Annotated in this window: 55 protein-coding genes and 1 pseudogene (2 of these 56 only partly in view); 30 read left to right on the top strand and 26 right to left on the bottom strand. The window is 61.1% G+C overall.

All coding sequences use genetic code 11. The features are described from left to right. On the bottom strand, positions 1-205 hold the 5' end (the start) of the coding sequence (gene deoC / locus ACJ8HB_RS03120; RefSeq protein WP_033637798.1) for a deoxyribose-phosphate aldolase. Its footprint begins 476 nt before the window's first position; only the first 205 of its 681 coding nucleotides appear in the window; the start codon lies at positions 203-205; its stop codon lies off the left edge, out of view. 212 nt (positions 206-417) lie between these two features. On the opposite strand from deoC, the gene ACJ8HB_RS03115 reads away from it, so the two are divergent. Next, on the top strand, positions 418-1254 hold the full coding sequence (locus tag ACJ8HB_RS03115; RefSeq protein WP_047568416.1) for a hypothetical protein: 837 nt from the start codon (positions 418-420) through the stop codon (positions 1252-1254). Positions 1255-1291: 37 nt separating this feature from the next. On the opposite strand, the gene ybjG is transcribed toward ACJ8HB_RS03115, so the two are convergent. Together ybjG and ACJ8HB_RS03105 are read right to left on the bottom strand one after the other, a co-directional pair. Beyond that, positions 1292-1897 carry an undecaprenyl-diphosphate phosphatase gene (gene ybjG / locus ACJ8HB_RS03110; RefSeq protein WP_033654636.1) on the bottom strand — a complete coding sequence of 202 codons (606 nt, stop codon included), beginning with the start codon at positions 1895-1897 and terminating at the stop codon, positions 1292-1294. A gap of 5 nt (positions 1898-1902) precedes the next feature. Further along, the gene (locus ACJ8HB_RS03105; protein ID WP_047568414.1) at positions 1903-2637 is read right to left on the bottom strand and encodes a phosphatase PAP2 family protein; all 735 of its coding nucleotides are present in this window, start codon (positions 2635-2637) and stop codon (positions 1903-1905) included. 146 nt (positions 2638-2783) lie between these two features. On the opposite strand from ACJ8HB_RS03105, the gene ACJ8HB_RS03100 reads away from it, so the two are divergent. Continuing rightward, a complete protein-coding gene (locus ACJ8HB_RS03100; protein ID WP_047568412.1) occupies positions 2784-3629 on the top strand; it encodes a 5'-methylthioadenosine/S-adenosylhomocysteine nucleosidase in 846 nt (281 codons plus the stop codon). Positions 3630-3771: 142 nt separating this feature from the next. Continuing rightward, the gene (gene eco, locus ACJ8HB_RS03095) at positions 3772-4284 is read left to right on the top strand and encodes a serine protease inhibitor ecotin (RefSeq protein ID WP_033637803.1); all 513 of its coding nucleotides are present in this window, start codon (positions 3772-3774) and stop codon (positions 4282-4284) included. 55 nt (positions 4285-4339) lie between these two features. Here the strand turns inward: eco and ACJ8HB_RS03090 are convergent, their stop codons facing one another. Beyond that, the gene (locus tag ACJ8HB_RS03090; protein WP_201751706.1) at positions 4340-5245 is read right to left on the bottom strand and encodes a LysR family transcriptional regulator; all 906 of its coding nucleotides are present in this window, start codon (positions 5243-5245) and stop codon (positions 4340-4342) included. A 58-nt stretch (positions 5246-5303) separates the two neighbouring features. Here ACJ8HB_RS03090 and ACJ8HB_RS03085 point away from each other — a divergent pair, with 58 nt between their 5' ends. From ACJ8HB_RS03085 to ACJ8HB_RS03055, 7 genes and pseudogenes are all read left to right on the top strand, one after another. Next, the gene (locus tag ACJ8HB_RS03085; protein WP_141240895.1) at positions 5304-6473 is read left to right on the top strand and encodes a four-carbon acid sugar kinase family protein; all 1170 of its coding nucleotides are present in this window, start codon (positions 5304-5306) and stop codon (positions 6471-6473) included. Continuing rightward, positions 6470-7471: a 4-hydroxythreonine-4-phosphate dehydrogenase PdxA gene (gene pdxA, locus ACJ8HB_RS03080; RefSeq protein WP_094859718.1), complete on the top strand. Its 1002-nt coding sequence runs from the start codon at positions 6470-6472 to the stop codon at positions 7469-7471. The genes ACJ8HB_RS03085 and pdxA overlap by 4 nt, the downstream gene beginning before the upstream one ends. A 32-nt stretch (positions 7472-7503) precedes the next feature. Beyond that, a complete protein-coding gene (locus ACJ8HB_RS03075) occupies positions 7504-8196 on the top strand; it encodes a 4-hydroxythreonine-4-phosphate dehydrogenase (protein WP_052133450.1) in 693 nt (230 codons plus the stop codon). A gap of 184 nt (positions 8197-8380) precedes the next feature. After that, complete coding sequence (locus tag ACJ8HB_RS03070; RefSeq protein ID WP_141240896.1) at positions 8381-8731, top strand: hypothetical protein; 351 nt, start codon at positions 8381-8383, stop codon at positions 8729-8731. A gap of 433 nt (positions 8732-9164) precedes the next feature. Further along, positions 9165-10592, top strand: a pseudogene (locus ACJ8HB_RS03065) (phospholipase). Then, positions 10589-11362 carry an ankyrin repeat domain-containing protein gene (locus ACJ8HB_RS03060; RefSeq protein ID WP_047568404.1) on the top strand — a complete coding sequence of 258 codons (774 nt, stop codon included), beginning with the start codon at positions 10589-10591 and terminating at the stop codon, positions 11360-11362. The pseudogene ACJ8HB_RS03065 and the gene ACJ8HB_RS03060 overlap by 4 nt, the downstream one beginning before the upstream one ends. An 89-nt stretch (positions 11363-11451) precedes the next feature. Beyond that, positions 11452-12195: an ankyrin repeat domain-containing protein gene (locus ACJ8HB_RS03055; RefSeq protein WP_047568403.1), complete on the top strand. Its 744-nt coding sequence runs from the start codon at positions 11452-11454 to the stop codon at positions 12193-12195. 473 nt (positions 12196-12668) lie between these two features. Here ACJ8HB_RS03055 and ACJ8HB_RS03050 read toward each other — a convergent pair whose 3' ends face one another. Then, a complete protein-coding gene (locus ACJ8HB_RS03050; RefSeq protein WP_072008430.1) occupies positions 12669-14357 on the bottom strand; it encodes an aspartate:alanine antiporter in 1689 nt (562 codons plus the stop codon). A 294-nt stretch (positions 14358-14651) separates the two neighbouring features. Here ACJ8HB_RS03050 and ACJ8HB_RS03045 point away from each other — a divergent pair, with 294 nt between their 5' ends. After that, on the top strand, positions 14652-15041 hold the full coding sequence (locus ACJ8HB_RS03045) for an inner membrane protein YbjM (RefSeq protein ID WP_033637808.1): 390 nt from the start codon (positions 14652-14654) through the stop codon (positions 15039-15041). Positions 15042-15086: 45 nt separating this feature from the next. On the opposite strand, the gene ACJ8HB_RS03040 is transcribed toward ACJ8HB_RS03045, so the two are convergent. Further along, entirely contained in the window at positions 15087-15350 is a 264-nt protein-coding gene (locus tag ACJ8HB_RS03040) for a GrxA family glutaredoxin (protein ID WP_004938676.1), read from the bottom strand. A gap of 230 nt (positions 15351-15580) precedes the next feature. Between ACJ8HB_RS03040 and ACJ8HB_RS03035 the strand changes: the two genes are divergently transcribed. The 9 genes from ACJ8HB_RS03035 (at position 15581) to rlmC (ending at position 23841) form a co-directional block, all read left to right on the top strand. After that, positions 15581-15883 carry a YbjC family protein gene (locus tag ACJ8HB_RS03035; protein WP_033646672.1) on the top strand — a complete coding sequence of 101 codons (303 nt, stop codon included), beginning with the start codon at positions 15581-15583 and terminating at the stop codon, positions 15881-15883. Between the two features lie 54 nt (positions 15884-15937). Continuing rightward, positions 15938-16840, top strand: a complete 903-nt coding sequence (rimK, locus tag ACJ8HB_RS03030) for a 30S ribosomal protein S6--L-glutamate ligase (RefSeq protein WP_033637810.1) — start codon at positions 15938-15940, stop codon at positions 16838-16840. Positions 16841-16975: 135 nt separating this feature from the next. Next, positions 16976-17455 (top strand): YbjN domain-containing protein, encoded by a 480-nt coding sequence (locus ACJ8HB_RS03025; protein WP_004938666.1) that lies wholly within the window; start codon positions 16976-16978, stop codon positions 17453-17455. 406 nt (positions 17456-17861) lie between these two features. Next, positions 17862-18971 (top strand): spermidine/putrescine ABC transporter substrate-binding protein PotF, encoded by a 1110-nt coding sequence (potF, locus tag ACJ8HB_RS03020; RefSeq protein WP_047568399.1) that lies wholly within the window; start codon positions 17862-17864, stop codon positions 18969-18971. A gap of 123 nt (positions 18972-19094) precedes the next feature. After that, a complete protein-coding gene (gene potG / locus ACJ8HB_RS03015; protein ID WP_033637812.1) occupies positions 19095-20228 on the top strand; it encodes a putrescine ABC transporter ATP-binding subunit PotG in 1134 nt (377 codons plus the stop codon). Between the two features lie 24 nt (positions 20229-20252). Continuing rightward, entirely contained in the window at positions 20253-21215 is a 963-nt protein-coding gene (potH, locus tag ACJ8HB_RS03010) for a putrescine ABC transporter permease PotH (RefSeq protein ID WP_033646669.1), read from the top strand. Then, positions 21212-22057, top strand: a complete 846-nt coding sequence (gene potI, locus ACJ8HB_RS03005; protein WP_016928360.1) for a putrescine ABC transporter permease PotI — start codon at positions 21212-21214, stop codon at positions 22055-22057. The genes potH and potI overlap by 4 nt, the downstream gene beginning before the upstream one ends. 104 nt (positions 22058-22161) lie before the next feature. Further along, the gene (locus tag ACJ8HB_RS03000) at positions 22162-22641 is read left to right on the top strand and encodes a YbjO family protein (protein ID WP_048321404.1); all 480 of its coding nucleotides are present in this window, start codon (positions 22162-22164) and stop codon (positions 22639-22641) included. A 69-nt stretch (positions 22642-22710) separates the two neighbouring features. After that, complete coding sequence (gene rlmC, locus ACJ8HB_RS02995; RefSeq protein ID WP_047568397.1) at positions 22711-23841, top strand: 23S rRNA (uracil(747)-C(5))-methyltransferase RlmC; 1131 nt, start codon at positions 22711-22713, stop codon at positions 23839-23841. Positions 23842-23873: 32 nt separating this feature from the next. Here the strand turns inward: rlmC and artJ (ACJ8HB_RS02990) are convergent, their stop codons facing one another. The 6 genes from artJ (ACJ8HB_RS02990) to ACJ8HB_RS02965 all read right to left on the bottom strand — a co-directional run bounded on the left by artJ (ACJ8HB_RS02990) (position 23874) and on the right by ACJ8HB_RS02965 (position 28501). Next, on the bottom strand, positions 23874-24608 hold the full coding sequence (gene artJ, locus ACJ8HB_RS02990) for an arginine ABC transporter substrate-binding protein (RefSeq protein WP_033637816.1): 735 nt from the start codon (positions 24606-24608) through the stop codon (positions 23874-23876). A 199-nt stretch (positions 24609-24807) separates the two neighbouring features. Beyond that, the gene (gene artM / locus ACJ8HB_RS02985; RefSeq protein ID WP_033637817.1) at positions 24808-25476 is read right to left on the bottom strand and encodes an arginine ABC transporter permease ArtM; all 669 of its coding nucleotides are present in this window, start codon (positions 25474-25476) and stop codon (positions 24808-24810) included. After that, entirely contained in the window at positions 25476-26192 is a 717-nt protein-coding gene (gene artQ / locus ACJ8HB_RS02980) for an arginine ABC transporter permease ArtQ (protein WP_047568395.1), read from the bottom strand. Before artQ ends, artM begins: the two co-directional genes overlap by 1 nt. A gap of 9 nt (positions 26193-26201) precedes the next feature. Continuing rightward, positions 26202-26933: an arginine ABC transporter substrate-binding protein gene (artJ, locus tag ACJ8HB_RS02975; protein WP_047568393.1), complete on the bottom strand. Its 732-nt coding sequence runs from the start codon at positions 26931-26933 to the stop codon at positions 26202-26204. A gap of 32 nt (positions 26934-26965) precedes the next feature. Then, positions 26966-27694, bottom strand: a complete 729-nt coding sequence (gene artP, locus ACJ8HB_RS02970; protein WP_038884338.1) for an arginine ABC transporter ATP-binding protein ArtP — start codon at positions 27692-27694, stop codon at positions 26966-26968. Positions 27695-27958: 264 nt separating this feature from the next. Then, positions 27959-28501, bottom strand: a complete 543-nt coding sequence (locus tag ACJ8HB_RS02965; protein ID WP_033637821.1) for a lipoprotein — start codon at positions 28499-28501, stop codon at positions 27959-27961. A gap of 159 nt (positions 28502-28660) precedes the next feature. On the opposite strand from ACJ8HB_RS02965, the gene ACJ8HB_RS02960 reads away from it, so the two are divergent. After that, positions 28661-28984: a heavy metal-binding domain-containing protein gene (locus tag ACJ8HB_RS02960; protein ID WP_033637822.1), complete on the top strand. Its 324-nt coding sequence runs from the start codon at positions 28661-28663 to the stop codon at positions 28982-28984. Positions 28985-29103: 119 nt separating this feature from the next. After that, positions 29104-29940, top strand: coding sequence for an N-acetylmuramoyl-L-alanine amidase (locus tag ACJ8HB_RS02955; protein ID WP_049197174.1), 837 nt, complete (start codon positions 29104-29106; stop codon positions 29938-29940). Here the strand turns inward: ACJ8HB_RS02955 and ACJ8HB_RS02950 are convergent, their stop codons facing one another. After that, positions 29941-30951 carry an NAD-dependent epimerase/dehydratase family protein gene (locus ACJ8HB_RS02950; RefSeq protein ID WP_033646660.1) on the bottom strand — a complete coding sequence of 337 codons (1011 nt, stop codon included), beginning with the start codon at positions 30949-30951 and terminating at the stop codon, positions 29941-29943. 158 nt (positions 30952-31109) lie between these two features. Next, complete coding sequence (locus tag ACJ8HB_RS02945) at positions 31110-32549, bottom strand: DUF2867 domain-containing protein (RefSeq protein WP_094859719.1); 1440 nt, start codon at positions 32547-32549, stop codon at positions 31110-31112. A 150-nt stretch (positions 32550-32699) separates the two neighbouring features. Between ACJ8HB_RS02945 and ACJ8HB_RS02940 the strand changes: the two genes are divergently transcribed. Then, on the top strand, positions 32700-33047 hold the full coding sequence (locus tag ACJ8HB_RS02940) for a DUF1294 domain-containing protein (protein ID WP_033654657.1): 348 nt from the start codon (positions 32700-32702) through the stop codon (positions 33045-33047). Here ACJ8HB_RS02940 and ACJ8HB_RS02935 read toward each other — a convergent pair whose 3' ends face one another. Next, on the bottom strand, positions 33048-33875 hold the full coding sequence (locus ACJ8HB_RS02935; RefSeq protein ID WP_043147107.1) for a MurR/RpiR family transcriptional regulator: 828 nt from the start codon (positions 33873-33875) through the stop codon (positions 33048-33050). It lies immediately after the preceding gene. Positions 33876-34042: 167 nt separating this feature from the next. Here ACJ8HB_RS02935 and ACJ8HB_RS02930 point away from each other — a divergent pair, with 167 nt between their 5' ends. Next, complete coding sequence (locus ACJ8HB_RS02930) at positions 34043-35599, top strand: PTS transporter subunit EIIC (RefSeq protein ID WP_047568384.1); 1557 nt, start codon at positions 34043-34045, stop codon at positions 35597-35599. After that, positions 35596-36291 carry an N-acetylmannosamine-6-phosphate 2-epimerase gene (locus tag ACJ8HB_RS02925; protein WP_033646654.1) on the top strand — a complete coding sequence of 232 codons (696 nt, stop codon included), beginning with the start codon at positions 35596-35598 and terminating at the stop codon, positions 36289-36291. Before ACJ8HB_RS02930 ends, ACJ8HB_RS02925 begins: the two co-directional genes overlap by 4 nt. Before the next feature lie 30 nt (positions 36292-36321). On the opposite strand, the gene ltaE is transcribed toward ACJ8HB_RS02925, so the two are convergent. The 5 genes from ltaE to ACJ8HB_RS02900 form a co-directional block, all read right to left on the bottom strand. Continuing rightward, positions 36322-37338: a low-specificity L-threonine aldolase gene (gene ltaE, locus ACJ8HB_RS02920; protein WP_094859720.1), complete on the bottom strand. Its 1017-nt coding sequence runs from the start codon at positions 37336-37338 to the stop codon at positions 36322-36324. A 75-nt stretch (positions 37339-37413) separates the two neighbouring features. Next, positions 37414-39135: a ubiquinone-dependent pyruvate dehydrogenase gene (gene poxB, locus ACJ8HB_RS02915; protein WP_047568382.1), complete on the bottom strand. Its 1722-nt coding sequence runs from the start codon at positions 39133-39135 to the stop codon at positions 37414-37416. Between the two features lie 199 nt (positions 39136-39334). Then, on the bottom strand, positions 39335-40336 hold the full coding sequence (gene hcr / locus ACJ8HB_RS02910) for an NADH oxidoreductase (RefSeq protein ID WP_047568380.1): 1002 nt from the start codon (positions 40334-40336) through the stop codon (positions 39335-39337). A 56-nt stretch (positions 40337-40392) separates the two neighbouring features. Further along, a complete protein-coding gene (gene hcp, locus ACJ8HB_RS02905) occupies positions 40393-42042 on the bottom strand; it encodes a hydroxylamine reductase (RefSeq protein WP_047568375.1) in 1650 nt (549 codons plus the stop codon). 180 nt (positions 42043-42222) lie between these two features. Next, entirely contained in the window at positions 42223-43119 is an 897-nt protein-coding gene (locus ACJ8HB_RS02900) for a lysine exporter LysO family protein (RefSeq protein ID WP_004928363.1), read from the bottom strand. Between the two features lie 187 nt (positions 43120-43306). Here ACJ8HB_RS02900 and ACJ8HB_RS02895 point away from each other — a divergent pair, with 187 nt between their 5' ends. Next, positions 43307-44965 carry an ATP-dependent endonuclease gene (locus ACJ8HB_RS02895; RefSeq protein WP_033637834.1) on the top strand — a complete coding sequence of 553 codons (1659 nt, stop codon included), beginning with the start codon at positions 43307-43309 and terminating at the stop codon, positions 44963-44965. A 14-nt stretch (positions 44966-44979) separates the two neighbouring features. On the opposite strand, the gene ACJ8HB_RS02890 is transcribed toward ACJ8HB_RS02895, so the two are convergent. Beyond that, positions 44980-45933: a VirK/YbjX family protein gene (locus tag ACJ8HB_RS02890; RefSeq protein ID WP_047568369.1), complete on the bottom strand. Its 954-nt coding sequence runs from the start codon at positions 45931-45933 to the stop codon at positions 44980-44982. Between the two features lie 194 nt (positions 45934-46127). On the opposite strand from ACJ8HB_RS02890, the gene macA reads away from it, so the two are divergent. Both macA and macB read left to right on the top strand, forming a co-directional pair. After that, a complete protein-coding gene (gene macA / locus ACJ8HB_RS02885) occupies positions 46128-47243 on the top strand; it encodes a macrolide transporter subunit MacA (RefSeq protein WP_033637836.1) in 1116 nt (371 codons plus the stop codon). Continuing rightward, on the top strand, positions 47243-49189 hold the full coding sequence (macB, locus tag ACJ8HB_RS02880) for a macrolide ABC transporter ATP-binding protein/permease MacB (protein ID WP_047568366.1): 1947 nt from the start codon (positions 47243-47245) through the stop codon (positions 49187-49189). Before macA ends, macB begins: the two co-directional genes overlap by 1 nt. 87 nt (positions 49190-49276) lie before the next feature. Here macB and cspD read toward each other — a convergent pair whose 3' ends face one another. Beyond that, positions 49277-49498, bottom strand: a complete 222-nt coding sequence (gene cspD, locus ACJ8HB_RS02875) for a cold shock-like protein CspD (protein WP_004928349.1) — start codon at positions 49496-49498, stop codon at positions 49277-49279. A gap of 355 nt (positions 49499-49853) precedes the next feature. Between cspD and clpS the strand changes: the two genes are divergently transcribed. After that, complete coding sequence (gene clpS / locus ACJ8HB_RS02870) at positions 49854-50174, top strand: ATP-dependent Clp protease adapter ClpS (protein ID WP_004928347.1); 321 nt, start codon at positions 49854-49856, stop codon at positions 50172-50174. Between the two features lie 27 nt (positions 50175-50201). Continuing rightward, the gene (gene clpA, locus ACJ8HB_RS02865; protein WP_025302261.1) at positions 50202-52481 is read left to right on the top strand and encodes an ATP-dependent Clp protease ATP-binding subunit ClpA; all 2280 of its coding nucleotides are present in this window, start codon (positions 50202-50204) and stop codon (positions 52479-52481) included. 205 nt (positions 52482-52686) lie between these two features. Here clpA and infA read toward each other — a convergent pair whose 3' ends face one another. From infA to cydD, 4 genes are all read right to left on the bottom strand, one after another. Then, entirely contained in the window at positions 52687-52905 is a 219-nt protein-coding gene (infA, locus tag ACJ8HB_RS02860) for a translation initiation factor IF-1 (protein WP_002211347.1), read from the bottom strand. A 105-nt stretch (positions 52906-53010) separates the two neighbouring features. Next, positions 53011-53736, bottom strand: a complete 726-nt coding sequence (gene aat / locus ACJ8HB_RS02855; RefSeq protein ID WP_033637838.1) for a leucyl/phenylalanyl-tRNA--protein transferase — start codon at positions 53734-53736, stop codon at positions 53011-53013. A 29-nt stretch (positions 53737-53765) separates the two neighbouring features. Continuing rightward, entirely contained in the window at positions 53766-55505 is a 1740-nt protein-coding gene (gene cydC, locus ACJ8HB_RS02850; protein WP_047568357.1) for a heme ABC transporter ATP-binding protein/permease CydC, read from the bottom strand. Between the two features lie 2 nt (positions 55506-55507). Then, positions 55508-55987, bottom strand: partial view of a heme ABC transporter permease/ATP-binding protein CydD gene (gene cydD / locus ACJ8HB_RS02845; RefSeq protein WP_047568355.1) — the 3' end only. Its footprint extends 1287 nt past the window's final position; the window shows 480 of its 1767 coding nt (coding positions 1288-1767); its start codon lies beyond the right edge, outside the window; its stop codon occupies positions 55508-55510.

The raw sequence follows: 55987 nt of genomic DNA, 5'->3' as shown, positions 1-55987 counted from the left end.
GGAAACCGATCACCGAGCAGACTTTCACAGTGCTTTCCTGCAGCAACTGGGCCGCCAGCGGCACGTAGCCGGAGTTGACGCATACCGCATAGAAGTTGTGCTGCTGCGCTTCTTCGCACAGTTTGGCGATCTGCAGTTCGGTGGCGTCCATCGCCAGCAGGGTGTGGTCAACATAGCTGGCGTAATCGATGTTTTCGGTGGTCATCGCGATTCCTTAGTGAAGTTAAGACAGTAAGCCGGATGGATAATGTGAAAATAATAACATTCAGATACCGATAAACCTAGCGATGTTTAAAAAATGTCGACGAGATCGTCGCGAACAGGCCGTTATACGTATAACTTAAAGGTGGGGTTTTGTTATTTAAATAACATTTAGCGGCTCGCGGCCTGCGCGGGCGCAACGTCGAGGGAAAAAAGATGAAGATCAACATCGAACTGGATCCTGAAGCTTTCGGGGCGCATCGGCAGGAACTGTTCCGCAATGCGGATTTCGCGGTGAGCGCGCATCGCTGCGCAGAACGCGGGCCGATGCTGACGCTGGCGAACTGCCGCGGCGCGCTGACGGTCTTGCCGTATGAGGGTCTGGCGATTTGGGACGCCGAGTTTGACGGTTATTCATTGAAATCGGGCCGCCGCAGCGCCCGCGGTCTCGGGAGAAAGCGCGCTGACGACGCGGCGTTCTGCCCCGCCTGGCCGAGCCACGACGGCGCGCCGCTGCAGATGCAGCGCGTGTGGCTGCAGCTGACGGGCGATGAGCTGACGTTGCATGGCGAAGGCGAGCGGTTGGGCGGGCGTTGGCGCATCGGCCCGGCGCTGCGTTTGGCAGCCCAGAGCGCGCAGTTCGCCATAGAGATGAAGGTCACTAACCTGGCCGAGCGGCCGCAGCCGCTGCGCTATGTGTGTCGCCTCAACTATGATTGCATTCCCGACGCGGTATTCCGCCAGAATCTGCCGACGCCGGCTTTGTTAGGGGATGCGATCGGGCAAGAACTGCTGTGCTCCGACGATCTGACGCGCTATGTGGATCAGGCCGAGTTCTTTATGCTGACGCCGCAAGGCCGGCGCTATGTGACGCGCTTCGCTACCGGGCAGTTCAACTATGGCCTGCGGCGCATCGCCGTTCAGGGCAACCGGCGGCTGCTGGCCTTTGTTCAGCCGGCGAACTGCCGCCCGAATGTGCCAGAGGGTGAGGCGGGGGTGATGCTGGGAGCGGGAAAAACGCGTGCGTTCTGCGTGACCACCGGCGCGGTGTGAAATCACGGGGCGGTAATGCCCCGGTCATGTTGTACGGTTACTCTTTCACCCAGCCGCGGCGAATGGCGAAGGCGAACAGGAAACGATACAGGCGCGACAGCTTGTCGGCGAGGGGATCGCCGAACAGATTCCACACCAGCTGGGCGAACAGGCAGCCGACCAGGCCGAGCAGGAAACCGCCGACCATATCCAGCGGCCAGTGTACGCCGAGGTAAACGCGTGACCAGGCGATGCCGACGGCGACAATCATCAGCAGCGCACCGGACCAGACTCGGTGCCAGAACAGGAACGCCAGCGCAAAGGTAAAGATGGCGGTGCCGTGATCGCTCGGGAACGAGCTGTCCGGCGCGTGCGCCAGGAAGGTATACCCCACGCCGGCGACGAATGGACGCTCATGCGGCAGCAGCGCGCCGATAGTGGAGGCGGCAAGCATGGCGAACAGCAGCGCGATCGTGGTTTTCGCCACCACTTCGCGCTGTGAAACCAGCTGGCTTTGCGGCCCCCACAGCCACAGGCCGACGATCAGCAGCGGCACGATAATGATCAGATCGCGCGCCAAAAAGGTGGCGAAATCAATCATCCACTCGGGAGACGCCGGGGTCGCATTGATCCAGGCGAAAAGAACATGGTTTAACTGCTCCATAACCGTTACCTCATCTTGCGGCACCAATAGCCGCTAACCATCCAATAAATAACCAACTGGCTTAACCAAACCCACCAACCCGCCCACAGGTTATGGGTAAGAAAATGTGCGCCGCGCATGATCTGACCAAAGCCCATCAGCATGCCGAGCGCAATGCCGCCGCACCAGCACCACCAGGCCAGGCGCGGGCGCTGCGGATAAAACAGGAAAAACAACGCCATGACCGCGAAACCGCTCGAGGCGTGCCCGCCGGGGAAACAGCGGCCGGGGCCCGGAAGCGCCGGCACCGCACCGAACAACGGGAAGGACATCGCCTTGCCGCCGTACTCGATCAGATCCCACGGACAGGAGTGCGCGCTGGTGGCCTTGAGAATGCCCACCACCAGCGGGCCGATGCCGAGAAGCAACATGCTGACGATCAGGCGCGCGCTGCGGCGATAGATGCCCCAAAACAGCGTCAGTACCGCCCCGACGATCACTATTTGCTTCAGCAGGCGGTGGTTGATCAGATCCAGCCAATCATTGTTTTGCCACGGGAAATGCCCGCTGGCGGGATCGTACCAAAGGTTGCTGATCGCCCAGTCCAGCTGTTCGCTGCGGGAGAGCCACAGGAACAGCAGGCCGCTGATCAGCAGGCCAAAAACCTGCCAACGGTAAAAGGATGCCGGCAGGGAGTAAAGGGCGGTTGTCTTAATTTGCGGTGCCGTTGAGGATTGATTTAATGACGATTCTGGATTCACGCGCAGGCTCGGTGGCAGGATTGAATAGCGCCACTGTAATCATTCCGTCTTAAGAAAACCTTAGTCCGCCGGTAAGAAAACCCTATCCGAGGCCACCGCCTTCGGCTAAGGTAATCGTTTGCTTTTTTCGGGATGAGAATGTGGTGATGCAGAATAAAGCGCGTGTCTTACTGTTGGCGGCCACCGGTGCGGTCTTTTCTCCGCTGAGCTTTGGCCAGCCTGCGGCCGCCGGGCCGATCGTGGTGCAGGGCGCCATGCCGGTGGAGGCGGAACATTTCGCCCAGCGGTTGGAAGACCCGCGCGAGGAGCAGATTGGCGGCTGGCGCTTTTGGCACGGCACCGTAGACGGCTACCCGGTGGTGGTGTCGGAGACGCTGAAGGGCATGTCCAACGCCGCGGCGGCCACGGCGATCGCCGCCACGCAGTTCCATCCGGTGGCGATCATCAACCAGGGCACCGCCGGCGGCCATGATCCGGCACTGAAAGTATATGACATCGTGTTGGGCAAATACTCGGTCAATCTCGGGGCGTTCAAAACGCCGGCCAAGGCGTTGGGGGCAGGCAGCGACTCGCGGCAGTGGCAGCCGATGGATCTGTTGGCTTCCAAAGGCAGCGCCGGCGAGGACAAAAAGGCGCACAGCCTGCGTCAGTTTCCCGCTGACCCCAACCTGCTGGCGATTGCGCAAAGCGTTAAGGGCGATTACCGACAGGGCAAGGTCGTGGAAGGGGTGATCGGCTCGGCCGACGTGTGGAACAGCGAGCTGGACCGCATTCGCTATTTCCACGACAGCTATCAAACTTCGGTCGAAGAGATGGAGACCGCCTCCGCCGCGCAGATCGCCGCCGAATTCAAGGTGCCGTTCGTCGGCATTCGCGTGTTGTCCAACAACATCACCAATCAGGGCAAATACGATCCGCAAACCGGGCTGGCATGCCAGGATTATGTTTATCAGGTGGTGAAGGCCTATATCGCCAACCTGAAGAAACACTGAGCCATTGCTTCGGTTAATCGACGATATCAGGCGATTGTCACTATTTATCGCCTATTGTAAAGAAGATTAAACCTGTGGCGGGCTTGGCGGTAGTGTATTAGTTTATAGGCGGATTATTTGACAAAAAGTGTAGGGATAAAACATGAACAAGGCATCCGTTGTATTTTCCGGCCTGCTGATGGCCGTTTCCGCCGGCGCTATGGCGGCTACCTCTGGCGATGACGCGGATATCAGCAAACAGCCGCTGGAAAAGGTCGCGCCTTACCCGAAAGCCGAGAAGGGCATGAACCGCCAGGTGATCTACCTGCCGAAGCAAGAGCACGAAGAGAACTACAAGGTGGAGCTGCTGATCGGCAAGACGCTGGAGGTGGACTGCAACCGCCACATGATCGGCGGCACGCTGGAAACCAAAACCCTGTCCGGCTGGGGCTACGATTATCTGGTGCTGGAGAAGCTCTCTGAACCGGCCTCGACCATGATGGGCTGCCCGGACAACACCAAGACCAAGCAATTCATCGCCGCCAACCTGGGCGACGCCGCGATGCAGCGCTACAACAGCCGCCTGCCGATCGTGGTGTATGCGCCGAAAGACGCGGAAGTGAAATACCGCATCTGGAAAGCCGAAGATACCGTAAGCCAGGCCGAGCAGAAGTAATCGCCGCCTGACGCCGCTCCGCTTGCCCTGCGCGGCAGGCGGAGACTTTTCCCCGTTACGCTTTCTTTCCGCCCGCCAATACCGCCCGTTCGGTTTCTTCCCCCATGACGATCAGCCAATCCAACACCGTTGAGAATATCGCATCCTCTTGGCCGTCGGCCTGGGTCATCAGCACGTAATCCGTCCCGTCAGGCGCAAAGCCATATGGCGCCACCAGCGCGCCGTTGACGATGTCATCCGCCACCAGCGCCAAAGGGCCGATGCCGATACCGGCGCCGGCGACCGCTGCCTGCAGGCTGAGATAGAAATGTTCGAAACGCAGCTCGTTGCCCGGCTGGATCTCGAAGCCGCTGTGGGCGCACCAGTCGCGCCAGGCGTGCGGGCGCGTCTCGGTGTGGAGCAGGGTGCCACGCAACTCACGCCCCGCCGCGGCATGCTCTCGGCGGCAAACCGGGCCGACCCGTTCTTTGAGGAACGGGCGGGCGATCACGTCGTCGGCGATCGGGAAATCGTTGCGGCGAATCGCCAGATCGATGCCCTCGCGTGAGAAGGCGACGGCGCCGCCGGCGGAGACCAGCTGCAGATCGCGTTCTTTCCCCACCGCCTGCTGTAAACCGGCCAGTCGCGGGATCAGCCAGCGGATCAGAAAGGTCGGCTCGCAGGAGACCACCAACGGGCGATTCTGATGATGCCGACAGGCGCGGTCGATCGCCGATTGCAGGTTGTCCAGCCCCCGGCCGATCTCGCTCGCCAGCTCTTGCGCCTGCGGCGTCGGATGCACCATGCGGCTGGTGCGCTGAAACAGCGCGAATCCCAGGGTCTGCTCGAATTCGCGCACCGCACGGCTGACGGCGCCGTCGGTGACGTTGAGTGATTTGGCGGCTTTCGACACGCTGCCGTACCGCACCGTAGCTTCGAAAGCCCGTAATACCGCCAGGTTAGGCAACCTTCGTTGACGCACTGCGCCCCCTTTTGATTGAGTTTTTATCAATCATCGATACTACGCAAATCGTTTTTTATTGCCAGCCAAATCCGCCAAAGTGTGCATCACTTTCCACTTACGGGTAACTGCGATGATTGCCATTCTCGCCGATGATCTTACCAGCGCGCTCGACGGCGCGGCCCCGTTCGCCGCACGCGGACTGAGCGCCTGCGTCATGCTGCGCCTGCCCGATGCCGCGTTGCAGGGCGCGGAGATCGTCGCCTTCGATTTAGATTCCCGCTTCGTTTCGCCGGAGCAGGCGGAGCGGCGTTTTCGCCATGCCGCCGCCAGTGTGAAGCCGGCGCGCCTCATATACAAAACGATCGATTCCACGCTGCGCGGCAATCTGGGGCCGGAAACGCGCGGGGCGCTGTCGGGCAGCGGGCGCCGTCTCGCCATCGTCGCGCCGGCCTTCCCGGATGCCGGCCGCACCACGGTGGGCGGCCGGCAATACGTCGACGGCGTCGCGCTGGAGCAGACCGCTTTTGCGCGCGATCCGAAGAACCCGATCGTCACCGGCTACGTCATGGAGCGCATGGCGGGGCTGGAGCCGACGCGTTTTCAGGTATTCGACGCCGCAGACAACGGCGAGTTGGATGAGGTCGTGAGGCGGATCGGCATTGCCGAACCGGTGGTGTGGGTGGGATCGCCGGGCCTGGCGGCGGCGCTGTCGCGTGCGTTGTCCCCTAAGGAGAACGCGGCGCCCGCTCAACCGCCGCTGAGAGCCAGCAAAGTGCTGGTGGCGATTGGCAGCCTGCATCCGGCGAATGACGCCCAGCTGGCAAGCCTGCGGCAGGCGGGTGCGGTGCTGGTTACGCTGCCTGAAGCGGCCGATCCCGAGGCGGTAGCGCAAGAGGTGCGAACGGCGTTTGCGCGCGCCGATGTGGTTTGCCTGATGTCGCCCCGGTCGCGAGCGGGTGCGGCGGACCATGCCGCTGCGCTGGGCGCGGTCGTCAGCCGTTGCACGCCAGCCTTCGATGGGCTGGTGGCGACCGGCGGCGATACCGCGCGGCGTATCGTCGACGCCATGGCGGCCGGCTCATTGACGCTGTTCGGTGAGGTGGAAGCCGGCGTGCCTTTCGGGTTGTTAAATCTGCCGGGCCGCAGGCTGCCGTTCGCCACTAAGGCGGGCGGTTTCGGCCGGGCCGGTACGTTGTTGAACTGCGTAACCCGGTTGCGCGCTGACCGAGAAGGAGAAGAACGATGACCCTTTCCACCTTGCCGCTGGCGATAACGATGGGCGATCCCGCCGGCATCGGGCCGGAGATCATTGCCAAACTGGCGGCCATAGAGCGGTTGAGCACGCCTTATGTGGTGATTGGCGATGCCGGCGCCCTGGCGCGCGCGGCGGCCAGTCTGGGGCTGACGCTGCCTATCCGCGAACTGCCCGCCTTGCTGGCGGGATGGGACGAAGCCTGGCGGCGGGGGGAGACCGCCGTCTATTCCGCCGGCGTTGCGCTGCCGGCGGACTTGCCCCTCGGCAGGCTCGATAAGCGCGCGGGCGCGGCGTCTTATGCCTGGGTGGTTGCCGCCATCGATCTGGCGCTGGCGGGGCGCATCGCCGGCATCGTCACCGCGCCGTTGAACAAGGAAGCGATGCGCCTGGCGGGGATCGATTATCCGGGGCACACCGAGATCCTGGCGGCGCGCTCGGGCACCCAGGACTTCGCCATGATGCTGGCCAATGACGAGCTGCGGGTGATCCTGGTTTCCATTCACGTTTCGCTGCGGGACGCCATCGACGCGGCGACCGTGGAAAACGAGCTGCGCGCGTTTCATCTGGCGCAAGCGGCCTGCCGGGCGTTGGGCATAGCGAAACCGCGCATTGCGGTGGCTGGCCTGAATCCGCACGCCGGTGAAAACGGCCTGTTCGGCCGCGAAGATCTTGACGTCATCGTACCCGCCATCGCCCTGGCGCGGGAACAGGGGTTGGACGTCAGCGGCCCCTGGCCCGGCGATACTGTTTTCATGCGCGCCCGGCGCGGGGAGTTCGACATTGTGGTCGCCCAATATCACGACCAGGGCCTGATCCCGGTGAAATATCTCGGGGTGGATCACGGCGTTAACGTCACCGTCGGCCTGCCGTTTATCCGCACCTCGGTCGACCACGGTACGGCGTTCGATATTGCGGGCAGCGGACGGGCGGAACACGCCAGCCTGCTGTACGCCTTCCGGCAGGCGGAAAAAATGCTGCGCGCCCAATAACTCATATCACCTGAAGACAATAAGGAAACACCATGCACACACCCGAGTTTATTTTCATGCTGACGCGCAACGACAGCACGGTGCCCGATGCGCAAGCGCGGCTGCCAGAAGTGCTGGCTGCCGGCGTGAAGCATATCGGCTTTAAGGATATCGGCCTGCCGCTGGATCAACTCAAACAGTTGGCGCAGGCGATCCACGCCGGCGGCGCCACCGCGTACCTGGAAGTGGTCAGCCTGGATGAGGAAAGCGAGATGAATTCGGCGCGCGCGGCGCTGGAATTGGGCGTTGATGTATTGATGGGGGGAACGCGCCCGGAAAGCGTGCTGCCGATCATTCGTCAGTCTGGCCTTCGCTACTACCCGTTCGCCGGCCGCATCAGCGGCCACCCCAGCGTGCTGGAAGGTGACATTGACGATATTGTCGCCAGCGCCCGCCAGCGCGCCGCTTTACCGGGCGTGACAGGGCTGGATCTGTTGGCCTACCGCTTTGCCGGCGACGTGCCGACGTTGATTCGGCGGGTGTGCGATGCGGTCGACAAACCGGTTTATATCGCCGGGTCTATCGACCGGGAAGAGCGCATCGCCGCCGTGGTGACGGGCAATGCGGTTGGCTTCACCGTCGGTACCGCAGCGCTGGACGGCGTGTTTCCCGCCGACAAGCCGGGGCTGACGGCGCAAGTCAACGCCGTGAAATGCCTGATTGGCAATGTGATCCGCAAACTGTAACGCGTCGCCATCCGGTTCTTTCCACGGCGATGGGGCGGTTATCTCATTCGTTGAATCATTAATTTGTATGGCTTCTCTTTTTTAATGCTCTTGCGAGCAGGCACGCCCTTGGGCGCTCGCCGACGTTTACCCGGCAAAACAGCGTGATTGCCGCCAGATTCAATATATATAGAGGGAGTGAAAAATGAGTAAAGGGTTAGGGAGTACCGTTGTGGCGGTGAGCCTGTTGTTAACCGGCTGCGATACCTTCAGCCTGCTGCGCGATCAAAAGATCGCCGAGGCCTTTCACGTCGGCGCCGACAAGCGCTCGGTCAGTCGGGATTTCGGCGCGCCGATCGCCACCCGGCCGACGCTGAACGGCCTGGGGGTGTGCCACGACTATAACCACCGCTTGCCGAACGGCACCGTGACGCCGTTCTACGTCGGCTTCAGAAACAGCGACGGCAAAGTGGTGGCCTTTGGCCCCACCACCTGCGGGGAAGCGCAGGCCAACGGCAACCTGAACAGTGATGAACCTATTAAACAGCGGTTCTAAACGGGTGCTGCTGCGCCGGCCTGTGGCCGGCGCAGCAAAAGCAGCCCAGCAACGTCGGGTGTGCCATTTTTCTTTTTCTCTGTATCCCTTCTGATTTTCCGCCAGGCTTTTATCTGAGATTTATTTTCCTACGGCGTATGCCAGACGCCGCTGCCGAAAAACACCATTACATGAATTCTCTCCACCGGGTGTTACGGTGTGAACAGCAAGACAACAAAGCAATCTTTGCTGAATTGTGCTAGTTTTTCGAACATTCACGAACATGCAGTGACCTGCAAGATAAGGATATCCAATGCGTTATCGTTCGCTAAATCTCGGCGAGGTGACAAGGAAAGGGGCCGGAACGCCGCCTCAGGGAAGTGACGTTCGGGCTGGTGCCGTATGAAGCTGCTCTCTCTTTTCTGAACACACGGCGCCGGAAAGTTTCTCCCGGATACTCACCCCGACACAAGCGCACCATGAGCTGGAACGGCATTATCTGTTCGGCGGCGCAGCCGGCATATCGATAAGCAGCCGGTACTCCATAACCCGCAATACTCAATCCGGTATTGGCGTCACCGGTTATCGTGAGGACGCGATTGTGAAGCGCAGCGTGTTCGATGATCTCAATCGGGGCGGCTTGCTGGCGATTGATGAGGGAATGGGCGCCTGGACGCCGACGAAATTCGCGTTTTACGTCGACGCGGAAGGCCGATTACAGCGCTATCCCGGCAGCTCTCTTCCTGCCTTTTATCCAACTGGGCGCGTGATCGCCCGCTATGAAGAAATGGTCAGCCGCTATGGCCGGCGGGCAAAACCGACGGTGCTGCCGGCGAGGCAGAATACGACCCGGAATCCCCCTCTGCAGCAAGCTATCGCTACCGCAGTGGCAACCGTTGCCGCCACGGTACAGGCCATCCGTCCGATGACCTAGGCAGAACGCTGGCAAGAACGTCAGTACCTCATAGGGCGAGGCAACCGCAGCATTTACCCGGATGCGCGTATGGCGGCACAGCGATTGGCGGAGAACAACGTCGCGGTCGAAAAGGCGAAGCTGGCTGAGAATGTTTACAAGACCACTAACCCACTCAAGGACACGATAGACATCCCTGAGGGTTGGAAGGACATCAGTAACAATGATGGGGCGCTGGGCCGGCTTGGTTTGAGCAGTAACATGCTTTATGACAAACCAATGAATCCTGACTTTTTAGCCCGAGTTTATCAGCCAGACGAAAGTGTCTTTGGCAAGGCGATGAACCCGACGGTGGTATTCCGCGGATCGCGGGCACCAGAATTCCCGGAGGGAATAAGCCGCGCAACCCAAAAAGCCTTAATAAGGGGTGACTTATCAGGCATTAAAAATCTCAGTGACTGGAAAAACAACGGTGCTCAGGGAATAGGGCTTAATTCTGAATACTACAAAAAAGCGGTTGGTATTGGCGATAAAATTTCAAAGGTATCCAATATCGACGTTGCAGGTCATTCATTAGGCGGTGGCATGGCGTCTGCTGCCTCCATGGCCAGCGGCAAGCCAGCTTGGACGTTTAATGCCGCTGGATTGCATGCGGGAACCGTAGGAAAATACGGCGGTTCGATAATAGGTAGCGCCGATAATATTCAGGCGTATCGCGTAAAAGGGGAGCTATTGACTAAGCTGCAGGAGGTTGATTTGTGGGAGGATGCTAAAGACCTCAATTTTTATCCGCCCGCGGTGATGGCGAAAGAGCGGTTGTCCATGTTGGCTCCTGACGCCGTAGGGGTTAAACACACGCTTCCCGGTGGAACAGGCTCACTGCTGGATAAGCACGGTATAGACCAGGCGATACAATGCATTGAAAATGAAAAAGACGATGACATTGCCACAATCAAGGGAAGAATATGAAAAAAATCATACTCATTATCACGATGGTAGTGTCTACGCTCATCATGCAGGGGTGCAAACAAGGTATGGATTTACAACCGCAGGATTATTTTGACGGTCAGCAATTGGACATTGCCAAAGCCATTTATGATGGTGATAGGCCGCAGTTGGATAAACTGTTGTCATCAGTAAACAAAGAGATCTTAAATCGTCCAGCTAAGGAAGAAATGACCTTATTGTTCTGGGCAATAAACAATGCTATCTATGATAAAACCACACCTGAAAGGCTGGAAATTATCACTGACTTGGTAAAAGCCGGCGCAGATCCTTTACAGCCTCAACCCAACACGCCAGGTAGCCCAGCTGAATTTGTTATGAAAGCGGATAAAGGCATCTGGATACAGGCTATGTTAGAGGGCGGACTTTCTCCAAATGCTAGGGATAAGGTTCATAATCAACCCATTATATTTAATAGCATCTTTGCAAAAAACACAGAAACATTAGAGGTCATGTTGGAGCATGGTGCTGATATAAATATAAGAAATTCACTGGGTGATACGCTGCTCATCGATGCTTTAGACTATCACTCCTATGACCACGTCATTCTTCTTTTAGAAAAAGGTGCCGATAGCGATATAAGAGGCAACTCGGGTTGGACGATGGGCAATCAACTGCAACGGCTGATTAATAGGAGTCAGGACGGCAGTGAGGCGAAAGAGTCTCTTGAGCGCATCAGAGACGAGCTAATTAAGCGTGGCGGGAAATGGCCGCCTCTCCCTGTCAGTAAATAAGCCGTTCTCAGTATCCCAAGGGTGTAGAGGGATACTGATACGGTAATAAAGCAAAGTTGGGCCGTGGTTATGTTAAAAATGGAGATGGCATGAGGCACAGCGCTCTTATCATTATCATGTTGCTGTCGATGCTCATGATGCAGGGATGCGAACAAGGTAGGGATCTACAACCACAGGATTACTTTGAAGGGAAGCAGCTGGACATCGCCAAGATCATCTACGAGGGTGACAGGCAAAAGCTGGATAAGATTTTACCGACGGTAAGCAAAGAAACGTTAAATCGGCCGGCCAAGGCGGAGATGACGTTATTATTCTGGGCGATAAATAACGCTATCTTTGACAAGAACACGCCAGAGCGGCTCAAGATCATTACGGATCTGGTCAAGGCGGGAGCAGACCCACTGCAGCTAAGAGCTGAGGGGGGAAGTAGCCCAGCTGAATTTGTTATGAAGGCGAATAAAGGCGTATGGATACAAGCTATGTTAGAGGGCGGGCTCTCTCCAAATGCCAGAGATAAGGTTCATAATCAACCCATTATATTTGAAAGTTTTGATGCGGCGAACACCGAAACATTAAAGATATTAATTGCATACCAAGTTGATGTTAATATCAAAGGCGCTATGAGCCGAATGCCATTAATTAATGCGCTGTATAACAGTTGCCCTGAGCACATTGAGGTTCTTTTGGCTCATGGCGCTAACCCCTTAGCCAAAGATGATTTTAATGACAGCTTCCTCTCTCTGATTTCTGCGGAAATAGCCAAAGGGGATAAGAGCAATGCGTACATAAAAAAGCTAATTAAAATTAAAGAAAAAATAAAACAGGTGGATTAGTTCGCCTCGAGTCTCATGGCGGACAATGCTGGCACTTCCCCCAGTGCACTTCCATGACGTGATGACATACAGGAAGATGATGGAATGAGCCACCAAAGAGCACCCAGCCGGTGGTGACGAGAGTGGTGCTGTTAAGAGCCGTTTTTGGCGCCACCGAACAGTGGCGAACCCACAAGCAGCGTTTCTATTTTGAAACCTGCACATTGATGGGGATGCTGGCGTAAGCGACACCCAGAGGCAGGATGCTTTATGTCTGACGACGAGGCAGCGACAGCAGGTATTGCGGGCTGTTTCAGGCAACAAAAAACCCGATAATCTTGAACCTAAAAGGCGGGATTATCGGGCTCCACAAAATGGGGACATCAAAGAAAAGCAGTGGCACTAATTCAGACTGCGGCCCCCAACGAAAGTTCTGGCCGGCGACAAAAAAATCAAAATATTTTTATCGCCGAACCATCTCTCCCGCTAATCGATCAGCCGAGTATCCCCGGCCATAGCACCACGATAAGTGAACCCGCCAGCGTTAACAGCACGTTAGCGATGGCGTAGGTGCCGGCATAGCCCAGCGCCGGGATATTGCTGCGCGCGGTGTCGCTGATGATCTCCATCGCCGGCGCGCAGGTGCGGGCGCCCATGATGGCGCCGAACAGCAGGGCGCGGTTCATGCGCAGCACGTAAGCGCCGAACAGGAAGCAGATTACCACCGGCACCAGGCTGACGATCAGCCCGGCGATCAGCATCTGGCCGCCGACCGCGCCCAGGCTGTGGCCGATGCCGGCGCCGGCACTCAGGCCCACGCCCGCCATAAACACCATCAGGCCGAACTCTTTCACCATGTTCAGCGCGCCCTGTGGAATGTAGCCGAAGGTCGGGTGGTTGGCGCGCAGGAAGCCGAGCATGATGCCGGACATCAGCAGGCCGGCGGCGTTGCCGATGCCGAACGAGAAGTTACTGAACTGAATGGTGATCTGGCCGATCAGCAGGCCGATGATGAAGAAGGCGCAGAACGCCAGTAGGTCGGTCACCTGGCTGTGGATCGAGATAAAGCCAATCTTCTCCGCCACGCTCTTCACCCGGCGCGCGTCGCCGCTCACCTGCAGCACGTCGCCCTTGTTGAGCACGATGCTGTCGTCGATCGGCATTTCGATCTGGCTGCGGATCACGCGGTTGAGGAAGCAGCCGTGGTCGGTCAGCTTCAGCTGGCTCAGGCGCTTGTTCACCGCGTTGCTGTTCTTCACCACGATCTCTTCGGTGACGATGCGCATGTCGAGCAGATCGCGATCGAACACTTCCTTGCCGTTGCGGAAGCTCGGATCCAGCCGCGCGTGGGCGTCCGGGTAGCCGACCAGCGAGATCTCGTCGCCCACCTGCAGCACCGCGTCACCGTCCGGGTTGGCCAGAATGCCGTTGCGGCGGATGCGTTCGATGTAACAGCCGGTCTGGCGGTAGATGCCCAGTTCGCGCAGGTTCTTGCCGTCGGCCCAGGCCACCAGTTCGGGGCCGACGCGGTAGGCGCGGATCACCGGCAGGTAGACCTTGCGCTGGCTGTCGGTGTCCAGGCCGCGTTCGCGGGCGATCTGCTGGGCAGAGGTGGACAGGTCCTGGTGCTGCAGCTTCGGCAGGTAGCGCGCGCCGAAGATCAGGCTGACCAGACCGATCAGGTAGGTGAGGGCGTAGCCAAGGCTCAGATGATCCTGCGCCGCCAGCAGCGCCGGGCCGTTGACGATGGTGTTGCGCAGCGTGTCGCCGGCGCCCACCAGCACCGGCGTCGAGGTCATCGAGCCGGCCAGCATGCCGGCGGTCAGGCCGATGTCCCAGTGGAACAGTTTGCCGAGACCGATGGCGATCACCATCGCCGAGCCGACCATCACCAGCGCCAGCATCAGGTAGTTTTTGCCGTCGCGGAAGAAAATCGAGAAAAAGTTGGGCCCGGCTTCCACGCCGACGCAGAAAATAAACAGCATGAAGCCGAGATTCAGCGCCTCGGTGTTAATGGCGAAGTGTTGCTGGCCGAGCAGCAGCGAAACCACCAAAACGCCAATGGAATTACCGAGTTGGACGGAGCCCAGACGGAGTTTACCGAGGCACAGCCCCAGTGCGAGTACCACGAACAGTAACAGAATGTAGTTACCGTTTAACAAACTAGCGACGTTTATGTTCACGGAGGATAACTTATTGTTTACCAGTAAGTGCTTGATATAGATAACTATAAGAGATAGATTCAGCCTTAAAACGACGTTATAAATCACCACCAGCGGAAGGCGAAGCGAACCATCGTTCGGCGGCGTTCATTCTAGACGCTATGACCGATGACAGCCAGCACAGAAAGCTGATTTCCTGCGCCGCCGTGCGCATTTAACTCTCTTTTGACCAAGGAAAAAATTCGGTTCAGCGTCACCGCGCGGATGAGCGGGCCGATTTCTATTGATGCGGTAATTGGGCGGGGGAGAATTCGCATGACGAGTTATAGATATTGGCTGGGCATTCTCAGCTGTTTTCTGTTGTTCAGCCTGGTGTTTCTCGGCCAGCAAACCGGCCTGTTCGGCAGCACGGATCATGAGCACCACGGCGAAACCGGCCTGCTGCTGTTTGTGATCCCCGGTGCGATCGCCAGCTATCTGTCGAGCCGCAAGCGGCTGCTTTGCCCGCTGCTCGGCGCGCTGTATGCGCTGCCGCTGTGCCTGTTGATCCGCCACTTCTGGCTGACGCCGTCTTCTTCGTTCTGGCAGGAGCTGGCGTACGCCACCAGCGCGGTGTTCTGGTGCGTGTTCGGCGCGATGCTGATGCTGTTCGCCCTCGGCCTGTTGCAGACGCTGCAGCAGCTGCACCGGCGGCAGCGGCAATAAAAAAAGGCGCGTTAAGCGCCTTTTTTGTCTTTGTCGTTCAAAAACTTACTGGAACAGGTTCAGGTGTTCTTTGGCGTAAGCTTCGAAATCGGTGCAACCGCCGATGTGCTTCTCATCCAGGAAGATCTGCGGCACGGTTTCGACCGGTTTGCCGACGGTTTTTTCCAGATCGGCCTTGGTGATGCCTTCCGCGTGGATGTCAACGTAACGGAAGTTGAAATCGTCGCGTTCTTCAGTCAGTTTTTCCGCCAGTTCTTTAGCGCGGACACAATAAGGACAGCCAGGACGCCCGAAGATTACTGCAAACATGCAACGCTCCTTAATTGGATTTTCAATAAATTGTTCGCTACCGCAACGACATCCCGTCACCGAAAAAGTCATTACCTGCGTCAGATGGCGCCTACTATGCCCGTTGAGGCGGTGAAAAAAAAGCAGGAATTACCTGTTAGTTTGATTCATGTAACCAATTAGTCGGCCGGGGCTGTCGCCGCCGACGGGAATTCACTACACTGGAGGCAGACCTTCTGGAGAAGAAAAATATGCGTTCATTCGGTGACTTACCGCGCCCGGTGCTGGTGTTGGAAGGGCTGGGCATCGTGATGCTGGTGCTGGCCTACCTCAGCATTCACGGCCACCTGCAGCTGCCGGGCTGGCTGGCTTCGCAGCAGGCGGCGGTCGGCATGATTTTCCTCGGCGTGGCGCTGATGGTGCCGGCGGCGGCGTTTCTGGTGTGGCGCGTGGTGCAGGGCTTCGGGCCGCTGATGCGCGGCGGGTTGCCGCCGGAAAACGATCGCCGCAAACCGCAATCGAAAGATAATCAGGACAGCGATCCGCGCGCCTGAGCGCCGCGGCCGCTAACCCGCCTGCCGGGCAGGCGTTGGCCTTTGGGGTGACGAGTGAAAATTGCCATTCTTTCTCGCGACGGAACGCTCTACTCATGCAAGCGGCTGCGTGAAGCGGCGGAAGATCGCGGGCACAGCATCGATATCATCGATCCGCTCTCCTGCTACATGAACATCAATCCGGCGGCGCCGACCATTCATTATCGCGGCCGCCAACTGGAGCGTTACGATGCGGTGATCCCGCGCATCGGCTCCGCCATCACCTTTTACGGCACGGCGGTGCTGCGCCAGTTCGAGCTGCTCGGCAGCTACCCGCTAAACGAATCCGTGGCCATTACCCGCGCCCGCGACAAGCTGCGTTCGCTGCAGCTGCTGGCGCGGCAGGGCATCGATCTGCCGATTACCGGCTTTGCCCATTCGCCGGACGATACCGGCGATCTGATCGAGCTGGTCGGCGGCGCGCCGTTGGTGGTCAAGCTGGTGGAAGGCACGCAGGGCATCGGCGTGGTGCTGGCGGAAACCCGCCAGGCGGCGGAAAGCGTGATCGACGCCTTTCGCGGGCTGAACGCCCATATCCTGGTGCAGGAGTACGTGCGTGAAGCGCAGGGGCGCGACGTGCGCTGTTTGGTGGTCGGCGGCCGGGTGGTGGCCGCCATCGAACGGCAGGCCAAGCCCGGCGAGTTTCGCTCCAACCTGCACCGCGGCGGCACAGCCCGCAAGGTGACCATCACCGCCAGGGAGCGGGCGATCGCGGTGAAAGCGGCCAGCACGCTGGGGCTGGACGTCGCCGGGGTGGATATCCTGCGCGCCGAGCGCGGCCCGCTGGTGATGGAGGTCAACGCGTCGCCGGGGCTGGAAGGGGTGGAAACCACCACCGGGCTGGACATCGCCGGCATGATGATCGAATACATTGAGCAGCGCGGCCGGCCGGGCTTTCGCCTGAAATCCGGCGGTTGACGGGGCGGGGGCGCGCTTTTCCCGCCGTGCAATATCTGAATTAGTGAATTAAGCCGCATTGATCGTGGCGTATCGGGTGAATATTCCGTAAGCTATGCGCCTTTTCGCGTATTGAATATTGTGAGGCTGGTTATTATGGATTCACTCATTGTCCCCGATTTGGCGCTGTTGCGGCGCTGGCTGGATCAGTCGGGCATCTCTTTCTTTGAGTGCGATTCCTGCCAGGCGCTGCACCTGCCGCACATGCAGAACTTCGACGGCGTGTTCGACGCCAAGATAGATCTGGTGGACAACGTCATTCTGTTTTCCGCGCTGGCCGAGGTGAAGCCGACCGCGCTGATCCCGTTGGTGGCGGACCTGAGCCAGATCAACGCCAGTTCGCTGACCATCAAGGCGTTCGTCGACATTCAGGACGACAACCTGCCGAAGCTGATCGTCTGCCAGTCGTTAAGCGTGGCGGTCGGCATCACCTACGAGCAGTTTACCCACTTCATGCAGCAGGGCGAAGAGCAGGTCTCGATGGTGATCCTCGAGGCGCGGGCGAACGATCTGCTGTTTATGGGTGATGAAGAAGAGATCCCCGCTGGCGCCGTGCGTCAGCCGATGCTGCACTGATCCTCGTCGTACCTTAAGCATGCCGTCGCTCCGGCGGCATGCTGCCGTTATTCCCCTCCGCAATAAAATATTCTGCACTTTGGCCTTTGCCGCCCGATCTTTCTCGCCTTTTGTGCCGTTAATGGCGTATCACATAGAGAAAAACTGCATAAAAAATCGATAAAAGGCGTTTTTTACCCTGGGGGCTGGCGGGTTGCGATGGCAGCGGCTATGCTGCTGATTCTGCAAAGGGCTTGCGATTTCCCTTGTGGCCACGCGAGCAGGGCAGTGAAAAAAGGCGCATGCAATCATATGCATAGCCATTCAGTTCGCGGTTGCAACGATTGCGCTCGATCAGGAAAGGTTTTGTATCGCTGCAGATACAAGTTCAATTCTATGATTCACCCTGTTTTGGAGGAAGTTACGGATGGTCACCCAACGTAAAAAGTGGTTATCGGGTGTGGTTGCCGGCCTGTTGATGGCCGCGTCCGTCACGGCGTCAGCCGAAGAGAAAACGCTGCACGTGTATAACTGGTCCGACTATATCGCGCCGGATACCCTGGCCAAATTCCAGAAAGAAACCGGCATCAAGGTGGTGTACGACGTCTTTGACTCCAACGAAGTGTTGGAAGGCAAATTGATGGCGGGCAGCACCGGTTATGATCTGGTGGTTCCTTCATCCAACTTCCTCGAGCGCCAGTCGCAGGCCGGCATCTTCGAGCCGCTCGACAAGAGCAAAATGCCCAACTACAAGAATCTCGATCCCGAGATGCTGAAGCTGGTGGCGCACAATGACAAGGACAACAAATACGGCATCCCTTACCTGATGGTGACCACCGGCATCGGCTACAATGTCGACAAGGTGAAGGCGGCATTGGGCAAAGACGCGCCGGTCGACAGCTGGGATCTGATCCTCAAGCCGGAAAACCTCGAGAAGCTGAAAAGCTGCGGCGTCTCCTTCCTCGATGCGCCGAGCGAGGTCTACGCCACCGTGCTGCACTATCTGGGCAAAGATCCCAACAGCACCAACGCGGCGGACTATACCGGCGCGGCTAACGATCTGCTGCTGAAGCTGCGGCCGAACATCCGTTACTTCCACTCGTCTCAATACATCAACGATCTGGCGAACGGTGATATCTGCGTGGCGATCGGCTGGTCCGGCGACGTGATGCAGGCGGCCAATCGCGCCAAAGAGGCGAAGAACGGCGTGAACGTGGCCTACGCGATCCCGAAAGAAGGGGCGCTGACCTACTTTGACATGTTCGCCATGCCGGCGGACGCCAAGGACAAAGACGCCGCCTACCAGTTCCTGAACTTCCTGATGAAACCTGACGTGATGGCCGGCATCAGCAACTATGTCTATTACGCCAATGCGGTGAAGGACTCCACGCCGCTGGTGAACGCTGAGGTGCGCAATAACCCGAACGTCTATCCGCCGGCCGATCTGCGCGCCAAGCTGTTCACGCTTAACGTACAGTCGCCGAAGCTGGACCGTGTCATTACCCGCGCATGGACTAAAGTTAAAAGCGGGAAGTGATGATGGGGGGATATCCCCCGATCGTCGGTAAACCGGCAGGCGGGCGCTCCCCGCCTGCATTGCCGTTTTGGGCCACGGCGCTCGCCGTGGTTTTGTGCCGCTTTACGCCGGAGAGCACCCCGATTGAACGACGCCATCCCTCGTCCTCAAGCCAAGTCGCAGAAGGTTTTCACCCCTCTGCTGGAAATCCGTAACCTCACCAAAACCTTCGACGGGCAGAACGCGGTCGAAGACGTCAGCCTTACCATCTACAAGGGCGAGATCTTTGCGCTGCTCGGCCCGTCCGGCTGCGGTAAGTCCACCTTGCTGCGCATGCTGGCCGGTTTCGAGCAGCCCTCGGAAGGGCAGATCGTGCTCGATGGGCAGGATATGTCGCACGTGCCGCCGTACCAGCGGCCGATCAACATGATGTTTCAGTCCTACGCGCTGTTCCCGCACATGACGGTGGAGCAGAACATCGCCTTTGGCCTGAAGCAGGACAAAATGCCACGGGCGGCGATCGCCGAACGGGTGGCGGAAATGCTGGCGCTGGTGCACATGCAAGAGTACGCCAAACGCAAGCCGCACCAGCTTTCCGGCGGCCAGCGGCAGCGGGTGGCGCTGGCGCGCAGCCTGGCCAAGCGGCCCAAGCTGCTGCTGCTGGATGAGCCGATGGGCGCGCTGGACAAGAAACTGCGCGATCGCATGCAGTTGGAAGTGACCGACATTCTCGAGCGCGTCGGCGTCACCTGCGTGATGGTGACGCACGATCAGGAAGAGGCGATGACCATGGCGGGGCGCATCGCCATCATGAACCGCGGCAAGTTCGTGCAGATCGGCGAGCCGGAAGAGATCTACGAGCATCCGAACAGCCGCTTCAGCGCCGAATTTATCGGCTCGGTCAACGTCTTCGACTGCGTATTGCAAGAGCGCCACGACGATGCGCTGATCCTGCAAAGCCCAGGGTTGCGCCATGCGATCAAAGTCGATCCGGACGCCTCGGTGGTGGACGGCGTGCCGATCCAGGTGGCGCTGCGACCGGAAAAGATCCTGCTGTGCGAACAGGTGCCGGAAGACGGCTGCAACTTCGCGGTGGGAGAAGTGGCGCATATTTCCTACCTGGGCGATCTGTCCATTTATCACGTGAAGCTGCACAGCGGGCAGATTATCAGCGCCCAGCTGCAAAACGGCCACCGTTTCCGCAAGGGGATGCCGACCTGGGGCGATGAAGTGCGTCTGTGCTGGGAAACCGACAGCTGCGTAGTGTTGACGGTGTAGTGGAGCCGGTGAGGAGTAACCCGTATGACCCTGCTTTCTGAACGCACGCCGGAACCGCCGGCCAAAACGCCCGGCACCCTCAAGGCGCTGTTCCACCGCCTGCTGATGGCTCACGGCCGCAAGCTGGTGATCGCGCTGCCGTATTTATGGCTGACGCTGCTGTTCATGCTGCCGTTCCTGATCGTGTTCAAGATCAGCCTGGCGGAGCTGGCGCTGGCGGTGCCGCCTTACACCGAGCTGATGAGCTGGGTGGACGGCAAGCTGAACATCGCGCTCAACTTTGCCAACTACCTGCAGCTGACCGACGATCCGCTGTATATCGACGCCTACCTGCAGTCGCTGCGCGTGGCGGCGGTCTCGACGCTGTGCTGCCTGATCATCGGTTATCCGCTGGCCTGGGCGGTGGCTCACAGCAAGGCGTCAACCCGCAACATTCTGCTGCTGCTGGTGATCCTGCCTTCCTGGACCTCGTTCCTGATCCGCGTCTATGCCTGGATGGGCATTCTGAAAAACAACGGCATTCTTAATAACTTCCTGATGTGGCTGGGTGTCATCGATCAGCCGCTGGTGATCCTGCACACCAACCTGGCGGTGTATATCGGCATCGTTTATTCCTATCTGCCGTTTATGGTGCTGCCGATCTACACGGCGCTGATCCGGCTGGATTACTCGCTGGTGGAGGCGTCGCTGGATCTGGGCGCCCGGCCGCTGAAAACCTTTTTCAGCGTGATCGTGCCGCTGACGCGCGGCGGCATCATCGCCGGTTCGATGCTGGTGTTCATTCCGGCGGTGGGGGAGTTCGTGATCCCGGAACTGCTCGGTGGGCCGGACAGCATCATGATCGGCCGCGTGCTGTGGCAGGAGTTCTTCAATAACCGCGACTGGCCGGTGGCCTCGGCGGTCGCTACCATCATGCTGCTGCTGTTGATCGTGCCAATTTTGTGGTTCCACAAACACCAGAACAAGGAAATGGGGGGGCAGGCATGAACAACTTGCCGGTAGTGCGTTCACCGTGGCGCATCGCCATCCTGACGATCGGCTTTACCTTCCTGTATGCGCCGATGCTGATGCTGGTGATCTACTCCTTCAACAGCTCCAAGCTGGTGACGGTGTGGGCCGGCTGGTCCACGCGCTGGTATACCGAACTGTTCCACGACTCGGCGATGATCAGCGCGGTGGGGCTCAGCCTGACCATCGCCGCCGCTTCCGCCACCGCCGCGGTGGTACTGGGGGCCATCGCCGCCGTGGTGATGGTGCGCTTCGGCCGCTTTCGCGGTTCGACCGGCTTCGCGTTTATGCTGACTGCGCCGCTGGTGATGCCGGACGTGATCACCGGCCTGTCGCTGCTGTTGCTGTTCGTGGCGATGGGGCACGCCTTCGGCTGGCCGTCGGAGCGCGGCATGTTCACCATCTGGCTGGCGCATGTCACCTTCTGTACCGCTTACGTGGCGGTGGTGATCAGCTCGCGCTTGCGCGAGGTGGATCGCTCAATTGAAGAGGCGGCGATGGATCTGGGGGCGCCGCCGCTGAAGGTGTTCTTCGTCATCACCTTGCCGATGATCGCGCCGGCGCTGATCTCCGGCTGGATGCTGGCGTTCACCCTGTCGCTGGACGACCTGGTGATCGCCAGCTTCGTCTCCGGCCCGGGCGCCACCACGCTGCCGATGCTGGTGTTCTCCAGCGTGCGCATGGGGGTGAATCCGGAAATTAACGCGTTGGCCAGCCTGATCCTGCTGGTGGTGGGCATTCTCGGCCTGATCGCCTGGTGGTTTATGGCGCGCTCGGAAAAACAACGATCGCGCGAATTGCAGCGGGCGGCCCGTAGCTGAATCGTAACAAACCTGCTATTTTTGCAATCAATAAGTATTGCAACTAACTACCTGACTTTACATGCGCCACCTGTATAGGTGGCGCGTCGTAGCGGAATACGGATATGTCAGACATGCTGAAAAGCGGGCAGGGAATGGGATCGACTTCGGATGCGCCGGTGCCGGTGATGGTGGCGGGTACCGCCATGGTCGCGATCAAGTGTATCAGCGTGGTGCTGCTGCTGGGCGAGCTGGGCGTCGACGGCGCGCAGGAGTTCGTCAACACCAGCGCGCAGGCGTGGGATTCTACCTTTATCTTTCTGGCCGGCCTGCTGCTGCTGTGCCTGCAAATCAGCTGCGGCTTTGCCGTGATGCGCGGCCGCAACTGGGGGCGCTGGGGGTATGTGGCCTGCCAATGCATCGTGGTGCTTTACCTGCTGTTGGCCACCATCGGCAGCGTCTTTCCCGAGGTGTTCACCGTGGAAGGGGAAACCAGCGGCCAAATCCTGCACGTTCTGATCCTGCAAAAGATCCCCGACGCGGTGATCCTGGCGTTGCTGTTCGTTCCTACCGCCAGCCGCCGCTTCTTCGCCGCGCGCAAGTGAGATTTTAGGCGCGCGGAGTGGTAAACTCTGCGCCCTTAATTCGTCATCCTGAACTTCACGGTAATCTTCATGCATTGCGCTTTGTATACGGCGGGCACCTGCCGTTCCTGTCAGTGGCTGGAAAAGCCCTATCCGCAGCAATTGGCCGACAAACAGCATCACCTGCAATCGCTGCTGGCCGGGCGCGACGTCGCGCAGTGGCTGCAGCCGGTGGCGGGGGAACTGAGCGCATTTCGCAATAAAGCCAAGATGGTGGTCAGCGGCAGCGTGGAGCGCCCGCTGCTCGGCATGCTGCACCGCGACGGCACGCCGGCCGATCTGAGCGACTGCCCGCTGTACCCTGCCGGCTTTGCGCCGATGTTCGCGGTGCTGAAAAGCTTTATCGCCCGCGCGGGTCTGACGCCGTATAACGTGGCGCGCAAACGCGGCGAGCTGAAGTACCTGCTGCTGACCGAAAGCACGCTCGACGGCGGCGTGATGCTGCGCTTCGTGCTGCGCTCGGAAACCAAGCTGGCGCAGCTGCGCGCCGCGCTGCCGTGGCTGCAGCAGCAGCTGCCGCAGCTCAAGGTGATCTCCGCCAATATTCAGCCGGTGCACATGGCGATCATGGAAGGGGAGCGCGAGATTGCGCTGACCGAACAGCAGGCGCTGGAGGAACGGTTCAATCAGGTGCCGCTGTTCATCCGCCCGCAAAGCTTCTTCCAGACCAACCCGCAGGTGGCCGCCGATCTGTATGCCACCGCCCGCGACTGGGTGCGCGCGCTGGGTATCGACAGCATGTGGGACCTGTTCTGCGGCGTCGGCGGTTTCGGCCTGCACTGCGCGCAACCGCAAACGCGGCTGACCGGCATCGAAATCAGCGCGGAAGCGATCGCCTGCGCGCGCCAGTCGGCGCAGCGGTTAGGGTTGTTGCACGTAGATTTTCAGGCGCTCGATTCCACCCGTTTCGCCACCGCCGAAGGCCAGGTGCCGCAGCTGGTGCTGGTCAACCCACCGCGGCGCGGCATCGGCCAGGCGCTGTGCGACTATTTGAGCCGGATGGCGCCGGACTATATTCTCTATTCCAGCTGCAACGCCGAGAGCATGGCGAAAGATATCGAGATGTTGCCGGGGTACCGCATCGAACGGGTGCAGCTGTTCGACATGTTCCCGCATACCGCGCACTACGAAGTGCTGACGCTGTTGGTGCGGATTTTATAAAGCATAAGGCCCGGATAACCGGGCCTTATTGCTTACTGCGGGAACCACTTGTCGTTGATGGCCTTGTAGGTGCCGTCGGCCTTGATGGCGTCCAGCGCGGCGTTCAGCTTGGCCAGCAGCGCCTGGTTGTCCGGGCGCACAGCGATGCCGAGACCGGTGCCGAAGTATTGCGCATCGGTGATGTGCTCGCCGACCGGCGCCAGCTGCGGGTTGGTTTTCAGCCACTCGTTCACCACGGCGGTGTCGCCGAACACGCCGTCGATACGGCCGTTTTTCAGCTCCAGAATGGCGTTTTGGTAGCTGTCGTAAGAGACGGTGTTAATCTCCGGGTGCTTGTCCTGCATGTATTTCTGGTGGGTTGTGCCGTTTTCCATACCTAGTTTTTTGCCTTTCAGATCCGCCAGCGAGCTGAACTTGCCTTTTTGCGCGATCACGATCGCCGAGTTGGCGTAGTAAGGCTGGGTGAAGGCGACCTGTTTGCTGCGCTCCGGCGTGATATCCATACCGGAAATCACCGCATCGTATTTCTTGAATTTCAGCGCGGCGATCAGGCTGTCGAACGCCTGGTTGGTGAAGGTGCACTGCGCCTGCATCTGCTTGCACAGCGCGTTGGCCAGATCGATATCGAAGCCGACGATCTGGTTATTGGCGTCGAGCGATTCGAACGGCGGGTAGGTGGCGGAGGCGGCGAAGCGGATGGTCTCGGCCGCGGTGGCGTTAAAGGTGATTCCGGCCAACATCGTCGCGGCAAGCAGCAGTTTTTTCATGCGTAGAGCTCCTGTCTGGATCCTGAAAGTGATTTTTCGCTATCGTTTGTTTTTACTGGTAATCGCCAGAGGTTTTTGCGAGGACACCTGCTGATAACCCTGCCATCGAGTGAATTAAAATGCAATGAAAATGATTAAATATTGCCTCAGGGATAAAAAAAGCCCCGCACGACGGCGGGGCTCATGAGGGGAGGCGGCCTCAGTTGCGGCGCTCAAACGCCAGCGCGCGGCGCTCCACCAGCCGCATCAGCAGCGTCAGCAGGCCGTTGACGCACAGGTACACCAGGCCTGCGGCGCCAAACACCATGACGTCGTAAGTGCGGCCGTACATCAGCTGGCTGTAGCCCATCACTTCCATCAGCGTGATGGTGTAAGCCAGCGAGGTGCTTTTGAACACCAGCACCACTTCGTTGGAGTAAGACGACAGCGCGCGCTTGAAGGCGAACGGCAGCAGGATGCGCAGCGTCTGCCGGCGCGACATGCCCAGCGCTTCGCACGACTGCCATTGCCCGGCGGGAATGGCGCGCACCGCGCCGTAGAACAGTTGCGTGGTGTAGGCCGCGCTGTTCAGCGCCAGCGCTATCATCGCGCACAACCAAGGCTGCGACAGCAGATTCCACAGCCACGGGTAGTCGCGGATCGCCGGGAACTGGCCGGGGCCGTAGTAGATCAGGAAGATCTGCACCAGCAACGGCGTGCCGGTGAACAGCGTCACGTAGATCTTGACCAGCGGCGTCAGGATAGGCGTTTTCAGCGTCAGGATCACCGTCAGCAGCAGCGACAGCACCAGCGCGACGATCAGCGCGGCGACGGTCAGCGTCAGGCTGGTGTGTAACCCTTTGAGGATTTCCGGCAAATACTCAATCATCAGACCGGCCCCCGCTCAAAGCGCGTGGCGCGCAGCTCAATGCGTTTGATGACGTATTGGCTGAACAGCGTCACCAGCAGGTAGATGGCCGCCGCGATCACATACCAGGTAAAAGGCTCCTGGGTGCGGGTGGCGATGCTCTTGGTTTGCAGCATTAGATCGTTCACGCTGATCAGCGACACCAGCGCGGTGTCTTTCAGCAGCACCAGCCACTGGTTGCCGAGGCCGGGCAGGGCGTGGCGCCACATCTGCGGCATGATCAGGCGAAAGAAGATCGCCGCCTTGCCGAGCCCCAGTGCCTGGCCGGATTCCCACTGCCCCTGCGGCACCGCTTTCAGCGCGCCGCGCAGCGTCTGCGAGGCGTAGGCGGAATAGAGCAGGGCCAGAGCGATCACCCCGCACAGGAACGGGCTGACTTCGAAATTGTCGATCGCCAGCTGAATCGGCAGCTGGAACAGACCGAGGTTGAGGATAAAGCCGTCGGAGAGCATCAGCAGCAGCTGCGACGAACCGAAATAGATAAACAGCACCACCAGGATTTCCGGCAGGCCGCGCAGCACGGTCACCCAGGCGGTGCCGAGCCAGCTGACCGCTTTCCAGCGGGACGATTCCCATACGGCGAACAGCATCGCCAGAATCAGCCCGAGGATCAGGGCGCAAACGGCAAGGCCGACGGTCATGCCGGCGGCGCTTGCTAAAGGTTGAAATTCATTCATCGGGGCGTATTACTGCTGGAACCATTTTTTGTAGATGGTTTCATAGGTCCCATCCTGCTTGATCTTGTCCAGAGCGGCGTTGAACTTGCCCTGCAGCTCGGTGTTCTTCTGGCGTACCGCGATGCCGAGGCCGGTGCCGAAGTAGCCTTTATCCGTGACTTTGGTGCCCACTGCCGCCAGCGCGTCATTCTGCTTCAGCCACTCGTTGACCACCGCGGTATCGCCGAACACCGCATCAACGCGGCCGTTCTTCAGATCCAAAATGGCGTTCTGGTAGCTGTCGTAAGGCACGGTGGTGATTTCCGGGTGCTTGTCGGTCAGGTATTTCTGGTGGGTGGTGCCGTTTTGCACGCCCACTTTCTTGCCTTTCAGCGCCGCCACGTCGGCGATTTTGCCTTTCTGCGCGATGAACAGCGCCGAGTTATCGTAGTACGGCTTGGTGAACAGCACCTGCTTTTCACGTTCCGGCGTAATGTCCATGCCGGCCATCACCGCATCGAAACGCTTGAATTTAAGGCTTGGGATCAGGCTGTCGAACGCCTGGTTGGTGAAGGTGCACTCGGCCTGCATCTCTTTGCACAGCGCGTTGGCCAGATCGACATCAAAACCCTGAATCTTGTTGCCGGCGTCAATAAATTCAAATGGAGGATAGGAGGCTTCGGTAGCGAAACGGATGGTTTCGGCTGCGGAGGCGGAAACGCTGATGCCGGCCAGAACGGCGGCGATTATTAGTTTTTTCATCGCAAACTCCCCAAATTACAGCAAGTTAATTGTTAGTGTGATAAGTAGTTGGCAAACTCGGTGGTCCGCGGCTGCGTGAAGTGGCTGCTGTCGCCTTGCTCCACCACGTGGCCGTTTTCCATGTACACCACGCGGCTGGCGGTCTTGCGCGCCACTTCCACTTCGTGGGTGACGATCACCTGCGTGATGCCGGTGCCGGCCAGTTCGCGAATGATGCTGACGATCTGCGCGGTGATTTCCGGATCCAGCGCCGCGGTCGGTTCATCGAACAGCAGCACCTGCGGTTCCATCATCAGGGCGCGGGCGATCGCCACGCGCTGCTGCTGGCCGCCGGAAAGGTGCAGCGGGAAGCGATCGGCGAAGTCGGTCAGGCGCAGGCGCTTGAGCAGCTTGTCGGCGCGCTCCATCGCCTGAGCCTTGGTCAGACCCAGCACGCGGCAAGGCGCTTCGATCAGGTTCTGAACCACGGTGAGGTGAGGCCACAGGTTGTATTGCTGGAACACCATGCCGACATTTTGACGCAGTTCGCGAATGGCTTTCTCGCCAGGCGCCTGCTTGAAGTCGAATTGGTTGCCGGCGATCTGCAGTTGGCCCGAACGCGGCATTTCCAGCAGGTTCAGCACCCGCAGCAATGAACTTTTCCCGGCGCCGCTTGGGCCAAGCAGCACCAGGGTTTCCCCGGCTGGACAATCCAGCGTGATGTCAAACAGCGCCTGGTGAGCGCCGTAATAGCAATTGATACCGTTAAGTTGAATACTCATGCGCCAGAATTGAATAGACATTGATGCCGCAAATGTTAACTTCCACAGAATACTTATGCAATCTTTGTGCGTTAAAATTTATGAGTGTGCGGCGGGACAGTAAAAGATTAGCACAAGATACCGCGACTCAAGCCGAGGGAGGGGATTTGTGGTGCAGGCTGTGAGATCGGTAGCGAAATTTTTTCTATTGGACGAAATCTGAGCGGCAGGCGGGAGGCGGGGATGGCCGACGCGGCAAACCCGCGTCGGCCGGGGGATCGCGGGTTACTGGTTTTCCAACACCTGGCGCACGCTGCCGTTGGTGGCATGCGCTGGAACATTCAGGTAGCGAATATCATCAACCACCCAGCAGGTGCCTTCGCGCACCATCAGCACTTCGTCCTGCCAGTTCACGGTGCTGTTGGCGTCTTTTTGGTAGCTCAAGTCGACGCGCAGCGGGATGTTTTTCGCATCGGTGTTAGGAATGGTCGAGGCGCTGGCGACGGACGCGCTGCCTGGCCCCTGCGCATTGCCGGAGAACAAGTCGCCGGTGATCCGATGCTTGCCCGGGTTCTGGGCGGCGCTGACCAGATCCTGATACAGCACTTTGCTCAGGTAAGGCTGCAGCTGCGCCAGGCGGTTGCTGTCCGGCAGGCCGGCGCCCTGCTGAATGCGCAGGTCATAGAACTTTTGCGCGACCGTATCCGGGCCGCCTTCCACACAGCTGCCGCTGCGGGTGCCGATATCCTTGTATGCTGGTTCCACCGTGGTACAGGCACTCAGCAACAGCGCTAAGGGTAAAACAGCCGCAATCGTTTTTGTTTTCATCTTATTACCTTATGTGAAAGTCTCTACCATGAAGACCGATAGCTTACAGTATAAATGCGTTTTTTGGCCTTGCATTCGTACTGCGTGCCATTGATTAAGCGAACATAACGCTAATCTTCTGGTCATAGATACGTTGAATTAATCAAACAAGGAATTCTGATGCAGCTTTCAACTACCCCGACCCTGGAAGGGTTCACCATCACCGAATACTGCGGCGTGGTCACCGGCGAAGCGATCCTCGGCGCCAACATCTTTCGTGATTTCTTCGCCGGCGTGCGCGATATCGTCGGCGGCCGCTCGGGCGCTTATGAGAAAGAGCTGCGCAAGGCGCGCTTGATCGCGTTCGAAGAGCTGGAAGATCAGGCGAAAGAGCTGGGCGCCAACGCGGTGGTCGGCATCGATATCGATTATGAAACCGTTGGCAAAGACGGCAGCATGCTGATGGTGACCGTCAGCGGCACCGCGGTGAAAGCCAGCCGCTAATCCCACTCCCCAACGCCCTGGCGCGTCCGGGGCGTTTTACTTTGTCCGACGGTGGCTTCCGTGGCGATTATTGATTAACGTTAACGCTATATCAGGTCATCACATCACAGGGAGGATAAGTGAAAATTTGGCCAGGGATCATCGCCGCCGCGCTGCTGGCGGGATGCCAAAACCCGCAGCAGGACACGCTCGTCGATCGCGGCGCTTACCAGCTCGAAACCCTGCATCAGGCGCAGGGCGCGGATCAACGCATCCGCTTTCTGGTGATGCACTACACGGCGGAAGACTTCCACTCATCGCTGAAAACGCTGACCGACGAACACGTCAGCGCGCATTATCTGCTGCCGGCGCATCCGCAGCGCGAACACGGCAAACCGACGGTGTTCCGCCTGGTGCCGGAAGCGATGCGCGCCTGGCATGCCGGCGCCAGCGCCTGGCGCGGCCGCAGCAACCTCAATGACACCTCGATCGGCATCGAAATCGTCAACAAGGGCTTCACCCGCAGCATGCTGTTCACCCACTGGCAGCCCTATACGGCGGAGCAGATCGCCGTGCTGATCCCGCTGAGCCGCGACATCATCCAACGCTATGGCATCCAGCCGCAGGACGTGGTGGGGCACAGCGACATCGCGCCGCAGCGTAAACAGGATCCCGGCCCGCTGTTCCCCTGGCGGCAGCTGGCGCAGGCCGGCATCGGCGCCTGGCCGGACGAACGCGACGTGCAGCGTTTGCTGGCGGGGCGCGATCGCCATGCGCCGGTACCGATGGCGCCGCTGCTCGAAAAGCTGGCGCGTTACGGCTACGCGATCGACCCGTCGTGGAATGCGCGGCAGCAGCGCAATGTGCTGGCGGCGTTTCAGATGCACTTCCGGCCCGACGATGTGCGCGGCGAACCGGATGCGGAGAGTGAAGCGATTGTCGATGCGCTGCTGGTGAAGTACGGCGCGGCGCGTTGATTACAGGCCGTGCAGCTTGCCGTGATCTTTCAGCCAGCGGGCGGTGCGCGCGATGCCTTCTTCCAGCGAGACGATCGGCTGATAGCCCAGCTCTTGCTGCGCGCGGGTGGTATCGAGCGTGAGGTCGAAATTGAGTTTGGCGACGCCGTAGTGGGTCAGCACCGGCTCCTTCTCGCTTTTGCTGCCGAGGCGCTCCATGCCGCGCGCCATCATGTCGAGCATCGGATAGGGGACGGAGCGGATATGGCACTTCATGCCCAAATCGTCGATCAGCTGCTGCACCACGGTGCGAAGCGGGCGCGGCTGCTGGTTGGTGATGTTGTAGGCGCGGCCGGACGGCGTATCTTCTTTTAGCGTCGCCAGCCACATGGCGTGCACCGCATTCTCCAGGTAGGTCATGTCCACCATCGCCGCGCCGCCGCGCGGCAGCAGCAGGTTGCCGTAGCGTTTGATCATCTGCAGCAGCCGCGGCAGCATCACCTTGTCGTGCGGCCCGAACAATCCCTGCGGGCGCAGAATGGTGAAATGGGTCTGCGGATTGGACAGCGCCAGCTGCTGGATCACCTGCTCGCCGGCGGCCTTGCTGCGCGCGAACTCGTTGGCGTAGCGCTGCGGGCGAAAGTCTTCGGTCACGTTGCGGTGATGGTGGTAATCGAAATAGATCGCCGGGGAAGAGATGTGAATGAACTGCGCCACGCCGTAGGCCGCCGCCCATTCGCCGAGGCGGCGGGTGGCGCGGACGTTGGCCAGTTCGAAGGCCTCTTCGGTGCCCCAGGGCGAGGTGAAGCTGGAGCAGTGCCACAGCACGTCGACGTCCGTCAGCATCGCCTTGGCCTGCGAAGAGATCAGATTGGTGAGATCGGCATGAATGAACTCCGCGCCCATTTTTTCCAGCAGGCCGCCCATCGCCTGGTTGCGGCCGGTGGCGCGCACTTTGATGCCCTGACGGCGCAGATATTCGACGGCGTTACGGCCTAACCCACTGGTGGCACCGGTGACCAATACCTTCATAACGGACTCTATTCTCACCCAAAATCGGAATACCGGCGGGCGCTTGCGGCGCTCCCAGCAAATAAGATGCCATTCTTCCGTGATTTCGTGCGCTATGCAATCGGAAAGCCCCGAAGCACAGCGGCAAACTGTGCGGTTGATCGACAAATGAACGGCGTTCAGCGCTGTTGGCGGTCCAGACCCTCGGCAAGTTCGGCGATGCGCTTCGCCATGCCGCGGAAAATGAACAGATGCGCGGGCATCATGGCGAACCAATACAGCAGCCCGCTGAAGCCGGCCGGATGCCACCAGGCGCGCACGTCCAGCGTGCGGCGATCGCCGTGATCGGTAATGGTGAAGCTCAGCCGCCCCAGCCCCGGCGCCTTCATGCCGAACAGCAGCGCCAGTTGCCGCAGCGGTTTCAGCGTGATGACTTTCCAGCCGTCGATCTCGTCGCCCAGCGCCAGGCTCGCGCGCGCCGGGCGGCCATAGACCACGCCGTTGCCGATCATGTCGTCCATGCGGGCGCGGATCCGCCACAGAATATTGGCGTAGAAATAGCCTTCTTCGCCCCCCAGCTGCTGCACCGTTTGCCACAGGGACTCGCGGGTGGCGGCGGTGTCCAGCGAACAACCGGCCTGTTTTGGATAGTAACCGTAGCCGGGGCGCCAGCGGGCCCGCGCCGCCGGATCGTAGCCCCAGTCGGCGGAATCGACCACCTCCTGTTCGCGCTGCAGCGTGGTGGCGACCGCCTGATCGAAGGTGTGCAGCCGCTGCGGGATCAGCGCCTGCAGCGGCCGGCCGTCGGCGGGCAGATCGTGCTTCAGCCCCTGGATCAGCGCGCGGGCGATCGGCGTCGGCACCGAGGTGATCAGGCTGATGAACCACACCGAAATCAGCCGCGTCGGCAAGGGGATCGGGATCAGCCAGCGCCGTTTGCCGCTGATGGCGATAAAGCGTTGGAACATATCCTGATAGCTGAGGTACTCCGGCCCGGCAACGTCGAAGATGCGGTGCTCCTGCGCCGGGTGCGCCAGCAGATCGGCCAGATAAACCAGCAGGTTCTCCAGCGCCACCGGCGACGACTTCGAGCGCACCCAGCGCGGCGGCGTCAGCACCGGCAGGTTATAGACCATGTCGCGCATCACTTCGAACGCCGCCGAGCCGGGGCCGACGATGATGCCGGCGCGCAGTTCGGTCACCGGCACGCCGCTCTGGCGCAAAATTTCGCCGGTCAGGCGGCGGGCCGCCAGGTGGGGCGAACTGTCGTCGTTCGGCTGCAGCGCGCCGAGGAAGATCACCTGTTTGACGCCGGCATTGCGCAGCGCGTCGCGCAGGTTTTCCGCTGCCTGGCGCTCCTTCTCGATAAAATCGTCGCCGTCGCCCATCGCGTGCACCAGATAGTAAAGCGTATCTGTCTCCCACAGCGCCGCGCTCAGGGTCTCCGGGCGGTACAGATCGGCATACAGGCAGTTGACCTGCGGCCAGTTCCGCTCCTGCAGCCACTCGATGCGCCGCGCGGCGGCGGTAATCTGGTGCCCCTGTTCGATCAGGTGCGGGATCAGGTTCTGGCCTATATAGCCGCTGGCTCCAAGAACCAGTACGCGTTGGGGTGTCATCGGGCCGCCTTGTGCGGTAGAGGATTGGCAGAACGACAGGATGCCAAATTCGGGGTTTAAATGCACTTTTTGTATGGGTATAAGCCGGTTGCATCCATCGTGGCGCAGGTTCACACTACGCGCCCTTTATCGAACGAAAAACCGGATGCCATGAAGCTCAATGTGATTTGTTACGCCCTGCTGGGCCTGGCGCTGGTCGCCAGCCTGTTCTCGCTGCATCCGGTGTGGATGTGGTTGCTGCTGGCCAACCTGCTGACGTTTCTGATCTACGGCGGCGATAAGCTGGCGGCGCGCAAGGGGTGGCGGCGGGTGCCGGAGGCGACGCTGTTGCTGTTCGGCGCGCTGGGCGGGTGGTTGGGCGCACTGGCGGCACAGCAGCTGTTTCGCCACAAAACCCAGAAGCAGCCGTTTAAAACCTGGTTCATCCTCAGCGTGGCGCTCAACCTGGTGGCGGTGCTGGGGCTGTGGTACTGGGTTTATGGCCGCTGGATCTTCTGATTACAGCAGCAGCGGCAGGGTGGCGCTGGCGGTGGCCTGCATCGCCTGAGCGTAGGCGGGATCGCGCCGAGCCAGTTCGGCGATCATCAACTCCACCAGCAGCATGGCGCCGACCTTGGCCGGCAGGGCGCCGGCGGTCAGCGGCCCTTCCGGTTTGGCCGCCACCAGCAGCGTATCCGCCAGCTTGGCCAGCGGGCTGCGTTGGGTGTTGCTGACGGCGATCACGCGTGCGCCGCGCCCTTTGGCCAATGCCACCGCATGCAGCACGTCCTTGGTGGAGCCGGAGCTGGAGATGACGATCAGCAGATCCCGCTCACTCAGCGAGGCGGCGTTCATCGCCGCCCGGTGCATGTCGCTGAACAGCTGCGCCGGTTTGCCGAGGCGCAGCAGCTTGTAGTGCAGGAAATCGCCGATGATGGCGCTGGCGGCGACGCCGTAAATCTGCACCGAAGCGCAACGCTGCAGGCTGTCCGCCGCCTGTTGCAGCGCCTGCGGATCCAACAGCGCGCCGGTATCCCGCAGCGCCTGAACGCTCTCTTCCACCAAATTTTCCGTCGCGCTTTGCCGCGTCGTCGCCTCCGGCTGGCTTTGTTGCAGGCTGAGGGCCAGCGCCATTTTAAATTCGGTATAACCTTTACAGCCCAGATGGCGGCACAGCCGCGTGACGCTGGCTTCGCTGGTGGCGCTTTCACGCGCCAGTTCGGTGATGGTCAGGTAAACGGCGCGGGAGGGCTGCGCAAGAAGATAGTTGCCGAGCTTTTGCAGCGTGGGGCTGTACCCCGCCAAATCCTGCCGCAGCCGCAATAACAAGTTGCCTGTATTCATCACGTTACCTTTCTGAGTATTCCCGTTTCTATTGTGGCGGAAAGACGCCGCCGCTCGCCAGCGAAATCGACGGATTGTGAAGCCGATCATCGTTATGAATAAAATTTTCATTAAATTAATTTTAATGTGGTAAAAATTTTCATCATAAAAATGATAGCGGGGAAAAATTTATGTCAACACCAGAATTGTCGCGCTCCGGCGGCTGGTTCGAAAAAGCCCAGCTGTTCGGCAAATCGTTCATGCTGCCGATCGCCGTGCTGCCGGCGGCCGGCCTGTTGTTGGGGATCGGCGGTGCGCTGTCCAATCCCAATACCGTCGAGGCGTATCCCTTCCTCGACGTCGGCTGGCTGCAAAGCGTATTTACGGTGATGGCCAGCGCCGGCGCCATCGTGTTCGCCAACCTGGCGGTCCTGTTCGCGGTCGGCGTGGCGGTGGGGTTGGCCAAAAGCGACAAGGGCACGGCGGGGCTGGCCTCGCTGATCGCCTACCTGGTGATGAACGCCACCATCAATGCGCTGTTGAAAATCAACGGCACGCTGGCCGCGCAGAACGCCGGCGCGGTGGGGCAGGGAACGATTCTCGGGATCCAGACGCTGGAGACCGGGGTGTTCGGCGGGGTGGTCATCGGTCTGGTGACCTGGTATCTGCACGGCCGCTACAACAAGATAGCGCTGCCGCCGTTCCTGGGCTTTTTCGGCGGATCGCGCTTTGTGCCGATCGTCAGCTCGCTGGCGGCGATGGCGGTCGGCGCCCTGATGACCGTGGTGTGGCCGCCTTTCCAACGGCTGATCTTCGGCATGGGCGGGCTGGTGGACGCCAGCGGCTATCTCGGCACCTTTATCTACGGCTTCGTATTGCGCATGCTCGGGCCGTTCGGCCTGCATCACATCTTCTACCTGCCGTTTTGGACCACCGCGCTCGGCGGCAGCGAAGTGATCAACGGACAGCTGGTGGAAGGCACGCAGCGCATTTTCTTCGCCCAGTTGGCCGACCCGAATACGCAGCAGTTCTACATCGGCACGGCGCGCTTCATGTCCGGCCGCTTTATCACCATGATGTTCGGCCTGGTCGGCGCCTGCCTGGCGATGTACCAAAGCGCGCGCCCGGAGAACCGCAAACGCGTCGGCGGGCTGCTGCTGTCGGCGGCGCTGACCTCTTTCCTGACCGGCATCACCGAACCTATCGAATTCTCGTTCCTGTTCATCGCGCCGGCGCTGTACGTGGTGCATGCGCTGTTCGACGGCCTGGCGTTCGCGATCGCGCACATTCTGCATATCACCATCGGCCAGACGTTCTCCGGCGGTTTTATCGATTTCATGCTGTTCGGCGTGCTGCAGGGCGAAGCGAAAACCCACTGGATGTATGTGCCGCTGGTCGGGGTGCCCTGGTTCTTCCTGTACTACTTCACGTTCCGTTTCCTGATCCTGCGCTTCAATTTCAAAACGCCGGGGCGCGAGGTGGAAACCGCGCCGGAAGCGGTGACGACCGGCACCGAACGCTCGCAGCAGGTGCTGGCGGCGCTGGGCGGCAAAGAGAATATCGTCGAACTGGATTGTTGCGCCACGCGGCTGCGCGTGACGGTAAAACAGAGTCGGTTGCTGGACGAAAGCGGGCTGAAGGCCAGCGGCGCGCGGGCAGTGATCGTTCGCGGCAACGGCGTTCAGGTGATCTATGGCCCGCACGTGACCATTATTAAAAACGAAGTCGAGGAGTTGTTGGATTTATGACGCTTTCCATTTTGCAGCAGATTAAGGGCCGGCTGGTGGTGTCTTGCCAGGCGTTGGACGACGAGCCGCTGCACAGCGATTTTATCATGGCGCGCATGGCGCTGGCGGCCGAGCAAGGCGGTGCGGCGGCGATCCGCGCCAACGGCGTCGAAGACGTTAAAGCCATCCTGCGCACGGTGGCGCTGCCGGTGATCGGCATTATCAAGCGCGATTATGCCGGTAGCGATGTCTATATCACGCCGACCCTGCGTGAAATCGATGAGCTGATGACTGCGGCGCCGCAGATGATTGCATTGGACGCTACCGGCCACCGGCGGCCAGGGGAGCTGCAGCTGGCGGCGCTGGTTGCCGCGATCCGCGCCAGGTATCCCCGGCTGCTGCTGATGGCGGACATCGCCACCGTGGAAGAAGCGCAAGAGGCTGCCAGGTTGGGGTTCGACTGCGTGGGCACCACGCTGCACGGCTATACCGCCGAAAGCCGGGGCGCCCGACTGGCGGAGGACGATTTCGGCTTTCTGCGTGCGGTGCTGGCGGCGGTGCCGGTGCCGGTCATCGCCGAGGGCAATGTCGAAACGCCGGCGATGGCCGCGCGCTGCCTGGCGCTGGGGGCGCATGCGGTGGTGGTGGGCGGCGCCATTACGCGCCCGCAGCAGATCACCCGCCGCTTTGTCGAGGCCATCGGCGGGCGGTGAAGGGCTCCCCGGCGCGCCGGGGAGGGGAAATCAGGCGTGCTGCTGGAGGAACTCCCGCCACAGCTCGACCACCCGCTGCAGATCCTGACGGCTGACGTCGAGGTGGGTCAGAATGCGCGTCAGCGGGCCGCTGCTGATCAGCACGTCGCGTTCGCGCATCCACGGGCCGAATTTGGCCGCCAGCGCCGGCGGTTGGCGCAGGTACAGCACGTTGGTCTGTGCGCCGGGTTCGACGACCTCCACGCCGATCTGCCGCAGCTGTTGCTCCAGCCAGACCGCGTTGTCATGGTCTTCGCGCAGCCGCGCGACGTTATGCTCCAGCGCGTAGAGGCCGGCCGCCACCAGGATGCCGGCCTGACGCAGCCCGCCGCCGGTCATCTTGCGCCAGCGCAGCGCGCGCTGAATGAAGGCTTCGCTGCCGCACAGCAGCGATCCGACCGGCGCGCCCAGCCCTTTCGACAGGCAAATGGTGAAGGTGTCGCAGTATTGCACGATCTCTTTCAGCGGCAGGTTCAGCGCCACGGCGGCGTTGAAGATGCGCGCGCCGTCGATATGCAGCGCCAGCTGCCGCTCGCGGGTAAACTGCCACGCCTGCTGCAGGTAGGCCTGCGGCAGGACTCGGCCGCCGATGGTGTTTTCCAGGCTCAGCAGCCGGGTGCGGGCGAAGTGGATATCGTCGGGTTTGATGGCGGCGGCGAGCTTGTCCAGCGGCAGCGTGCCGTCCGCGTCGGCCTCGATCGGCTGCGGCTGGATGCTGCCCAGCACCGCTGCGCCGCCGGCCTCGTATTTATAGTTGTGCGCCTGTTGGCCGACCAGATACTCGTCGCCGCGCTGGCAGTGGCTCAGCAGCGCCACCAGGTTGGCCTGGGTGCCGCTGGGCAAAAACAGCGCCGCCTCTTTGCCCGACAGGCGCACCGCCTCGGCCTCCAGTGCGTTGACCGTCGGGTCATCGCCGTAGACGTCGTCGCCGACCTCTGCCTGAGCCATCGCCTGGCGCATGGCGGCGCTGGGGCGGGTGACGGTGTCGCTGCGTAGATCGATAAGCATAGGGTTCCTGGAATGTAAGGGAGAGGAAAAGGGTACATGGCATCATATACCCTTATTTCACCGGGGGCAGCTTGCTTAGCGCAGCCAGTTGGTCTTCGCCAGCTCGACCACTTCGTCGCCGCGGCCGTTGATGATGGCGCGCAGCATGTACAGGCTGAAGCCTTTCGCCTGTTCGAACTTGATCTGCGGCGGCATCGCCAGCTCTTGCTTGGCGGTGACCACGTCCAGCAGCGCCGGGCCGGGGTGCGCCAACATCTCCTGCAGCGCGCCGTCCAGCTCCGAGGCTTTTTCCACGCGGATGCCCTTGATGCCGGCGGCGTTGGCGATCGCCGCGAAGTCCGGGTTATGCAGATCGGTGCCGTCGGTCAGGTAGCCGCCGGCCTTCATCTCCATCGCTACGAACCCCAGCACGCTGTTGTTGAACACCACGATTTTCACCGGCAGCTTGAGCTGCGCCAGCGACAGGAAATCCCCCATCAGCATGGTGAAGCCGCCGTCGCCGCACATGGCGATCACCTGTTTATCCGGCGCGGTGGCCTGGGCGCCGATCGCCTGCGGCATGGCGTTGGCCATCGAACCGTGGTTGAACGAACCGAGCAGGCGGCGCTTGCCGTTCATTTTCACGTAGCGGGCGGCCCACACCGTCGGCGTGCCGACGTCGCAGGTGAAGATGGCGTCGTCGCTGGCGTACCGGCTGAGCTGCTGCGCCAAATACTGCGGGTGGATCGGCTGGTCGTCATTGGCGGTCGCCAGCCCGTCGAGATCCTTGCGCGCGTTGCGGTAATGCTCCAGCGCCTTGTCGAGAAACGTCCGATCGCGCTTCGGCTCCAACTGCGGCAGCAGGGCGGTGAGGGTGGTGTGGATATCGCCCACCAGCGCCATGTTGACCGGGCAGTGTGCGCCGATGCTGCCGGGGTTGATGTCGATCTGAATGATGTTGGCGTTGGTGGGGTAGAACGCGCGGTAGGGGAACTGGGTGCCGAGCAGCACCAGCGTGTCGGCGTTCATCATCGCGTGGTAGCCGGAGGAGAAGCCGATCAGCCCGGTCATGCCGACGCTGTAAGGGTTATCCCATTCGATATGCTCTTTGCCGCGCAGCGCATGCACCACCGGCGCCTGCAGCAGCTCGGCCAGCTTGACCACCTCATCGTGCGCGCCGGCGCAGCCGCTGCCGCACATCAGGGTGATGTTCTTCGCCTTGTTCAGCGTCTCCGCCAGCTTGTTCAGCTCGCTCATCGGCGGCTGCACCAGCGGCAGCGCCGGGGTATGCCAGGTCAGGGACGCGTCTTCCGGTGCCATGCGCAGCGCCACGTCGCCCGGCAAGACCACCACCGAGACGCCGCGGTTGAGGATCGCCTTGCGCATGGCGATCTCCAGCACGCGCGGCAGCTGTTCCGGGTTGGAAACCAGCTCGCAATAGTGGCTGCATTCGCGGAACAGCTCCTGCGGATGCGTTTCCTGGAAGTAGCCGCTGCCGATTTCGCTGGAAGGAATGTGCGCGGCGATCGCCAGCACCGGCACATGGTTGCGGTGGCAGTCGAACAGCCCGTTGATCAGGTGCAGGTTGCCGGGGCCGCAGGAACCGGCGCACACCGCCAGCTGGCCGGTGAGCTGGGCTTCGGCGCCGGCGGCGAAGGCGGCCACCTCTTCATGGCGGGTGCCCAGCCATTCGATGGTGCCCATGCGGTGCAGGCTGTCGCTCAGGCCGTTGAGCGAATCGCCGGTCACGCCCCAAATGCGTTTTACGCCGGCTTGATCCAGCGTTTTGGCGATCAGTGTGGCTACGGTTTGCTTCATGGTTCCCCCAAACATGGTTTAAAAAACGATGTGTACTCGATCCGGTGAGCGGCAGCAGAACAACTGCAAGCATAGCTTACCGGCGGTGGACGAGATGCGGTCAGGAAGGGTAAAGAGCGTAGGACGGGGGAAAGTGTAACCGGGCGGTGAGGGGGGAACTTGCCGATAAATGCCCCATCGCGGCGATGGGGCCAGGGGATCACGCCAGCGTGACGTCGCCCTGCAGCTGGCAACTGCAGGCCAGCACGTAGCCTTGCGCTATTTCTTCCGCGCTCAGCGTCATGGTGCTGGTGGTGATGTAGTCGCCCTCGAGGATGCGGGTTTTGCACGAGCCGCACACCCCGGCGCGGCAGGCGGCGTTGACCGGCAGGGCATTGGTCTCCATCGCCGCCAGCAGCGTGCTGCCGACCGGCACGCGGAATTCGCGCAGCGGGCGGGCGGCGCGCAGCGTCAGCCCTTCAGTGGCATCGGCCTGCGTTGTCGGCGTGTGGAACTGCTCTTTATGGAAACGCTCGGCCGGCACGCCGAGCCGACGGCACAGCTGCTCCACCTGTTCCATGTAGGGCGCAGGGCCGCAGGTCATCACCGTGCGTTCGGCGATATCCGGCGCCGCCTGCCGCAGCGTCTGCTCATCGATGCGGCCGCTGAGGTAGCCGGGTTGCAGATCCCGCTCGGCCATCAGCGTCAGGCGCAGCTGCGGATGGGCAGCGCACAGCGCACGCCACTGATCGGCGAAAATCGTGTCGGCGGGGGTGCGCACGTTAAAGATCACGGCGATATCGCAGGCCGGACGGTTGGCGGTCAGCCAGCGGCACATCGAGACGATCGGCGTCACGCCGCAGCCGGCGGCCAGCATCAGATAGCGATCGGCCGGGTGTCGCTCGCAGCTGAACTCGCCCTGCGCGTCGGACAGCCACAGCGTGTTGCCGGGCTTGACCTCTTGCGTCAGCCAGCGCGATCCGACGCCGTCCGGCAGGCAGCGCACGCTGATGCTGAGAAAGCGGCTCTGGCCGGGTGAGGAGGAGAGCGTATAGGCGCGCAGCGTCTCCTCGCTGTTGCGGATGCTGACCAGCGCAAACTGACCCGCCTGATAAGGGTAGAAAACGTCGCAGCTCAGGTTCAGCGTCCAGACGTCGGCGGTTTCGCGCTGGATGGAATGTACCTGCATGCGGTTCGGGCAAAGCGGAGTGGGTTGAGTCATCGGGGCACCTCAAAAAGCAAAGGGGCCGGCGCAGGCGGCCCCATAACGTAATGGCATCAGGCGAGCAGCGCGTTGATATCCTGCTCGACGGTGGTGATCGGGCGCAGGCCGAATTTCTCGTTGAGGATCGCCATCAGGTTGTCGGTCAGGAAGCCCGGCGCGGTCGGGCCGGTGACGATGTTTTTCACTCCCAGCGACAGCAGCGTCAGCAGAATGACGATAGCCTTCTGTTCAAACCACGACAGCACCAGGCTGAGCGGCAGCTCGTTGACGCTGCAGCCGAGCGTGTCCGCCAGCTTGACCGCCAGCATGATGGCGGAATAGGCGTCGTTGCACTGGCCGACGTCCAGCAGGCGCGGCAGCCCTTCCAGCGTGCCGAAGTCCAGCTTGTTGAAACGGTACTTGCCGCAGGCCAGCGTCATGATCAGGCAGTCTTGCGGCACGCTGCGGGCGAAGTCGGTGAAGTAGCTGCGCTCGTCGCGGCTGCCGTCGCAGCCGCCGACCAGGAAGACGTGGCGCAGTTTTTTCTGCGACACCAGATCGATCACCGTGTCGGCGGCGTTCAGCAGCGTCTGACGGCCGAAGCCGACGGTGATCAGATGCTCGATCTCGGTATAAGGGAAGCCGTTCATGCCCTGCGCCTGGCGGATCACGGCGCCGAAGTCGTCGCCCTCCAGATGGTTGACGCCCGGCCAGCCGACGATGCTGCGGGTCCAGATGCGATCGCCGTAGTTGCCGACGTTCGGATCGATGATGCAGTTGGAGGTCATCACGATCGGGCCGGGGAATTTGGCGAATTCCGTCTGCTGGTTCTGCCAGCCGCTGCCGTAGTTGCCCACCAGGTGCTTGAATTTTTTCAGCTCCGGGTAGCCGTGCGCCGGCAGCATTTCACCGTGGGTGTAGACGTTGACGTTTTGCCCTTCGGTTTGTTCGAGCAGCATGCGCAGATCTTTCAGATCGTGGCCGGAGATCAGAATGGCTTTCCCGGCCACCGGGCGCACGTTGACCGCGCTGGGTTGCGGATCGCCGTAGGCCTGGGTTTCGCCGCGATCGAGGATCGCCATCACGTTGAAGTTCATCTTGCCGATGCCCATGGCGTTGTTCAGCAGGGTGTCGACGTCGCGCGGCCGGGTGCCGAGCCAGGCCATAAAGGCGTGGTAGTCGGCATAGAGCTGCTCGTCGAACTGGCCGAGCACGTGCGCGTGTTCCATATAGGCCGCGGCGCCTTTCAGGCCGTACAGGCACAGCATGCGCAAACCGTGGACGTCGTCGCCGACCTCGGCCTTGTCGCTGTTGAGGGCAAACTGCGTCGCCTGTTGCAGCAGCGCAGGCATATCGTCACCGGCCAGCTGCAGCGCCGCCATCGGGTGATCGACGCGCACGCCGGCATCCAGCAGCCGGCAACGGGCAGCCAGCGAATCGCGCAGCAGCAGGGTTTCGCGCGCGTAGCCGATGATGCGCTGGGAGTCGAAGTTAACGTTAGTCAGGGTGGAGAAGAAGGCGCGCGGGGCGAAGCTGTCGATCTCGTGGTCGACGATGCCCAGCGAACGCGCCTGCAGCGCCCAGGCGGAGAGGCCCTGCAGCGCCGCCACCAGCAGATCCTGCAGATCGGAGGTTTCCGCCGTCTTGCCGCACATGCCCTGAGCATACGCGCAGCCGTTGCCTGCCGGGGTACGGATGGTTTGTTCACATTGCACACAGAACATAGTCGCTTCCTTTTATTTTTAAAGTTGCATTTGTAATGCTTGTTTAAAAGCATAGATCGGCGATCGGGGTTGCAAAAGGCTTTTGTGCGACTACTGCGGGCAAGTTTGATTTAGCGCAATTTTGCCGTGCGGATGGGAATTATTACGCTTTGGGGGCCGGCGGGCCCCCAGGGGAGAGGATCAGGAGAACAGGGCGATCAGCACCGGCGCCAGCAGGCTCAGCAGGAAGCCGTGCACGATGGCGGGGGGCACCATGTCCAGCCCGCCGCTGCGCTGCAGCACCGGCAGGGTGAAGTCCATCGAGGTGGCGCCGCACAGGCCGAGAGCGGTGGAGCGGCTGCGGCGCACCAGCGTCGGGATCAGCATGATCGCCACCAGCTCGCGCGCCAGATCGTTGAAGAACGCGGCGCTGCCCATCACCGGGCCGTAGGCGTCGGTGATCAGAATGCCCGACAGCGAATACCAGCCGAAGCCGGAGGCCATCGCCAGCCCGGCCTTGACCGGCAGCCCCAGCAGCTGCGCCGCCAGCGCACCGCCGGCCAGCGACGCGACGGTCACCACCAACGCCACCAGCGTGCCGCGGCGGTTGAGCACGATCTGGCGCAGCGTCATGCCGCTGTTGCGCAGCTGAATACCGACCAGCAACAGCAGGAAGATCAGCGCATATTCGCTGCCTTTATGGGCGAACTGCAGCCATTGCCACTGCGTCAGGCCGAGCAGGAAGCCGCCGAGCACCACGCCGCACAGCTTGAGCGACTCCAGCGCCATGTGCACGCGCGAAGGCAGCTTTTCCTGTTTATGGCTGCTGCGCCACGGCATGCGCCGCTCCAGCAGCGCCAGCAACAGCAGATTGGCGCAGAGAATGCAGAAGAAGAACACTGCGCTGTATTGGAAGATCAGCACCAGATTGCTGCTGAGATCTTCCATGAACGCCAGGCTGATACCCATGAAAAACAGGATCACGTACACCATCCAGCTCAGCAGCCGGTTGATCAGCACCAGCAGCGGGCGATGGCGTAAGGGAATGAGGTAACCGACAATCAGCGGTAACAGAATAATCAACAGTCCTGAGTACATGGTGTAGCTTGTGTCCTTGAGTTTTGACGCGCGCCGAACGGCGGCGAGGAGCACACGCTAACCAAAAGCCCGGCCGGAGTAAAGCGGCAGATTTGACGTTGGCCGCTTGACCTGCAAGGGGTTTTTTGACCATGCTCTGTGAAGGTTGCCTCATTGACGAGGCGACGGCGCGCACGGGAGGCGGCGGATGTTCTTGGAGCGTATCGAAATTGTAGGTTTTCGCGGCATTAACCGGCTGTCCCTGATGCTGGACGACAACACGCTGTTGCTCGGCGAAAACGCCTGGGGTAAATCCAGCCTGCTGGATGCGCTGACGCTGCTGCTGGCGCCGGAGCAGAAGCTGTATCGGTTTGAGGCGCACGACTTCCATTTCCCGCCCGGAGAAGAGGCGGCCAAAGAGCGCCACCTGCAGGTGGTGTTCACCTTCTGCGAAAAAGACATCGGCCATGCGCACCTGCCGCGCTATCGCCACCTGACGCCGCTGTGGGTCAAGGGCGAAGATGGCCTGAGCCGCATTCATTACCGCTGCGAGGGCGAGCTGGCCGACGACGGCACGGTGTGCACCTGGCGCGGTTTTCTCGACGCCGACGGCAACGCCTTTCAACTGCACCATATCGAACAGCTGGCCCACGCCATCATCCGCATTCATCCGGTATTGCGCCTGCGCGACGCGCGCTTTATTCGTCGCCTGCGCCCCAGCAGCCTCGGCGATGAACGCAAACCCGATACCCAGGCGCTGGCGCAGCAGTTGGATCAGCTGACGCGCGAGCTGGTGCGCAATCCGCAGAAGCTGACCAATGGCGAACTGCGTCAGGGGCTGGCGGCCATGCAGCAACTGCTGGAGCACTACTTCGCTGAGCAAAGTTCGCAAGTGACGCGGCCGCGCCGCCGCGGCGGCGAACCGGAGCAGGATGCCTGGCGTGCGTTGGACGGCATCAACCGCATGGTGGCCGAACCGAACAGCCGCAGCATGCGCCTGATCCTGCTGGGGATGTTTTCCACCCTGCTGCAGGCCAAGGGCGACGTTAAGCTGGATGCGCATGCACGGCCGCTGCTGCTGGTGGAAGACCCGGAAACTCGCCTGCACCCGATTATGCTGTCGGTGGCCTGGGGGCTGCTCAATCAGCTGCCGCTGCAGCGCATCACCACCACTAACTCCAGCGAACTGGTGTCGCTGGTGCCGGTGGAGCACGTCTGCCGGCTGGTGCGCGAGTCGGGGCGGGTCGCGACCTACCGTCTCGGGCCGCGCGGGCTGAGCGCCGAAGACGGGCGGCGCATCGCGTTTCACATCCGTTTCAACCGGCCGTCGTCGCTGTTCGCTCGCTGCTGGCTGCTGGTGGAGGGCGAGACCGAAGTGTGGCTGCTGAACGAGCTGGCGCGGCAGTGCGGCTACCATTTCGAGGCGGAAGGGGTGCGGGTCATCGAGTTCGCCCAGTGCGGCCTGAAGCCGCTGCTGCGCTTCGCCCGCCGCATGGGCATCGAGTGGCATGCGCTGGTGGACGGCGACGAGGCGGGCAAAAAGTACGCCAATACCGTGCGCAGCCTGCTGGACAATCATGAAGACAACGAACGCGATCGGCTGACCGCGCTGCCGGCGCCGGATATGGAACACTTCATGTTCCGCGAAGGGTTCGGCCCGGTCTATCACCGGATGGCGTCGGTGCCGATCAACGCGCAAATGCCGGTGCGCAAGGTGATCCTGAAAGCGGTCCACCACTCGTCGAAGCCGGATCTGGCGATCGAGGTCGCGATGCAGGCCGGCGAATGGGGCACGGACTCGGTGCCGCCGCTGCTGAAGAAAATGTTCTCACGGGTGATCTGGCTGGCGCGCGGCCGGGCGGACTGACGGCCCGCCGGGCGTTATCGGGCGCAGAAATGCGCCGCCAATCCCTGTTCCAGCTCGTCCAGCAGCTGATAGCGGCGGCGATACTCGGCGCGCTTCTTGCTGACAATCTCTTCGATCGGCTTGCGGGCGATGCGCTCGGGCAGCAGGAAATAGCCGCTGTCGAGCGGTTTGGCGCCCATCGACAGCCAGAACTGATCGTAATCGGCGTGCAGTTGGTCCTTCTTCTTGCTCTGGTAACGCCAGTTTTGATAGATATGGGTGGCGTTGCCGACCGCCACGATCTGGCGGATGCCGAGGTGCCGCGCCAGCGTGCAGATGCCTTCCAGCACCAGCCGTTTGGGGAACAGGCCGTGGCATTCTTTGGTGGTGTGCTGGATCTCGGCGTGCGGCACCTCATGGTTTGCGCCCTGCAGGCCGCCGATGAACAGCGTCGGCTGCTGCTGATAATGCATCAGCGCAAAGGTGATCTCCGCCAGCATCACGCCGTTGGCGTTGCGCAGCAGCAGCGTGGCTTCCCCTTCCTTATTCAGCTTGTCGATCGCCGCCAGTTCCAGCGCGATCGGCGCTTCGTTTTTGCCCATCGCGCGGGCCAGCACGAAAGGCTGCGGGCCGAGGTGGCCGAGGCGCATCTTCAGCGGCATGCGCTGCGCGATGAGATCGTAATGATCGCGCAGGGCGAACAGGCATTCGATCTTGCTCATGTTGGCCGCCAGGTACGGGCGATGCAGTTTGCACGGCAGGTTCGGCTGCGCGCTCAGGATCTCCTCCCGCAGCGGGTTGCTGGCCAGGGTGCTGAGCAGGCCGCTGGTAGTGCGCCAGTTGAGCAGCGAACGGCCGAGAAACTTCAGGCGAAACGAGGTTTTTTTCCAGGCGTTGCTCGGTGCCTTTTCGCCATTGATCAGCGCCGTCATCAGTTGCCAGCCGTTAAGGGGCCGGGCGGAGGCGAGTGGGTAGCTGAGCTGTGACATGATGAAATCCTTGGCTGTATTGAATGGCGCTATTTCATCAAGGCTTCACTAAACGGGAGTTCAATGCTGAACTGTAACCAGGCGTGTCTCCACATTGTGTTGAGCTAAGGTTTAGTTATTCCCTACGGTGCGTGCTAATTTAGCTCCGCCGCCGCAATGGGCGGTTGATATTCACAAGCACAGGCAGGTCAATTTTGACAGGGTTTACGGGACATAAACGCCGCTGGATACTCGTTCTGGCGGTTATTGCGGCGCTTGCCGCGGCGGCCGTTTGGCACTTTCGCCATCCGGCGCCAACCGATTTCAAAACGGTGAAAGCCAGCAAACGCGATCTGCAGCAGAACGTGTTGGCGACCGGCCAGCTGGACGCGGTGCGCAAGGTTGACGTCGGCGCGCAGGTCAGCGGGCAGTTGGAAAAGCTGTATGTCGAGATTGGCGACAAGGTGAAGAAAGGCCAGTTGCTGGGCGTTATCGATCCGCAACAGGCGCAGAACAGCATCCGCGAAGGCGAGGCGACGCTGCGTGAACTGCATGCGCAACTGCTGCAGGCGCAGGCCGAACAGCAACTGGCGGCGGTTACGCTGCAGCGCAACCAGGCGCTGGCCAAGCTGCAGGCGGTGTCGCGCCAGGATCTGGATCAGGCGGCGACGCAGCTGGCGGTGAAGAAGGCGCAGGTGGGCACCATCAATGCGCAGATCGCGCGGAACCAGGCCAGCCTGGATACCGCCAAGATCAACCTGGCCTATACCCGCATCGAGGCGCCGATGGATGGCGACGTGGTGCAGATCACCACGCTGCAGGGCCAGACGGTGATCGCGGCGCAGCAGGCGCCGAACATTCTGACGCTGGCGGATCTCGGCACCATGCTGGTGAAGGCGCAGGTGTCGGAGGCCGACGTCATTAACCTCAAGCCGGGTCAGAAGGCCTGGTTCACGGTGTTGGGCGATCCGACCCGGCGCTTCGACGGCGTGCTGAAAGACATTCAGCCGACGCCGGAAAAGGTCAACAACGCTATCTTCTATTATGCGCGTTTCGAAGTGCCCAACCCGGAAAGGCTGCTGCGCTTGCAAATGACGGCACAGGTGCATATTCAGCTGGCAGGCGTCGAGCAGGCGCTGGTGATCCCGCTGGCGGCGCTGGGCGATCAGATCGCCGACAATCGCTACCACGTCTCGGTGCTGAAGCAGGGCAAGGAAGAGAAGCGCGAGGTGGCTATCGGCCTGCGCAACAACATCGACGTACAGATCCTCAGCGGCCTCGAGGCGGGCGATGAGGTGATCGTCAGCCGCGGCGGCGTGGAGGCGGGCTGATGGCGGCGCTGTTGCAGCTGAGCGGCATCCGCCGCAGCTACCGTTCCGGCGAGCAGACGGTGGAGGTGTTGAAGGGGATCAGCCTGAGCATCGACGCCGGTGAAATGGTGGCGATCATGGGAGCCTCCGGCTCCGGTAAATCGACGCTGATGAACATTCTCGGCTGTCTGGACAAGCCGAGCGCCGGCGTGTATCGGGTGGCCGGGCAGGATGTGGCGACGCTGAGCGACGATGCGTTGGCGCAGCTGCGGCGCGAGCATTTCGGCTTTATCTTTCAGCGCTATCATCTGCTGCCGCACCTGAGCGCGGCGCACAACGTCGAAGTGCCGGCGGTGTACGCTGGGCTGGGAAAAGCGACGCGGCGTGAGCGGGCGGAGGCGCTGTTGCGGCGTCTGGGGCTGGGGGAGCGCGTCAACTACCGGCCGAGCCAGCTTTCCGGCGGCCAGCAGCAGCGCGTCAGCATTGCCCGCGCGCTGATGAACGGCGGGCAGGTGATCCTGGCAGATGAACCGACCGGCGCGCTCGACAGCCACTCCGGCGAAGAGGTGATGGCGATCCTCAAACAGCTGTGCGCCCAGGGCCACACGGTGATCCTGGTGACCCACGATCCGGCGGTAGCGCGCCAGGCGGAGCGGATTATCGAGATCCGCGACGGCGAGATTATCGCCGATTCGTGCCCGGCACCGCAGGAGAATGCGCAGGCCAAGCCGCTGGCGCTGGCCGCGGCGGCGGCTTCCTGGCGGCAGGTGGGCGGCCGTTTCCGCGAGGCGCTGGTGATGGCCTGGCGCGCGATGGCGGCCAACAAGATGCGCACCGCGCTGACCATGCTCGGCATCATTATCGGCATCGCCTCGGTGGTGTCGATCCTGGTGATCGGCGACGCCGCCAAGCAGATGGTGTTGGCGGACATCAAATCCATCGGCACCAACACCGTCGACATCTACCCCGGCAAGGACTTCGGCGACGACGATCCGACCTACCGGCAATCGTTGAAATACGGCGATCTCGATGCGCTGCGCGAACAGCCGTACATCAGCGCGCTGTCGCCGAGCATCAGCAGCAGCATGCGGCTGCGCTTGGGCAACGTCGATGCGGCGGCCAACGTCAACGGCGTCAGCGAACAGTTCTTCCGCGTGTACGGCATGAGCTTTACCCAGGGCGTCGGCATCGACTCGATGCAGGTGCAGTCGCAGGCGCAGACGGTGGTGATCGACGCCAATACCCAGCGGCGGCTGTTCCCGCACCAGAAGAACGTGGTCGGCGAGGTGATCCTGGTGGGCAACATGCCGGCGACGGTGGTCGGCGTGGCCAGGGAGAAGCAGTCGATGTTCGGCAGCAGCAAGACGCTGAACGTGTGGGTGCCTTACAGCACCATGGCCAACCGGCTGATGGGCAACAATTATTTCGACTCGATCACCGTGCGCATCCGCGACGGCTACGACAGCAAGGAAGCGGAACAGCAGCTGTCGCGCCTGTTGACGCTGCGCCACGGCAAGAAGGACTTCTTCACCTATAACATGGACAGCCTGGTGCAAACCGCCGAGAAAACCACCCGCACGCTGCAGCTGTTCCTGACGCTGGTGGCGGTGATTTCGCTGGTGGTCGGCGGCATCGGCGTGATGAATATCATGCTGGTGTCGGTGACCGAACGCACGCGCGAGATCGGCATCCGCATGGCGGTGGGCGCCCGTTCCGGCGACGTGTTGCAGCAGTTCCTGATCGAAGCGGTTCTGGTCTGCCTGGTGGGGGGCGCGCTGGGGATTACGCTGTCGTTCGCCATCGGCCTGGCGGTGCAACTGGTATTGCCGGGCTGGCAGATCAGCTTCCCGCCAGCGGCGTTGCTGAGCGCGTTCCTCTGTTCCACCGGCATCGGCGTGGTGTTCGGCTATCTGCCGGCGCGCAATGCCGCGCGGCTGAATCCGATCGATGCGCTGGCGCGCGAGTAGGTAACAGGCATAAAAAATGCCAGTCACACGGCGGCTGGCATTTTTATCGCAGTCACGCTCAGTGCAGCGCGACTTTGCCGGAAGCGTTTAGGACAGCGCCTCGCTTTCCACCGGCACAATAAGACTGGCATGGTTCCCTTTCGGCCCTTGATGCACGTCGAAGCTGACCTGCTGGCCCGCCTTCAACGTTCTGTAACCATCCATCTTGATGGTGGAATAATGCGCGAAAATATCTTCGCCGCCGCCGGCTGGGCAGATGAAGCCAAAACCTTTGGCGTTGTTAAACCATTTAACAGTACCCGTCTCCATGCTTTTACATCCCTCGCAACGCTATTTTAAGTGAGATGAATAACTGATTTCGCACCCGCCGTGGGCGGGTAGCAGGGTGGACAAGGGGTGGTTAAAAGACCACCAGCCACGAATTTACACTCTAGAGCAAATGATCGGGGCGTCAAGGGATCGGCTTTTGTCGGCGGGGAGCAGTTCACCAAAGTTTGAAGCAGGTAACGCTATTGCCACGATTCAGTCACAATTGGCCCGTTTTTTTGCGCACGTTACAGTGCGGCGGGACGATGCCGAAGATGATAAAATAGTAACTATCCCCACTTTGAATAACCGAAACCTGCCCCCATATCTGAGGGCAGAGCAGAGAAGATGAGCAGCGATGGGCAATAACAACGACTGGCTAAACTTTGAACACTTGGCCGAAGAAAAACAAATCGATGCGGTAAAACCGCCGTCTATGTATAAAGTTATACTTAACAACGACGATTACACACCGATGGAATTTGTGATTGACGTTCTGCAAAAGTTCTTTTCTTATGATATTGAACGCGCAACGCAACTGATGCTCACGGTCCACTATCAAGGCAAGGCGATCTGTGGTGTTTTTACCGCCGAGGTGGCGGAAACCAAAGTCGTCCATGTGAACCGGTACGCAAGGGAGAACGAGCATCCGTTGCTTTGTACGCTGGAAAAAGCCTGAATAAGGCAATCTATTGGGGAGGTGCTTATGCTCAATCAAGAACTGGAACTCAGTCTCAACATGGCTTTCGCCAGGGCGCGTGAGCACAGACACGAGTTTATGACCGTGGAGCACCTGTTGCTGGCGTTGCTGAGCAACCCTGCCGCGCGAGAAGCGCTTGAGGCATGTACGGTGGATCTGGCCGCGTTGCGCCAGGAGCTGGAAGCCTTCATCGAACAAACCACACCGACGCTGCCCGCCGGCGAAGAAGAGCGCGACACTCAGCCGACGCTCAGCTTCCAGCGCGTGCTGCAGCGCGCGGTCTTCCATGTGCAATCTTCCGGCCGCAGCGAAGTGTCCGGCGCCAACGTGTTGGTGGCCATCTTCAGCGAGCAGGAGTCGCAGGCGGCCTATCTGCTGCGCAAACACGACGTCAGCCGTCTCGACGTGGTGAACTTCATTTCACATGGCACGCGTAAAGACGAGCCGGGCCAAGCGCCGAATGCGGAAAACCCGGTGAACGAAGAGCAGTCCGGAGGGGAAGACCGTATGGAAAACTTCACCACCAACCTCAATCAGTTGGCCCGTGTGGGCGGCATCGATCCGTTGATCGGCCGCGATCGTGAGCTGGAGCGCGCGATTCAGGTGCTGTGCCGCCGTCGTAAAAACAACCCGCTGCTGGTCGGCGAATCCGGCGTCGGCAAGACCGCCATCGCCGAGGGCCTGGCCTGGCGTATCGTGCAGGGCGACGTGCCGGAAGTGATGGCGGACTGCACGCTGTATTCGCTGGACATCGGTTCACTGCTGGCCGGCACCAAATACCGCGGCGACTTCGAGAAGCGCTTCAAGGCGCTGCTCAAGCAGCTGGAGCAGGATCAGAACAGCATTCTGTTCATCGATGAAATTCACACCATCATCGGCGCCGGCGCGGCTTCCGGTGGGCAGGTGGATGCCGCCAACCTGATCAAACCGCTGCTGTCGAGCGGCAAGATCCGGGTGATCGGCTCGACCACCTACCAGGAGTTCAGCAACATCTTCGAAAAGGATCGTGCCCTGGCGCGCCGTTTCCAGAAGATCGACATCACCGAGCCGACGGCGGAAGAGACCGTTCAGATCATCAACGGCCTGAAGACCAAGTATGAAGCGCACCACGACGTGCGTTATACCGCCAAGGCGATCCGCGCCGCGGTGGAGCTGTCGGTGAAATACATCAACGATCGTCATCTGCCGGACAAGGCGATCGACGTGATCGACGAGGCGGGCGCCCGCAGCCGGTTGATGCCGGCCAGCAAGCGCAAGAAAACCGTCAACGTGGCCGATATCGAATCCGTGGTGGCGCGCATCGCTCGCATCCCGGAGAAAACCGTGTCGGCCAGCGATCGCGACGTGCTGAGAAACCTGGGCGATCGCCTGAAGATGCTGGTGTTCGGCCAGGATCAGGCGATCGAAGCGCTGACCGAAGCGATCAAGATGAGCCGCGCCGGCCTGGGCCACGAGCGCAAGCCGGTCGGTTCCTTCCTGTTCGCCGGGCCGACCGGGGTCGGGAAAACCGAGGTCACCGTACAGTTGGCCAAGGCGATGGATATCGAGCTGCTGCGTTTCGACATGTCCGAGTACATGGAGCGGCATACCGTCAGCCGTCTGATTGGCGCGCCTCCGGGCTATGTCGGTTACGATCAGGGCGGGCTGCTGACCGATGCGGTGATCAAGCATCCGCATGCGGTGGTGCTGCTCGATGAGATCGAGAAGGCGCACCCGGACGTGTTCAACCTGCTGCTGCAGGTGATGGACAACGGCACGCTGACCGACAACAACGGCCGCAAGGCGGACTTCCGCAACGTGATCCTGGTGATGACCACCAACGCCGGGGTGCGGGAAACCGAACGCAAATCGATCGGCCTGGTGCAGCAGGACAACAGCACCGACGCGATGGAAGAGATCAAGAAGGTGTTTACGCCGGAGTTCCGCAACCGTCTGGACAACATCATCTGGTTCAACCATCTGTCTACCGAGGTGATCCAGCAGGTGGTCGACAAGTTTATCGTCGAACTGCAGGCGCAGCTGGATGCGAAGGGCGTCTCGCTGGAAGTGAGCGACGAAGCGCGCGACTGGCTGTCGGTGAAGGGCTACGACCGCGCGATGGGCGCTCGTCCGATGGCGCGCGTCATGCAGGAAAATCTGAAGAAACCGTTGGCCAACGAACTGCTGTTCGGCTCGCTGGTGGACGGCGGCTCCGTGAAGGTCGAGCTGGACAAGGACAAGAAACAGCTGACCTACCACTTCCTCAGCGCCGCCAAGCGCAAGGCGGACGAGGGCGCGGTGCACTAAGGCCGCCTTCAGGCAAAGAAAAAGCGATGCTTCGGCATCGCTTTTTTTATGGGTGAGATTCACCGTACAACAGAAACGAGTGAGCCCTCTCAGTTTACCTGCGCACCTGCAACCCGTTGTGTAACGTCGCTGCGGGGGTAAACGGAAAGGGCTCCCGAGGGATTACATCCTCGATGCCGCCAACGTGTGGCGCGCGGTGAGCCGATTAACGGCTACGGAAGACAATGCGGCCTTTGCTCAGGTCGTACGGGGTCAGCTCTACAGTGACTTTGTCGCCCGTCAGGATGCGGATATAGTTTTTACGCATTTTACCGGAGATGTGTGCGGTTACCACGTGCCCGTTTTCCAATTCAACGCGGAACATGGTGTTCGGCAGCGTATCAAGAACGGTGCCCTGCATTTCAATATTGTCTTCTTTGGCCATCGAATCCTCTAGGTCTAACTACCTTAGTTTTTAACCGGCAAGATAATGCCGAAAAACCCCCATTATGTAAAGATGTGTCGGTGAACATTGCACCGTTTCCACCAATTAGTTTACTGGAGAGGGCGGTTCAGCCGGCTGTGGGGATATGACTTGCGGCTCCCAGCACGCCGGCGCCAAAGGCCGCCGTTGAAGGGTGCTGAGCTGCTGCAAAAATTGACGGCGCGGAATTTCACGCGCGCCAAGGCGGGCAGTGTGAGCGTTCAGCACCTGGCAGTCAATCAATTCCCCGCCATAAGCGGCAAAATGGCGGCAAAAGGCCATCAATGCGCATTTTGAGGCGTTGGTGACGCGGCTGAACATCGATTCGCCGCAGAACAACGCGCCCTGCGCCACGCCATACATGCCGCCGACCAGTTGATTATCCTGCCATACCTCTACCGAGTGCGCGTAGCCGAGGCGGTGCAGATGCTGATAGGCGCGCTGCACCTCCGGGCCGATCCAGGTGCCTTCATCCGGCCGGTGGGCGCAGGCGGCGATCACCGCGGCGAAGTCGTGATTGAGCGTGATGCGAAACGGATCGTGGCGCAAAAAGCGTTTCAGGCTGCGGTTGAGATGAAACTCTGTCGGGAACAGCACCGCACGCGGATCGGGTGACCACCACAGGATGGCTTCCCCCGGCGAATACCAGGGGAAGATGCCGCGCTCGTAGGCCGCCAGCAGCCGCGGCGCCGTCAGGTCGCCGCCGATAGCCAGCAGGCCGTTAGGGTCGCGCAGGGCGCTTTCAGGCGAGGGGAACGCCAGCGACTGTGGGGAAAGCTTCACGATGCGCATACGGGGGCTCTGCGTCCTCTACGGGCCGATTACGGCGCCAGGTTGCTGATACGGTTGCGAAAGCGGGCATAGCGGCCCTGCCGGCGCATCAGGGTGGCGTGATCGCCCTGTTCGACAATCCGGCCGTCGTCCATTACGCAAATGCGGTCGAGATGCTCCAGGCCGTACAGACGGTGCGTCACCAGGATCAGCGTCTTACCCTGACAATGCCGGCGCAGCAGCGCCAGGATCTGCTGCTCGGTTTCGGCGTCCAGCCCTTCGGTCGGTTCGTCGAGCAGCAGCAGCGGGGCCGGGTGCAGCAGCGCGCGGGCGATGCCCAGGCGGCGCTGTTCGCCGCCGGACAGCTGCCGGCCGCCTTCGCCCAGCCAGGCGTTCAGCCCGCCGTCGCTGTCCAGCAATTTATCCAGCCCCACCTGCCGCAGCACCTCGCTCAGGCGAGCGTCGTCGGCATCCGGCGCGGCCAGCCGCAGGTTTTCCCGCAGCGTATCGCTGAAGATATGCACCCGCTGGCTGACGACCGTGGTCATCCGACGCAGCGTGGCTTCATCATAATCCTCCAGCGGTTCGCCGTTGAGCAGAATTTTTCCGCCGTCGGTGCGCCAGGCGCGGGTCAGCAGCTGCAGCAGGGTGGACTTGCCGCAGCCGGTGCGGCCGAGCAAAGCGATGTGTTCGCCGGCCGCGACCTCGAGCGTGACGTCGCGCAGCACCGGCTGCGGTTGGTCGGGGTAGGTGAAGCTCAGCTGCTGCAGGCTAAGCTGAGCCCGATCGGCGGCGGCCGAGCCGGCGGCCGGGAAGGTGACCTCCGGTTGACGATCGATGATCTGCTTGACCCGCGTGGCGGAGGCAATGACCTGGCCGAGGTGCTGGAAGGCGCCGGCGACCGGCATCAGCGCTTCGAACGACGCCAGCGCGGCGAAGACAAACAGCGCGATCAGCGCGCCGGGCTGGGTATCGCCGCCGATGCCGGCGGCGGTTAGCCACAGCAGCAGCGTTACCGTCAGCCCGCTGGCGAGGATCATCAGCGCCTGCGCCATGCCGCTCAGCGAGGCCTGCTGCCACTGGCGGCGTTGCCACCGCTGTTCGGTGGCGTTCAGCGTCTGGCGGAAGTCGTTGACGGCGCCGAACACCACCAATTCCGCCTGCCCCTGCAGCCAGGCGGTCAGGTCGGTGCGGTATTGGCCGCGCAGGGCGGTAAGCTGGCCGCCGATCGGCTTGCCGGCGCGATAAAACACCGGCGGCACCAGCAGCAACAACAGCAACAGGATGCCGCCCAGCGTCAGGGCGAGTGCAGGATCCAGCCAGCTCAGGCCGTAGGTGACCACCAGGATCACCACCGCTGCGCTGATCAGCGGCGAGATCACCCGCAGATAAAGGTGATCCAGCGTGTCCACGTCCGCCACCAGGCGGTTGAGCAGCTCGGCCTGGCGGAAACGGGCGATGCCGCCCGGCGTCAGCGGCAGGATCTTGCTGAAGGTGAACACCCGCAGATGCGACAGCACGCGGAAGGTGGCGTCGTGGCTGACGACTCGCTCAGCGTAGCGCCCGGCGGTGCGGAAGATTGCCGCGCCGCGCACGCCGGCGGCCGGCAGCATGTAGTTAAAGGTCAGCAGGCCCGCCAATCCGGCCAGCGACGAGGCGGCCAGGAACCAGCCGGAGAGCGCCAGCAGGCCGATGCTGGCCAGCAGAGTGACGATCGCCAAGAGGATGCCGAGGCTAATCAGCAGGCTATGGCGGCGGTACAACGCCAAAAACGGCAGCAAAACGCGCATGATTAAAGCTCCCCGCGGCGATGGGCGATCAGAGTGGCGAACAGGCCCGGCTGGGCGCTGAGGGTGGCGTAATCGCCCTGTTGCACGATGCGCCCGTTATCCATCACCCAAATCTGATCGTAGTCTTCGGTGTCTTCCAACTGGTGCGTCACCAGCAGGGTGGTTTGCTGATGCGAAGCGGCGTTCAACGCCTGCATCACCCGCTGCTCGCTGTGGGCATCGAGGCTGGCGGCCGGTTCATCCAGCAGCAGCAGGCGGCGCGGGCCGATCAGCGCCCGGGCGACCGCCACGCGCTGCGCCTGGCCGACCGACAGGCGGGCGGCGTTGTCGCCCACTTCGGTGTCGAGCCCCTGCGGCAGATAAGGGAGCAGTTCGCTGACGTAGGCGTGTTCCACCGCCTGCTGCAGCTGCGCTTCGTCGGCCTGCGGGCAGCCCAGCAGGATATTGGCGCGCAGGGTTTGCGCCGGCAGATGCGGGTTCTG

Origin of the sequence: Serratia sp. CY27727, from assembly GCF_052169275.1 — a bacterium.
GTDB lineage: Bacteria > Pseudomonadota > Gammaproteobacteria > Enterobacterales > Enterobacteriaceae > Serratia > Serratia sarumanii.
Note: the sequence above shows the minus strand (reverse complement) of the source record. Positions and strands in the feature narration are given on the sequence as shown.

Bases quoted from the DNA above. Each gene is read 5' to 3' on its own strand.
- ACJ8HB_RS03040 (WP_004938676.1), bottom strand. From the start codon at position 15,350: ATGTTTGCAGTAATCTTCGGGCGTCCTGGCTGTCCTTATTGTGTCCGC.
- ACJ8HB_RS03060 (WP_047568404.1), top strand. From the start codon at position 10,589: ATGAAAAAAATCATACTCATTATCACGATGGTAGTGTCTACGCTCATC.
- ACJ8HB_RS02965 (WP_033637821.1), bottom strand. From the start codon at position 28,501: ATGAAAACAAAAACGATTGCGGCTGTTTTACCCTTAGCGCTGTTGCTG.
- hcp (WP_047568375.1), bottom strand. From the start codon at position 42,042: ATGTTCTGTGTGCAATGTGAACAAACCATCCGTACCCCGGCAGGCAAC.
- cspD (WP_004928349.1), bottom strand. From the start codon at position 49,498: ATGGAGACGGGTACTGTTAAATGGTTTAACAACGCCAAAGGTTTTGGC.
- ACJ8HB_RS02945 (WP_094859719.1), bottom strand. From the start codon at position 32,549: ATGACACCCCAACGCGTACTGGTTCTTGGAGCCAGCGGCTATATAGGC.
- artQ (WP_047568395.1), bottom strand. From the start codon at position 26,192: ATGAATGAATTTCAACCTTTAGCAAGCGCCGCCGGCATGACCGTCGGC.
- artJ (WP_033637816.1), bottom strand. From the start codon at position 24,608: ATGAAAAAACTGCTGCTTGCCGCGACGATGTTGGCCGGAATCACCTTT.
- ACJ8HB_RS02940 (WP_033654657.1), top strand. From the start codon at position 32,700: ATGAAGCTCAATGTGATTTGTTACGCCCTGCTGGGCCTGGCGCTGGTC.
- ACJ8HB_RS03070 (WP_141240896.1), top strand. From the start codon at position 8,381: ATGAGTAAAGGGTTAGGGAGTACCGTTGTGGCGGTGAGCCTGTTGTTA.
- artM (WP_033637817.1), bottom strand. From the start codon at position 25,476: ATGATTGAGTATTTGCCGGAAATCCTCAAAGGGTTACACACCAGCCTG.
- cydC (WP_047568357.1), bottom strand. From the start codon at position 55,505: ATGCGCGTTTTGCTGCCGTTTTTGGCGTTGTACCGCCGCCATAGCCTG.
- pdxA (WP_094859718.1), top strand. From the start codon at position 6,470: ATGACCCTTTCCACCTTGCCGCTGGCGATAACGATGGGCGATCCCGCC.
- clpS (WP_004928347.1), top strand. From the start codon at position 49,854: ATGGGCAATAACAACGACTGGCTAAACTTTGAACACTTGGCCGAAGAA.
- eco (WP_033637803.1), top strand. From the start codon at position 3,772: ATGAACAAGGCATCCGTTGTATTTTCCGGCCTGCTGATGGCCGTTTCC.
- ACJ8HB_RS02930 (WP_047568384.1), top strand. From the start codon at position 34,043: ATGTCAACACCAGAATTGTCGCGCTCCGGCGGCTGGTTCGAAAAAGCC.
- ybjG (WP_033654636.1), bottom strand. From the start codon at position 1,897: ATGGAGCAGTTAAACCATGTTCTTTTCGCCTGGATCAATGCGACCCCG.
- hcr (WP_047568380.1), bottom strand. From the start codon at position 40,336: ATGACTCAACCCACTCCGCTTTGCCCGAACCGCATGCAGGTACATTCC.
- ACJ8HB_RS02925 (WP_033646654.1), top strand. From the start codon at position 35,596: ATGACGCTTTCCATTTTGCAGCAGATTAAGGGCCGGCTGGTGGTGTCT.
- infA (WP_002211347.1), bottom strand. From the start codon at position 52,905: ATGGCCAAAGAAGACAATATTGAAATGCAGGGCACCGTTCTTGATACG.
- ACJ8HB_RS03115 (WP_047568416.1), top strand. From the start codon at position 418: ATGAAGATCAACATCGAACTGGATCCTGAAGCTTTCGGGGCGCATCGG.
- ACJ8HB_RS03025 (WP_004938666.1), top strand. From the start codon at position 16,976: ATGGATTCACTCATTGTCCCCGATTTGGCGCTGTTGCGGCGCTGGCTG.
- artP (WP_038884338.1), bottom strand. From the start codon at position 27,694: ATGAGTATTCAACTTAACGGTATCAATTGCTATTACGGCGCTCACCAG.
- potF (WP_047568399.1), top strand. From the start codon at position 17,862: ATGGTCACCCAACGTAAAAAGTGGTTATCGGGTGTGGTTGCCGGCCTG.
- ACJ8HB_RS03055 (WP_047568403.1), top strand. From the start codon at position 11,452: ATGAGGCACAGCGCTCTTATCATTATCATGTTGCTGTCGATGCTCATG.
- ACJ8HB_RS03000 (WP_048321404.1), top strand. From the start codon at position 22,162: ATGTCAGACATGCTGAAAAGCGGGCAGGGAATGGGATCGACTTCGGAT.
- poxB (WP_047568382.1), bottom strand. From the start codon at position 39,135: ATGAAGCAAACCGTAGCCACACTGATCGCCAAAACGCTGGATCAAGCC.
- potI (WP_016928360.1), top strand. From the start codon at position 21,212: ATGAACAACTTGCCGGTAGTGCGTTCACCGTGGCGCATCGCCATCCTG.
- ACJ8HB_RS02900 (WP_004928363.1), bottom strand. From the start codon at position 43,119: ATGTACTCAGGACTGTTGATTATTCTGTTACCGCTGATTGTCGGTTAC.
- ACJ8HB_RS02960 (WP_033637822.1), top strand. From the start codon at position 28,661: ATGCAGCTTTCAACTACCCCGACCCTGGAAGGGTTCACCATCACCGAA.
- artJ (WP_047568393.1), bottom strand. From the start codon at position 26,933: ATGAAAAAACTAATAATCGCCGCCGTTCTGGCCGGCATCAGCGTTTCC.
- macB (WP_047568366.1), top strand. From the start codon at position 47,243: ATGGCGGCGCTGTTGCAGCTGAGCGGCATCCGCCGCAGCTACCGTTCC.
- ACJ8HB_RS02890 (WP_047568369.1), bottom strand. From the start codon at position 45,933: ATGTCACAGCTCAGCTACCCACTCGCCTCCGCCCGGCCCCTTAACGGC.
- ACJ8HB_RS03035 (WP_033646672.1), top strand. From the start codon at position 15,581: ATGCGTTCATTCGGTGACTTACCGCGCCCGGTGCTGGTGTTGGAAGGG.
- ACJ8HB_RS03100 (WP_047568412.1), top strand. From the start codon at position 2,784: ATGCAGAATAAAGCGCGTGTCTTACTGTTGGCGGCCACCGGTGCGGTC.
- ACJ8HB_RS02950 (WP_033646660.1), bottom strand. From the start codon at position 30,951: ATGAAGGTATTGGTCACCGGTGCCACCAGTGGGTTAGGCCGTAACGCC.
- ACJ8HB_RS03075 (WP_052133450.1), top strand. From the start codon at position 7,504: ATGCACACACCCGAGTTTATTTTCATGCTGACGCGCAACGACAGCACG.
- ACJ8HB_RS02895 (WP_033637834.1), top strand. From the start codon at position 43,307: ATGTTCTTGGAGCGTATCGAAATTGTAGGTTTTCGCGGCATTAACCGG.
- rlmC (WP_047568397.1), top strand. From the start codon at position 22,711: ATGCATTGCGCTTTGTATACGGCGGGCACCTGCCGTTCCTGTCAGTGG.
- aat (WP_033637838.1), bottom strand. From the start codon at position 53,736: ATGCGCATCGTGAAGCTTTCCCCACAGTCGCTGGCGTTCCCCTCGCCT.
- ACJ8HB_RS03045 (WP_033637808.1), top strand. From the start codon at position 14,652: ATGACGAGTTATAGATATTGGCTGGGCATTCTCAGCTGTTTTCTGTTG.
- ltaE (WP_094859720.1), bottom strand. From the start codon at position 37,338: ATGCTTATCGATCTACGCAGCGACACCGTCACCCGCCCCAGCGCCGCC.
- clpA (WP_025302261.1), top strand. From the start codon at position 50,202: ATGCTCAATCAAGAACTGGAACTCAGTCTCAACATGGCTTTCGCCAGG.
- potH (WP_033646669.1), top strand. From the start codon at position 20,253: ATGACCCTGCTTTCTGAACGCACGCCGGAACCGCCGGCCAAAACGCCC.